We start from the raw sequence: 57,671 nt of genomic DNA, 5'->3' as shown, positions 1-57,671 counted from the left end.
ATTTTTGTCATCGTAGCTCCAGGTTGCTCTCTCCACAGAGTGATTCATATCGTAGCTCCAGCTTGCAACCCTGGGGTCGGACCAATCAAAATCGTCGTAACTGGGAACACCCTCGATTGCCTTTTTCATCCGAGTTATCGCTAAAGTTCTTCTCTGCGCTTCTTCTTTTGCCCGTTCCCTAAAGAGTTTTTCCGCCTTAGCGTAATCGGCCCTGCTGAAGATGATCCTCTGCGTAGTAAGGCGATGAATATTCGCTAAACCCATTACCCTAGCAACAACCGATGCTTCCCTACAACTTCCAACAGGCCCCTCTAGGTAGTAATGACCGTCAATGGGGTTTTGAAAGAAGTTCCCGTTGAACGGTTCCCCGCCAGCCGTACAATCTTTTATGCTCATTCCTCTCCGTGGTTCATCGGGCAAAGCATCGGGGGCACCTCGGGCATCCTGGAAGAGATTGGCTATGTACAAACCATCAATGGTCATAAAATAGGTCTCGCCCATGACGCCTCTTAAGGCAAATACCTCTCCCACTCCATGCCCTACCTCCACAGAGCCACAAACAAAGAGAGGGCCTATCACCCTTCCTCTTTTGGAGTGGGGAGCGGTAAAGGCACCATGCTCACCTGGCCAGGGATTTGGGTAGCTCCAAAGAAGCTTACCCTCAGGGGAAAATAGCATCATCGGGTTTTCCCCTAAAAGCACCTTCCCCTCCTTGTCGGCCCAGCTGAAAGAGTCGGGAAAGCCCGCAACCGGCATATCCACTATCTTTTTAGCATCATGGGGGTCGTAGATCGGTGCACCCACCTCATTCCATCCTTTTAAAGGAAGACACCACAACTGAAGCCTCTTCCCATCCTTGCTTTTCCCTGAGAAGTAGAGGTTAAGCTCCCCATCATAGGCGGTCTGCCATCCTCTTCCCCAAAGTCGCATTCCTCCTAATTCGTCCTTCCGGAAGAACCTCATCTCCCCCTCATCTACCAGACCATTGCCGTTCTTATCTATCCAAAGGTACATACTTCGAACGTCAGGCTCAGCTAGCATATAATAGACATCGGGGCCGAAAAGAGGGTCCAAACCATTGAAAGCTCGTGGGTACTTCCTTTTCAGCTCTTCCAACCTTTTGGGGTCATCAACGAGATTTTTGAGGATAATATCAGGCCACTCTTCGCCCGTGCGGTATAGCTCGATTAGGGAGCCCATAGCGCAAAGGGGTTTGGCATAGGTATCGTGCAACTCCGCAATGATAGTTGTGAAGGAGTCGTTTGCAATAAGAAGCTTCCTTCCTTTGTAGTTGATAACCTCCATTCTTAGATTCGCAAATGGGTCTGGATCGAGATGGAAGAGGTCATTAGGAGCGGCAGGGCGGTGCAATGTCCCAATAACTCTCCAAAGACCTTTATCCCAATTCAGTTCACAGATGTTGCCGAGCACAAAAGCCATCCTTGGATTTAGGCGATTTATGAAGGCACCCATACTTCCATAGTGCGTCGTTCCGCAAAACTCTTTCAGAAATTTTCCCGTCTGGGTATCCCAGACACTTATTCGGCGAGGAGAGGAATCGTATTCCGCAACCCACAGACGCCCTTCTGCATCAACAGCAAGCTCGAAGGGCCTGAACATGCCCTCGGGGTCATAGGGACCATTCAAAGGTCGTCCACCCAATTTGCCGATCGTTAGAAGCAGCTGTCCCTCCGGAGAGAACTTCTTAACGCACATTGCGTCTCCCCAGTCGGAGACATAGAGATTGCCCATTGAATCTAAAGCTAGACCTACCGGAGCGGAAAGCCCCGAGGTTACAATGGGACTAATATTTCCGTTCTCTTCGATCCTTACAACCCTTTTTCCGCTTATCGCGTAGAGCCTTCCTGCTTTATCACAGGCGAGCCCAGCGGGTCTCTCAATCGCAATTTCCCCGATGGCTTTTCCTTCATCGAGGTTGACGACGATGATCTTATTTTCGTAGTACAAGGAGGCATAGAGTTTTCCTCCTCCTATGGCTAACCCCATCGTTTGCCTTTGGCACCAATCGGCATTGAAACCGTGCGTAGCCACTACCTCTCCCTCGGGGCGCCTCGGCTTCCACCATTTCTCTATAGGAGGTAGGGTGGCTATGGCATGGGTATCCTTCCCATCGCTCCAGGGGGCAAATTTTCCAGTCCTAGCATCTATTCTCCTTATTGCGACCTCATTCTCGGGGATACCCCAAATGGTAGATGGGTGGGCACCACCAAGCAGGACATAAAGATAGCCGTTTTGGACTGCCAAAGGACCAGCAGATATACCGGGGATACCCCATTGGCGCTGACCTTTATAATCCATCTTCATAACCGCACAAGCCCCTTCTGCATAAGGGCAGGCAACATAGACGCCCTCTTGATCTGTAGTAATGGCGAAGGGGTCGGCATGGTTAGAGAGCCACCCCCCTGTTCCCGTGGAATTATCATAAGGGGGATTGCCGGGATTGCCGTAGGCAAACTCATAACGGATATCCAAAGGAGCGTGATACAGACCTCTCACTCGATATTCGCCCGGCCCGACCAGCTTGCCATTATCATCCGTTCCATCCCAATAATCTATGTTATATCCCTTCTTGCGAGGATAATCGCTAATGAGGTTTTTGACCCTCGTGCCATCTGGTTTTTCGATTACGAGGGTAACTCCGGCATCAAAAGGCAAATAGTATTTGATCGCCACGGGGCCCCGAGTTGAATACTCCATTTTCTCAAGGCGCTCTGCATCGGAGAGGAGTTGTAGGGAGGATGATGGCGAGAGGTTCCCCTTGGCCATAAATCTGAGGCTTCCCCAAGCCTCGGGGGTAGTCCAGAAAAACTCCCTCTGCATTCTTTGAGGGTTCACCACATCCGCATAGCGAAGCTCCGGCCAATCTTTGCCGGAGGGCGACCCCCAGAATATCTCCAATCCTAATCTCCAAACATCTCCGGGCTTTGGTGGTTTGCCGCTTTTAGTTATCAATTTCCACGGAATGGCAAGCTCTTGTGTGTAGCCGTTGCCATCTGTATCCTTGAGGAAAGCCTCCTTAGCCCCCCTGGAGAGGGCATCATTCAAATCGGCGTAATCGGGGTCGCTCTTATCCCACATTCCGTAGTGGATTTGCATGCAGGGTTGTTTACGGTCGGTGAAGTACCAAGCGGTGATATGGCAGATCCTATCGCTTTGGAGACGAATCTGCACACAATCCGATTTCCAGCCCTCCCCTGGTTGCGTATTAGGGTCTATGTGGTTGACCATGGGGCTTTTGTCTTTTATATGAAAGGCGAAGTAAAGGTAGTTCTTGTCGTACATTGCAGCGGCGATGGCGGAATGAGAATTTATAAGTCTGCGGACATCGTAGCAGATAAGGATTTTTCCACTGAGGTCCCAATCATTGAGTTTGCCATCTATGACGACCTTTCCTGGTGCAGGAACGGCTCTTAACTCGTAGTTATTCGTTTGCTGGGAGAGGGCGTCAAGCGCCATCCCTAAAAGCCCCATTCCTATAAAAACGGTGAAAAGCCATTTTCGCATCTATGAACCCTCTTTTTGTGATGCAATGAACTTTGTGGCGTAGGCAACTGACTCTATTTTAACAGAACCATGGAGTGACGTCAACTATCCGACAAATGATTTAGACAACAAAGCCACGTTGCGTACCTTCCACCGCTACCACACCCACTTAGCGCGCAAAAACCGTTCGGCTCATACGCTTCTAGTGCTCACCCTTCACCGTTAGGAAGAGACAGCAAAATTTCGTTGTTACATCTTGCCGATACTGCGCTAAATGGCGTAAACTAGAGGATAGAAAGAGAGGGGGATCTGTTAGAATTACGGCTCTCTCGTCACCATTCATCAGTAGCGGCAAGCAGCCGATATTTTTGGAAAGGAAGAAACACCGTTCAGCAGGAGAAAGCGTGAGAACGAAGGCACGTATTCGCTATCGGAAGTTGGAGCGACAGCAACGTCAGGTGAGTGAGCAGCTGCGCAACAGTTTAACAGGCGATCAGAGGCGCATCCTTCTTCTCTCGTCGCTGGGTTATGGACATGGGGAAATCGCACGGGAGTTGGCGCTGCCAGAGGACTATGTTGTCCATTTTGCTCTTGGCATGGTTCAGAGGCTCAACAAAAGCGGCGTGATCCCCTCACCGGAATGGCGCCATGTGCTGGCTTGGGCAGAAGAGGTGGGGATTCTAGGTTAATTTTGATCTTCCCGTTCCGGCGCGAAGCCACTTACGCCCGACCCCGGCCCTTCGCCGGCTAAAAGGCGTTCGGCTTCATCACGGCTGATGAGAATTTCGCGTGGCCGCGCTCCGCTCAGCGGCCCCACGATGCCCCGCTCTTCCATCATCTCCACAATACGGGCTGCACGTGTGTAGCCTATGCGGAAACGGCGCTGAAGCATGGAGGTCGAGGCCTGGCCGTTGTTCACCACGAGGCGGACGGCTTGCGCAAAAAGCCGCTCGTCTACATCGTCCTCCTCGAAGAGGCGCTCTTGTGCCCCCTCTTTCCCATCGTACTCCGTAATCGTCAGCGTATCTCCCGGCGAAGGCTGCTGCTTCAGGTAGTCCACTAACGCTTGAGTCTCCTGTTCGCTCAAATAGCATCCCTGAATGCGTATGGGTTTGGGCGCATCTATGGGCATAAAGAGCATATCGCCTCGCCCAATAAGGCGCTCCGCTCCAGGCATATCTAAAATCGTGCGCGAATCTACCTGAGAGGCCACCGCAAAGGCGATGCGCGAAGAGATGTTGGCTTTGATAGTCCCCGTGATGATATCCACTGAAGGACGCTGCGTGGCGATGACAAGATGAATGCCGGTAGCACGCGCCAACTGCGCCAAACGGCAGATCGAGTTCTCCACTTCGGCCCCATGTTGCAGCATAAGGTCGGCTAACTCGTCCACAATCAGCACAATGTAAGGAAGCCTCTCTTCGGGAGATACCTTTTCGTTGTAGCTATCAATGTTGCGCGACCCCATACGGGCAAAAAGGTCGTAGCGACGATCCATCTCACGCAGCGCGGTATGAAAAAGCCCTGCAGCCTGTTTTACATCCTTAACCACCGGATGCAAAAGGTGGGGAATGCCATCCCACAAACTCAGTTCCACACGCTTAGGGTCTACCATCAGCAAGCGCACCTCGGAAGGCGTCGCTCTATAGACCAGGCTCGCGATAAGGCAGTTGAGGCAGATAGACTTGCCAGAATTGGTGGAACCGCCGATCAGCAGGTGAGGCATCTTGGCTAAATCGGCATAGCGGCATTGGCCAGAAACATCCTTGCCTAACGCCACGGTCAGTTTAGAGGGCGCATTGCGAAACTCGTCGGTGTCGAGGCACTCTCTTAGGGTCACTACGGAAGGATTTAGGTTTGGCACCTCCAAGCCGATGGCCGATTTGCCTGGAATAGGCGCCTCAACCCGCACATCTATCGCGGCTAGGCTCATGGCAAGGTTGTCGGCCAGGCTCACGATCTTACTCACTTTGATGCCGGGAGCCAACTGAATCTCATATCGGGTCACGGTAGGCCCGCTAGCCACCTCCACGACACTGGCGCCTATGTTGAACTGCTCTAACGTGGCCTCAATGGTGCGTATCCTATCGGCCTGCTCCAGACCGGCTCCCTTCTCCTCAGAGCCTCTACGGGCAGACGGTGCTGCAGGCTCCTTTAAGAGGGTAAGCGGTGGCAGCGCAAAAGCCGATGTGGAGCAGGGCGCCGGCAGGGCGGTGGGAGAAGCAGGTGCCGTTTCGGCAGGAGATGCAGCAGCGGCCTCTTCTTTATTGTCCGGCTCGCTGCGACGTAAAAGCTGGAACGGGTTTGGAAAGTGGCGTGCCAGCTTCTCCTGTTCAGGCTTTGGGGCGTTGGAAGGTGCTGTCACACGAACCACCGCCCTCTGCTCTTCCGTTTGCGGCTTCCGTTCAACCGGCAGCGTTTTTTGTAAGGGTGGAATGGCTGTGGGGGTGGCACTTCGCGATCGAGAGGACGGCGTAGAAAGCACGCGGGGAGCGGCACGCATATGAGCTATTTTTTGCCATAGAGCCTGTGCCACCGCTTTCAAGCTGCGCTCATGCAGGTGAGCGATCAGCTCTGCAAGCGGCCTGTCCACGATAAGCACGCAGGAGACGAGCAACATCATGCCGAGGGCGAGATAGCTTAGAGGCCGGCGTAGTAGCGTATAGAGCATCCAACCCACCAGGCCACCAAGCCACCCACCGGCCTCCTTCATGCGCACGGGGTCGAGGGCGGCATCTGGCACCAGCAAGAGATGGCGCCAGGTAACAAATGTAAGAAACAGCAGAAAAAGGCCTAGTGAGGATAGGGTAAGTTGTAGCCGTTGAAACCCTCTCAGCACCATGACACCGAGCAGGACTATCACGCCGACAATAGCGTAGGCGCCCGAGCCGGCTAAAAGCCGCAAGCCGGCATCGAGCAGCTCTGGAATGGGGGCGTGCTCCGGCTGTAACAGGCTAACGAAACCCGCTAGCCCTAGAAAGATCAGCCCAATCCCAACAATATCCTGCAGACGACGCTGCAGGGCAGGATCCCAACCGGCAGTTTTCTTTCGTGACGCTTTGCCCACCTGGTTTTTTGGCCTACCTGTTCTCGACGTTCCCAAAGCTCTTCACCACCTCATATAATTTCAGTATACACACTTTTGCGCTTCCTTCTTGCGAATTCCCCTGTTTCGTGATAATATGATAGCAAAAGGAGCCTGCTGGAGGGTGCAAAATGACAGTAGCCTCAGAGGGAGTGGCCGCCAAAAAGGTGGTTCGAATGGGCGTTATCGGGGCGGGGAACTTCGCCTCACGCCGCCATATTCCGGACATCCTGAAGTGCCCCGAAGCGCGCTTGGAAGCGTTCTGTCGCCGTGACCCGGAGGCGAGGGCGCGACTGGCCGCCTTTTTCCATCTTCCCCCCGAACGCGCCTACGCCGATTGGAGACAGATGCTTGAGGAGGTTCCTCTAGATGCCGTAGTGATCGCAACTCCTCATGCTCTCCACTACGAGCAGGCAAAAGCGGCACTGGAACGCGGGCTTCATGTTCTCGTTGAAAAACCGATGGCTGTGCGTGCCGTGGAAGCGCAGGAGTTGAACGCTTTGGCCGAAGCGAAAGGCCTCAAGTTGGCGGTGGCGTTAAACCCCCCGCATTGGGCTCATTGCCATCAGATTCGCCGAGCGCTTCACGACGAGCGCATGGGCGAGCTAGAGGCAGCCTCGCTATTTTGGTGTAGTTCGGCAGAGCCACTTTTCGGTAAAGCGCCCCTGCCAGAAAATCTGCCCGGCGTTGTACCTCCCTCCCTCTTTCGTGCCGATCCGAACCTTACCGGTGGGGGCTACTTTATAGATGGCGGCTCGCATCTTGTTTCAGAACTGCTCTGGACGACAGGCAGGCGAGTAAAACGGGTAACGGCTGTCGCCGACAACTACCCCTCTGACATGCGCATCTCGGTGAGCCTGGAGCTCGATAACGCCGCGTTCGCCAACATCACCACTATTGGAGATAGTAAATTCGTTAATCGCCGCCTGCGCCATATCTTTGCCTGCACCGGGGGAACCGTTACCGTGAACCACTGGGAGTTTGAAACCAGCATTACCCTGCACGAGCAGCAAGTGCGCCGTTTCAAAGAGGCAGATATGCTGCCAGTTGAGGGACCGGTGGCCAATTTCGTTAGCGCGATACTCGGTTATGGCTCCCTCTATTCACCAGGAACACACGGAGCCGATGTGGTGGAGGTCGTCGAGGCTGTCTACCGTTCGCTACAGACCGGAAAATCAATCACCTTGCCCCTTACAAACGCTGCAGAGGTTTCAGGCTAAAGAGTAGGCCATTCGTCAAGGCCGAGACCCTCCTCGATAGATCGATTACATAATGCTCTACAAAATTTAGGGGAAAGTTTAACGCCTTGCTAGAGATCATCATACTAGGCAGCGGTACATCGCATGGTGTGCCCATGATCGGCTGTGATTGTGCCGTATGTCGTTCGAACGACCCACGTAACAAACGCACAAGACCCTCCATTGCCGTTAAAGGCCCCAATGGCACGATTTTGGTTGATACTCCGCCCGAACTCCGTTTGCAGGCGATTGCCTGCAACCTACGCACGGTAGATGCTGTTCTCTTCACCCATACACACGCCGACCACCTGATGGGGCTTGACGATCTTCGTCGCTACAACGACCTCATGGGCAAAGAGATACCCATCTACGGCGATGCTTCCACCTTGGAAGACATCCGCCGTGTCTTTCGGTATGTTTTCATAGAGACTCAAGCCGGTGGAGGCAAGCCCCGCTTACAGCTTTTTGAAGTGCAATCGCCCATGGAGTTGTGCGGCCTAATCGTTGAGGCCTTCTATGTGCTGCATGGTCACCTTCCTGTGCTGGCCTATCGCTTCCGCAACCCCCAAACACAGAGCTGCATGGCCTACGTCACCGATGTGAGCCATATTCCCCCCGAAGCCATGGAAAAACTTTACCATCTCGATCTGCTCATCATAGATGCCGTACGTTACGATCCGCACCCAACCCACTTCGGTCTTTGGCAGACACTAGAGGTTATTGAACAACTGCAACCGAAGCAGGCACTGCTGACACATCTTTCCCATCATTTTGACCACACCACCCTCTGTGCGGAGACGCCGGCTCATGTAAACCCGGCCTATGATGGACAGGTGATCCGCTTAGAGTAAGGAGGTAGTAGACTCTTTGGATGAAGAGAGGTTAAAGACGGCACGAGCAATAGCTTTGCGTGCTTTAGCGCGTTCGGCCTGTAGCCAAGCCCAAATCGAGCGACGCTTAGCGAAACACGGCTGTCCGGACGATATCATTGCACAGGTTATCGAGGAGCTAAAAGCGCGTGGGTGGCTTGATGACGCGAGGTTTGCCCAAGACTGGGTAGCGGATAGGGCTGATCGAAAGCGTTATGGGAGACGGCGCCTTGTGGAAGAGCTGAAAGCGCGTGGATTGACGCAAGATCTGCTCGAAACGACATTGCCTCCGCTCGATCCCGAAGCGGAGCTACAGAGAGCGCGCGCAGCCGTTGCACGCCGATGGCCTCCGGGCAGTTTAGCTCACCTAGAAGGTGAAGCGCTTTTGGCAGAAAAAAGGCGCTGTGCTGCCTTTTTGGCACGGCGTGGATTTGACAACACGATCATAAAGAAGGTATTAGAAGAGCTTACGTCTAAATAATAAATCACTTTACGCCGTGTCTTTGCTTCGCCTCTGAGGAAAGCCGCGAATCTCGCAGAGCTTTCTGGAGGTAGAAGAGTTGCCACACGTCGGAGTATCGGTTTTACAGATAGCGGTTGTTCTGGGAGCGCTCTGTGGAGCCTTCCTTGGATATTTCTTAGAACACTTCTTCATTGGTCGTCGCTTAATAGAGGAGCGTGCTCAGCTACAAGCACTGCTTCACACACAGTCGGAAGAGGCTCAACGCCTGAGAGAACAAGCGTTAAGAGAGGCGGAGGAGACGCGCCGTAAAGCGCTTCTCGACGCCCGCGAGGAGTCGATTCGGCTGCGAGCTGAGATTGAAAACGAAAACCGGGAGAAGCGAGCCGAACTTCAGAGGCTGGAGCGGAGACTAGCGCAACGCGAAGAGAGTCTCGATCGTCGTGCGGAAAGTATAGACGCGCAGGCCCGATCGCTCGAACAACGAGAGGAAGCCCTAGCTGCTGCGCAGAGGGAGGTGGAAACCTTGCGTCAGCAACAGGTCATGGAATTAGAACGGCTTTCAGGGCTTACACGAGAAGAGGCACGAGCGACATTTTTACACCTTGTAGAGGAGGAATGTCGCCACGAGGCCGCTCGACGCATTCGCGAGATCGAGGAGGAAGCGCGCAAAGAGGGCCTACAACGCGCACGGCAGGTTTTGGTAGATGCCATCCAACGTTGTGCGGTGGAGCAGACATCGGAAACCACCGTTTCCGTTGTGCCCCTTCCTAACGACGAAATGAAAGGGCGCATCATTGGGAGAGAAGGTCGAAATATCCGTGCCTTCGAGACCTTAACTGGCGTAGACCTCATTATTGACGATACGCCGGAGGCTGTGGTGCTCTCCTGCTTCGATCCAGTGCGCCGCGAGATCGCTCGCATCGCCCTCACCAACCTGATCATTGATGGTCGCATCCATCCAGGCCGCATTGAGGAGATCGTACACAGAGCGGAACAGGAGGTAGAAGAACGCATTCGCGAAGCGGGAGAGCGCGCCGTTCTTGAAACGGGCGTTACCGGCCTTCCTGCCGAGATCGTGCACCTGTTGGGCAAGCTGAAATACCGAACCTCATATGGCCAAAACGTGTTGAGCCACTCCATCGAGGTATCTCACCTCTGCAGTCTGCTAGCAGCTGAAGTGGGCGCCGACATCCAGGTGGCTAAACGCGCTGGTTTGCTGCACGATATAGGGAAAGCGGTAGACTTTGAAATGGAGGGCCCACATGCCCTCATATCGGGTGAAATCCTTCGGCGCTATCACGAGTCGGAAGCGGTAGCCCATGCCGCCGAGGCCCACCATCACGACGTCGAGCCGACTTCTATGGAGGCGCACTTGGTGATCTGTGCCGATCAGATATCCGCCTCCCGCCCGGGGGCGCGTCGGGAGGCTTTAGAAACTTACGTGCGTCGCGTGAAAGCGCTAGAGGAGATAGGAGATAGCTTTGAGGGCGTGGAAAAAACGTTTGCCGTGCAAGCCGGACGCGAAATACGGGTGATCGTCAAACCGGAGAAAGTGGACGATCTGGCCGCCATGCAGCTGGCACGTGAAATGGCCCGCCGCATCGAAGAGCAGGTGGAGTACCCTGGCCAGATCAAAATAACGGTTATCCGTGAATCGCGTGCGGTAGACTATGCACGCTAAAGGAGAAGGGAGGACATGCCGCACCTCCGCCTACTTATGATAGGCGACGTCGTGGGACGACCGGGACGCGAGCTTTTACTGCATCTGCTAAAGCCGCTTCGGGAAGAGTTGCAAGCGGATTTTGTGGTGGTAAATGCCGAGAACGCGGCAGGTGGCATCGGCATCACCCCGGCCCTCGCTACAGAGATGTTGGAGGCCGGAGCCGATGTGTTGACCTTAGGCAACCACGCCTGGGGGAAACGCGATATCTACCCGATGCTCGATACCGAAGCACGCCTTCTGCGCCCGGCCAACTACCCACCCCTCGTGCCCGGACGAGGATGGGGTATCTATCCAACACAAAAAGCGCCCGTCGGCGTTCTTGTCCTTCAGGGGCGCACTTTTATGGATCCGGTGGATGATCCGTTTCGAACGGCGGATGATCTACTAACCTTACTCCGTTCGCAAACGTCTATAATTTTAGTGGATTTCCATGCGGAGGCCACATCTGAAAAACAGGCGCTCGGATGGCACTTAGATGGCAAGGTCGGCGCAGTTATCGGCACACACACACATGTCCAAACGGCCGATGAACGCATTCTGCCCAAAGGCAGCGCCTACCTCACCGATGTGGGAATGACCGGGCCGATCGACTCGATCATCGGCATGGACTGCAACGTGGTGCTCGAGCGATTCCGCACGCTGCTGCCTGTACGCATGGAGGTGGCCGAAGGGCCTGCACAACTTTCCGGCGTTCTTGTGGAGCTAGATACAGAAACCGGCAGGGCACATCGTATTCATCGCATACAAAGACCAGAATATATCCATCAAAGAGGAGACTCTTAAGCATGAAGAGTTCTATCGTCGCTCTAAAAAGTCATGGCATACTCTCTGTTGTGGCAGGCCTAGGCGCCACCATGGCGCTGCTTACCACAGCAGTACCGAGTCGTGCCCAAAGCGGCCTCGATATCTATAATGGGGTTATGAGCGCCAGCGCCTACACGCTTTTTCCCATCGGCAGCGGCAGCATCAAGCCAGATACGAATCTTGCCTACACCGGCACAACCTCTTTTAGCATTGCGACGCAAGGCTACTATCAAGGCGGCGGCCTCGCTCTAAAAACCCCTGTGAATCTCGCACCCTACCTATCTAACCCCGATGCTTATCTTACCTTCGCGGTCTACCTACCCAACAACCAGAACAACGGTATACCGGGCTATAATGGGCGCTACCCCGGCTACGGAGGGCCGATGGGCTATCCGGGGTTCCCACCCACCGGCCCAACAGGATTCCCCGGTTTCCCAGGCTATCCGGGCTACCCAGGCGCTCGTGGTGGGTTTAACACCAGTACCCGCAAAGCTGTGCTACAGAACTTTCGAGTAGAGCTGGTCACCACCAACGGCAAAAAAACAGAGGCGCTTTTGCCACTATCCTATGCCTCTCAAAATAATAACTGGTACATGCTCAGCATCCCAGTGAGCGCACTGCCAGACCTAAGTGCAGACGATGCTCAGATCGCCCAAATTCGCCTTTTCGGCGATGCGCCTGCTAATTTCAATGTGGGGCGTATCGCCGTCGTTATCGATCAATCGCCTGTTAGTGGGCTGAGTCTGCCGGAGCAGCTTGTGGGTGTTGGACAGATGATCACCTACTCCGTCTATCCTACTGCCGGCATCCGCCCCCTCAAGATCTGGTGGGACTGGGATGCTTCCGATGGCATCCAGTTGGAATCGGAAGGACGTGCCGTACGTCATGCCTACTACGTGGAGGGCGATTACACCGCAACCGTTATGGCAATGGACCCCTACACCGGTCGCATTTTGGCTAAAAGCACGTTCCATGTACATGTGCACCAATAGTTAGCCTCCTGTGAGCGACGTAGAGACGCTGTGACCTCTAGCGGAGCGAGGGCTTTGTGCTTTTCGTAGCCCTCGTCTCTGCTTTTTTGAAACCAGTTGATGAGAAAGGTTTGCCTATGTACCGGCTGCTTATCTTTGTGCCGGTTAGCCTTGTGCTGTATCTATTGCACGTTCCGCCCCTATGGGTTTTTCTTACCTCTGGGCTCGCCCTCATCCCTTTGGCCGGGCTTTTAGGCGAGGCCACCGAGTCGCTTGCGGCATCCCGCGGACCTCTCATTGGCGGGCTACTGAACGCAACCTTCGGCAACGCCACCGAGATCGTGATCACCCTCGTCGCGCTTCAACATAATGAACTGACCGTGGTGCGCGCTTCGCTCATCGGTTCGATCATTGGCAACGTGTTGTTGGTGCTCGGATTTTCCGCGCTTTTAGGAGGCTTTCGACAAAATCTACTCACCTTTAGCTCCGAAGTGGCTCAGGCCCATATCACCTCCATGAGTCTTGCCGTTATCGCCCTTCTCACTCCTGCTCTATTGGTACAGAGCGCTCATCTGCCAGAAAAAAATCTGCAAGCGGCAGCGCTCATGCCACTGAGCCTATGGGTATCCGCGGTACTGCTGGTACTTTATGGGGCTGGGCTCTTCTTCGCCCTCCGCACCCACCGCCATCTTTTTCCAACAGGAGAGACCCAGGAGAAACCCAAGTGGTCAGCAACAAAGGCCAGCTTCATTCTTTTTGCTAGCACTGTGGTTGTCGCGCTAGAGAGTGAGCTCCTTATTGGGCTTCTCGAGCCCGCCCTCCACATCCTCCATTTCAATCGCATGTTCGCTGGTCTCATTCTGCTGCCCATTCTAGGAAACGCGGCGGAACATAGCACCGCTATTACAATGGCGCTGCGCAACCAAATGGCTGTTAGCCTCGACATCGTCGCTTCATCTTCTATTCAGATCGCCATGTTTGTTACCCCCGTAGCCGTTTTTTCTAGCCTCATTTGGAACCACCCACTCACCATTCTTTTCACCGCTTCCGAACTCGTCGCCCTCACCATGGCCATCCTCATCGCCATTCGCATCGTCAGCGATGGACAAACCCACTGGCTTGAGGGAGCACAACTTCTCGGCGTCTACGCCATTCTGGCCATTACCTTCTACTTCGTTGGTGGTTAGCAGAAACAACAGTATGCTGCCGATCTCGGTAGCGCGGGGCATTATTATCGGCGCCCAAAGCGGCCCCACGCAATGGCTTCTGCACCCCGTTCAGTAACGCCCCAACGCTTGCTACCCATCTGCAAGGCCTAAGAGAATTTTTCGCTGCGCTCCGTCTCCATCGTCTGCCGTCATCCGGCAAGGCACTGGGCGTTTTCTTGGAGACGATGACCACCCAGGCGACTCCGACTCGCAGATCAGCGAGGCCTTTGTTGCCGAATGTGTCAATCAGATCGCAAAGAGTCCTTATTGGCGTCACTGCGCGATCATCATTACCTGGGATGACAGCGAGGGCGATTATGACCATGTTCCACCCCCGCTGCGCGCCTTAGGGCCCGACGGACATTGGCTTTCAGACGGACCGCGCGTGCCCCTACTTTTTCTGTCTCCCTATGCCCGTACACACTACATTGCACACGCCTCGGGCGATACAGCCAGCGTCGTGAAGTTTATAGATAGCGTGTTCGGCTTGGTTCCTTTGGCCGACTTGCCCACTGAGGCCTATGCACGTCGTCTAGGGTATAAACGATATCATCAAGCTAATCTCGGCCCGTTCGATGACAAAGCCTCCCAAATCACCGATCTCACCTGTTGTTTAGACCCAGCTCGCTTAATGGGATGGGCTGCACCGCTGCCACCAAGCTATGCGCTTATTTCAGAAAAGCTCATTCATCATTTGCCCCAACAGACCGGCATCGGCTGGCGTCGAGCCGGTAGATAGGCAACGCCATCTCCCTAATGTCATCCCCGCCGATTTCAACCCTCGGCCCTAAACTAAAACCGATTAGGGTCGGCCGTGTCCTAAAGAATGCAGGGGTCTTAAGGGAACATCATTTTCCTACAAAGGCGGGTTGGAGGATAAGCAGCTTGCCTTCCTCCACGTGAACTGGCTGCTTGCAAAGTGGAATCTTCCTCTGTTTCTAACCCAAACTCACCGATAATAAACGCGAGGTGCTTCCGCATCGCAATCGCTTACTTTATTTGGCGGTCTCCCCGAGGATATGATTCTATGTTTGACATAGGCGATCTTATCGAGATAAGCTTGTTCCACACGTCGCGGCCTCTGCTCGCCACCGTCCAGCAGGCCAATAACAAGCTGCTCGTCCTCGCACTCGACCACCCAGCCGAGGCCAACCTCCTTCGAGAGGGCACACGACTCTGCCTTCGCTGTGCCGCAGAGGAGGGCCTCTATGTGATGGAGACAACCGTCCTTAAATGCAGCGATCGCCTTTTTGTCGTGCCAAAAGAACGGCTAGGGTTCCAACAACGACGTCGTTCCGAGCGTCTTGCCTGTAACTTTTTGGGTCGCTATAAGCCCCATACCTCGTTGGAAGAGATGCAGAGGGCAGCTCCCGAGGAAGGTGAAGTCACCTACATTACGGACATCTCACAGGGTGGCTGTCTCATAAGAACCAAACAGATTCTTCTCGCCGGCACGGCCATCGGGCTTCGTATCGAGCTGAACGACGGCGAGCCGCTCTTTGCTGAGGCGTCGGTGGTCCGCTGTACCCTGGCAAAGGATAAGGATTCTAGAAAAGGAGCCTATGAGGTCGGGCTGAAGTTTACGAGGATGTTAAGAGTACATCAGCTGTGTTTAATGCGCCTCCTGCATGAGCTCGCGGAGGCGGCCTAACACTCAAAACCTATACCCTACGAAGAGTTTTTACGGAACCAAAGATCATGGGAAAATCGCGCTCCACACCGACTTGTTTTGTTGAACGACGTGCCTCTGCACGCCTCAAACTTACCTTCCCCGTAGAGATCGCCTTCAGGGAGACCGAAGATTGGACCGTTACGAACGGAGTTGAAATCGGAGCGGGAGGGTTGCGCTTTTTATACCCCCACGAAATAGCCCCTACCACCTCGATGAAGGTGCGCTTTATCCTTCCCACTCCTTCCGGCAATGCATCCTTCCAATTCCGGGCGACCGTCCTCCGCTGTCAGCAGCTTCTTACCCTCACAGACACGCTCTTTGAGATCGCGGCCAAGTTCGATATCTCCTCCATTGAAGAGGCTCTGCGTCTAGAACAAACTCTCATCTATCAGCTTACCACTACCCAATAAGCGCTATACAGCAAGCGCTATTTTTTCTACTAAAATCGCATTCTATTTTATGATGTTATAATATTTCTGGTAATTTTTACGGTAACTCCGCTCTTGCATAACTCCGAAAATAGGATTGAAGCTCCGTAAATTCTGTTAGGTCAGGAGAAAGCTCTTGTCGGTTACTCTGATGACACCTGAAAGCTCTTTCGTGATGATGGCCTTGCTAAGTGCCGGGCTTGCTGGGTGCCTTGCTGCACGCCGCGTCTCTAAACGCCAACGCCGTTACTGGGAAACGCAGCTTAAGCTGGAGCAGACGCGCGGGCAGCAACTCTGTCTCTCCACCATCGAGGCCCTCACAAGTGCCATAGACGCGCGCGACCCCTACAACATCGGTCATGTAGAGTGTGTAAAGCAGTGTGCTCTTGCCATTGCACGAGCTCTCTCGCTTCCGGACGAGGAAACGGCAGCTCTGCAAGCAGCCGCCATGCTGCACAATATCGGTCGCCTGGGCGTTCCTGACCACATTTTTCTTAAAGCAGACACCCTTACTCCCGAAGAACAGGAGAAGTTACGCACGCACCCCGTTTTAGGCGCGCGTATCCTTGCCTCCGTTCCATTTCCTTGGCCGGTGGTGCCACTGGTTCGCCATCATGCAGAGCATTGGGATGGAAGTGGCTACCCCGATGGCTTAAAAGGCGAGGAGATACCGGTGGGTGCGCGTATACTTGCGGTGGCCAACACCTACAGTGCGTTGCTGCATCCGCGTCCATTTCGACCACCGCTTTCTCCACAAGAAGCTATTGCCGAGATCGAAAGGCGCGCCGGAACACAGTTCGACCCGGCGGTAGTGGCCGCCTTTCGCACGCTGGCGGTTCAGAAAAGCCTCGAGTCCATACCGACGGATGCTTTCACCTTCCAACCCAGCAAAGATGTGCAGGCCGTCCTCCACGACATTGCAGCAGCCCAAAGAGAGACTTTGGCCCTCCACACCATCACGCGAGCCCTTTCGCAAACACTCCACCTTGAAGCTATGGCCGACGTGCTTCTCCACCACATTCAGGCGCTCATCGGCTGCGATGCCTGTGCCCTTTTCCTGCCGGAAGAGGACGGTGAGTACCTGCATGCGCACGCTGCGGTAGGGCTCAACGCACGTCACCTTTTAGGAAGCGTTGCCCGCGTAGGCACCTATCTTACAGGACGCGCCTTCTTCCGTGCCGAAGCCATCTGCGCCTCCTTCCTCCCAGAAGACCTGCTTTTGCGCGACGTTAGCGACCCCTGGGTACCTTTCCGTTCTACCCTCATTGTGCCGCTTGTCTCTGGCGGACAATCGTTAGGTACTATTAACCTCTACAGCGAGCTACCCGACGCTTTTAACTCGGAAACTTTGCGCATTATGCGGCTTGTCGCCACCCAAGCAAGCCATGCGCTGGAACGCGCACAACAGTTCTCCGAAGTCCAAGAATCAGCTTATACCGACGCTCTCACGGGCCTTCGCAATGCACGTTATCTTCGGGAATTTCTAGAGCGTGAAATAAATCGCGCGAATCGGGAAAATAGCTCTCTGGCCGTACTGAACATAGATGTAGACCATTTTAAGCCCATCAACGATCACTATGGCCACGCCACCGGCGACCAAACGTTGAAAGATCTAGCCGACATCTTCCGCAACCATGTGCGCAACTACGATCTTGCAGCACGTTATGCGGGCGATGAGTTCGTGGTAGTACTCGCGCGGGCCGATCGAGTTGCCGCCGAGGTCGTCGTGACCAAGCTGCGTCGGGCTGTAGAGCGTTATGTAAAGCAAATCCAACAGCACGATCCCGATTTTCCTCCATTGGGAATTAGCATCGGTGTTGCACTCTATCCAGAGGATGCCATGGATATTCAAGGGCTGCTTTGTCGCTCCGATGCTGCCATGTACGCCGATAAGCGCACGCGACGCTCCTCACACGAGGCCGCCTGATACACCTCGGCAGGAAATCCTCCCTAAAAGAAGAAAAGACATTTACCGGTTCCACCGGCAAGAGTTTTTCTCGAAGGAGGATGACCCATGCATATCCTTTTCAATCGCTATCAAGAAACCCGACGAAAGTTTCTCACTCGTGCTATTGCAGCCATCGCAGCAACAGGCTTGCCGGCATGGTACGAAAAAGAGGCGATAGCCTCCGAGCGTGCACTCGACGCCGAACGTCCGCGCCGCCTTGGGCCAAACGATACCATTCAGTTCGGTCTTATCGGCTGTGGAGGGAAAAAGGGCGGTTTTCGACAAGGATTGAACGACGCCCATGCCGCCGCTAGTAAGGCCGGCTGCAAAGTGGTTGCCGTTTGCGATGTAGACCGCACCCACTGCGCCGACGCGGCCAACGAGTTCGGCCCCGGCACAAAACAGTATCATGACTTTCGTGACCTCTTGGCCGATAAGACCATTGACGCCGTGATCATCGGCACACCCGACCACTGGCATGTCCAGATCGCGATAGCTGCCCTACGGGCTGGCAAGGATGTCTACTGTGAAAAACCGCTCACACTTACCATTGATGAAGGCAAGAAGCTGGTGCGTGTGGCTCAAGAAACCGGCCGCGTATTTCAGGTAGGAAGCCAGCAACGCTCGGACCCTCGTTTTCGTCTTGCCTGTGAGATCGTCCGGAACGGGCTCATCGGTAAGATCAAGACGGTGACAGCCCACCTGCCTACCGGGCCTACCGGGGGCCCCTTCCAGCCACAACCGGTGCCAGAGGATCTGGATTTCGACTTCTGGCTCGGCCCTGCACCCGCCGACCCTTCTATCCTCCATGGGGATGTAATAGATGACGTTATCTTCAACTTCTGGCGCAGTCCTGTTGCCGAACCCAACCTCTTGCCCGACTATTTCCCTGAGAGAGTTTACGGAAACTTTCGATGGTGGTTGGACTACTCCGGAGGCATGATGACCGATTGGGGTGCCCATCATAATGATATCGCTCAATGGGGGCTCGGTACCGACCACACCGGCCCAGTAAAGATACAAGGGTTTGGCCGAGGACCTACCATTGGTGTCAACTGCTATAATACCTTCCCCGAGTTCGATATCTACTCTACCTACGCCGATGGTACCGTTCTCCACACCACGAACCAAGGCGAAAATGGGGTGACGTTTGAGGGAGAAAACGGCACGGTGTTTGTATCGCGCAGTCGCATCGAGGCCAGTGACCCCAAACTGCTCACCACGCCCCTCCCACCTAACGCCGTAAGGCTCTATGTCTCCAACGACCACATGCAGAACTTTATAGACTGCATTCGCTCCCGCAAAGAGACCATCTGCCCGGCGAGCGTGGGACATCGTTCGGCCACTATATGCCATCTTGGAAACATCTCATTGAGGCTAGGCGGCAAAATTCTTTACTGGGACCCCGAGCATGAGACCTTCCATAACGATCCGGTGGCCGAAGCCATGTTGAGTCGCCCACGCCGTAGACCGTGGTTGCTCTAGGATAGACGTCATGTAGGGGGCGTCGCTTCAAGCAGGGGGTAAGCTTTAGGTCAAACTCTTGTAATGCAATGGTTCGCATGCAACGGTTCTCCCAAAAGTCGAAAAGGCTTTTGGGAGATTTTTGTTTGTATTCTGCATAAGAGGCATTCTCGCCGGAGAGAACTCCCGGGTTTCTCCTCTGTTTGAAGGCAAGAAACCCACATCGCAATTTGATGAGATCGAGGCGGATACCAATTTTGATCCTATTTGATATTTTTACATTTCACGATAATTTTACGATCGCTCTGTACAATGGTAGATGGTGGGGCTAATATAGCCCCCTAGAAGGAGAGAAAAACAAATGTCAACTGCACCCATCTTAAAAAGAGAGGCCCTTACCTTTCCAACAGCGGCAACGATTTTGGCGTTGCCAAAGGAGAAATCCCTATTCCCCACACCAACTTACCCTCTTAGGCACACGTTATGAAATCGCTGTCACAATGTTTGCATAAATAATAATTGATAAAGAAAGGATAGAGTATAGATTAATGAAAAGAGCCCTACACAACGTTGCTGCTTTCCTGGGCGTGGTCATCTTACTGGCACCCCTCGCCCAAAAAGCCGAAGCACAAAATGCGATATGGAGCTTAGTTCTAACAAACCCCAATCAGACTGTTGTCGCAGGCACCTCGGGGACGGTGGTCTATAGTGGAACAATCACAAACCTCGATTCCACTAACGTCCTCAACCTCAGCGGCGACAGCTTCTCGACAGGTACGTGGGATCCGTCGTTGAGCGTTACCGAAGATCCAGCGTTTTTCAACTTCCTTCTCAATACAGGGTCTTTAAACCCAGGAGATTCCTATTCAGGGGCGCTGTTAGATGTAACCTATACTAGCAGCACACCGGCCACTGCAATGAATAACCCTTACGCCGGCACTTTCACAATATCCACAGACGGCAACCCCAATGACCAGACGCAAAACTTTACCCTCAATGTCAAGCCCAATGCCTCTACACCGGAGGCCAGCTCGTTCTGGGGATTGGCTGGGCTGGTGACGGTTTGCGGTTGCATAGGTCTAAGGCGCCAACGGCGTCGTATCGCCTAATTGCTTTTCTCAGGCCCTCTATCCTCCCTATGTCAATCATAGGGAGGCTTTTTTATTTTTAGGGTAAAATTGGCACCATCATTGGAACATTTCTCTGAAAGCGCTTTCATGACAGACAGAGGCTTCCTTGCAGTTGCCATTTTCTCTTTGGTCTACCTCATCATTCTCGCCGGAGAGAACTCCCCACGTAAGCTCGACCGCCCCGCTGCCAGCCTTGTAGGTGCCGTTCTGATGATTGTGGCCGGCGTGCTAACGCGCCGTGAGGCCGCGCAAGCCATTGACCTAGCCACCCTGGCCCTCCTGCTTGGAATGATGATCGTTATCCACTACGCCACTATTTCGGGTCTCCTCGATGCGCTTGCAAGAACGCTGGTTCAACGCAGCCGTACGCCAAGCCAGCTCCTTTGGGTCGTATGCGGAACCGCAGGCCTGCTCTCCGCTCTTTTTGTGAACGATACCATCTGCTTGCTCATGACTCCCCTTCTGCTAATGGTTTCCCGTCGCGCCAAGTTGCCAACAGAACCCTACTTATTGGCTTTGGCCACAAGCAGCAACGTAGGCTCCGTAATGACGCTTACAGGCAATCCGCAAGACATTCTCATCGGCCAATCCTCTCACTGGAGCTGGGGAGCCTATGCTTTAAGGATGGTACCCATCGGACTGCTCTGCCTTCTTCTCAACGGAGCGATCGTGCGTTGGCTCTACGCCAAACAGCTTAGTGGGCTTGAGATGCCCGCAGAGAACACGCTTGCAGAACCGACAGCACGACTCGATCGCAAGCTGGCGACAAAAACGGGCGTGGTGATTTCGGGTCTACTGATAGCCTTTTTGGCGGGTGCCCCTATGGATCTGGCCGCCCTCTGTGCCGCCGTGGCCTTGCTGATTTGGGCTAACCGGCCAACCGAAGAGACGTTTGCGCGAGTGGACTGGGCGCTGCTGTTGTTCTTTGCCGGGCTCTTCGTGGTGGTAGACGGGGTTAATCGTGCGGAGGGGCCGGTTTTTGCCCGATTGGCTCCCCTTCTTTTCCATAATGCTGGCAGCTTGATGCAGTTAAGCCTCTTTTCGTTGGCTTCTGTCATCGGTAGCAATCTGTTCAGCAACGTGCCTTTCGTGATGCTAGCACGAGGGTGGGTGGCCTCGCACTCACAGGCACCCCTTCTATGGCTTGTTCTGGCGGCCTCGAGCACTTTTGCCGGCAACCTCACGCTGCTGGGCAGTGTGGCTAACCTGATCGTAGCCCAAGGGGCGAAGGAGGAATGCCCACTAGGCTTTTGGGCTTTTTTGAAGGTGGGCATTCCTTCTACCCTTATCACCACCTTTGCGGCAACCCTCACACTATGGGTTTATCGGCGGCTTGGACTGGTTTGAGGGTTTGTAGGTGCCGTGAATACCATGAAAGTCAGCAGCCGATCCTCCATTGGGGTTATCGTTAGCACTGCGCAGCACCACGGGCGGGTTCTCCTCCGCATTGCTTACTGGCGGCAGCTCGCGCAACAGAGTCTGCACGGCCACGATCAGCTGATTGTCCTTATGCTCGGCGATGTCATTCGGTGTGTTGACCACGATGATGTCGGGTTTAACCCCTAGGTTTTCAAGGTTTTGACCCGACAAGGTGTAGTAACCCCAGGAGGGCAAGCGGAAGTGCGTTCCATCCACAAGGGTGCCCTCATAGGTGCCGATAACGTAGCCCGGCGTAGGCACACCCACCACGAGGCCTCTTTTAAGAGCCTCAAAACTAGCGGCAAATATCTCCGCATCGCTGTAGGAGTTTTGGTCTATCAAAAGCACAATCGGTTTGGTAAAAGCCCGAAGCGGCTGCGTCTCCAACAAGCCATCACGGGGTTTGGTATAGGCGTAGACCTTCTGATCGAGTGCACGCAACACCTCATTATGCGTATTCCCCCCTCCGTTTCGGCGTATATCGAGGATAAGCCCCTCTTTTCGCATGGCGATGCTATAGAGGTCGCGTTCAAAGCTACGGAGTGAGCTTTGATCCATGGCCCGGATATGAATATAGGCCAAGCGCCCACCCGAAAGCTTATCTACCAACTCGCGGTTCTGCTTCACCCAGTTTTTGTACTCGAGGTCGGCCCACTGACTTTGAGTGATGGGCTTGATCTCCACGGTGCGCGCCCCCTGCTCGGTAGGTTTTGTATTAACGAGCAGCTTAACGGTTTTCCCAGCCTTGTCTTGCAGTGTCTGATAATAGTATTCGTTCATCGAAACCGGCTTCCCATCCACTTGCAAAATGTAGTCGCCCGGATTGATTCGGGATTGGGGTTGATCGCCTGGGCCGTCGGGCATTACGCTAACCACTTTTAGCCCAGGACCAGGGTAGTTATAGTCGTATTTAAGCCCCAAGGTAGCCGTTTGGGGGCCACTTGGCGTGATGGCTGGAGAGATTTCGGAGTGAGAGGAGTTCACCTCTCCGACCATTTCAGAGAGCAGGTTCGCGAACTCCCAAGGGGTGCCCACTCCGTCGAGTTGAGATGCATATTTCGATCGCAATGCAGGCCAGTTGACTCCGTTCATGCTTGGATCGTAGAAGGCAGCCCCGAATCGGCGGTAGAACTCGTTGAAGGCCTGTAGATAGAGCAGTTTCCGATTAAAGGTATAGTTCGCGCTAAAGCTAACAACTTCGGGTGTACCTGCTGGGCCGGGAGGAGCGCCCAGCGAGCGAGGGGTTCCATTGGCGCCAAGATAGAAGAAGCGTTTGCCATCTGGTGTAAATTCAATGCCACCGCCCGGCTCTCCTTGGCTGGTCAACTGGGTTACAGAGCCTCCCTGCACGGGCACAGCCCAGAAGTTGTTGTTGGCATGAAAAACAATGTACTTGCTGTCGGGAGTAATGGCATAGTCATCCACCGGCGTAGGGGTTTGGATAAGTTGGGCCCGATCGGTAATTCCATCGAAGTCAATCTTCACCTGAACGGGTGCGTTCGGCGGCTGCTTTGGCTCCAAACCCGGCTTGAGAAGAGGTAAACGAAACAACTGCGAAGTGCCATTTCTGTCGGAAATGAAAATAAGGTATTTTCCATCTTTTGTAAACTGCGGATCGGTGTTGTTATTGGGATAGGCGGTTACGTTAACAGGGGTGCCACCGACGGTAGGTACCACCCAAATGTCGCGTGTGCCGTAGCGATCCATGCGAGAAAAGGCCAGCCACTTGCTGTCTGGTGACCATGCAAAGGAGTTAATGCCTGTGCCGTAAAGGTTATCTCCGTTACCGGCGGCCACCATCCGCTCCGGCTCTCCACCGGCAGCTCGCACCACATAGAGGCCAGGTTTAGGGCCTGCCTTTGCATAGGCAATGTAGACCCCATCCGGCGACCAGTTGGTGTTGCTCTCTTGGGACATATCGTTCGTAAGGCGCGTGATCTGCTTGGTCTTCACATCTATGGTATACAGATCGGGCTGATTGCCAACATCGGAGATGAAACCGATATGCGTGCCGTCTGGAGACCAGGTGAGGTCGTTATTGTTGGCGATGTTATTTGTAAGACGTTCCGCGTCGCCACCTGTCGTTGGCACAAGCCAGATATTCCCTTTTAGAACTAAGGCTAGCGTTTTGCCATCGGGGGAAAGGTGGCTTTCATCGGCACCATCATGAAGCACCATCTGTTCAGTATTTTGGACAGGGCTATCCGAGGGCGCGTAAATGGTGAGAGGATGCGCATCGGAGCCATCCGGTTTCACCGTATAGATATCTCCTTTGTAGAGATAGCAGATCAGCGAGCCGTTGCGTGCAATACTAGGCCACCGCACGGCGTCGGTGGTGTAGTGGGTAACCGCTTGCGGTGGACCGCCATCTAGAGGGACCCGCCAAATGTTGGGCGTATTGCTATGTCCATAGATGGTGGTGATGAACAGCGACTTTCCATCCGGTGCATATAGAGGCCAAAACTGTTGAGAAGGGGTAGAGAGCACCTGGTGAACTTTGCCGGTTGCCAAATCCTCCACCATGGTCTGAGCCGCAACGCTGCCCCGATACCATGCACGCCACCAAGGTTGCCCGCTGCGCGTATAGGCGATCTGTTTGCCATCCGGCGAGCTGACGGCAAATCGCAACGGTTCCGTATCGTGAGTCAGCTGCTTTAAAGAGCGGTCGCGGAGGTCTATAGAAAAAATCGCAAAGGTATGCGTATCGCGCCCCGCAGAATAAAACAGAAGATGATAGCCGTCCGGCATCCAATCGGTAACCCAATTGCTGCCGCTGAAGTAGGTTACCTGCCGGGGCTCGCCTCCACGAGCCGGCACAATATAGATGCCAAAGTTCCCTCGACGCAGACTGGAGAAGGCGATAAACTGTCCGTCTGGCGACCAGTGAGGGTCGAAATCGGTGGTGTTGCGGATGGTCAACCTGGTTGCTTTTCCACCCTTCGATGAGACCAACCAGAGACTTCCGCGGTATACAAAGCATATCTCTTTTCCATCCGGCGAGAGCGCAGGGGTGCTCATTCCAAGGATGGGTTTTTCTGGGGGAAGAGCGAGAAGGTTCGATTCCTCTTGAGAACCTAACTCCTGCTGATGTCTAGCAAGGGGAAAAGCCATGCTCTGTAAAGCCAACGTAAACAAGATGCTGAAGCCGAAAGCGCCAAAGAGCGCAGACCTTTTGAGCGCGCTTCTCTTGGCCGTAGCGTTCATGAAACCAACCTCCTGTGCGTTTTTGACGGTAGTGGAGTTTAATTTTTCCATTCCTTTTTCCTGCTTGCTCATTGCTTGCGTGAGATGAGAATGAAGCACAAGATGAATGCTCTACCCTCCCTGCAAAAAGGCCTGTTGTTTTCCGATAAAAGAAGAAGGATGAACCGATAAAACTTACCCAAGGAAGAGGGCATGGCCGTGAATACAAATGAGCTTCCGCTGAGACGCTCCCTCCTCGTAACAGGAGCGGCAGGCTATCTCGGAGCCGTGTTTTGCGAGCAAGCGCTGCATGCGGGCTACCGTGTTGTAGGCATAGATAACCTGCTCTATAACCAACCAAGCCTCCTACATCTTTGCAGCCATCCAAACTTCGATTTTGTTCAAGGTGACATACGCGATAAGCAGCTCATGTGCTCTCTTTTACGTCGTGCCGATGCCATCGTCAACTTCGCCGGCATCGTGGGCGCCCCAGCCTGCGATCGTAACCCGTGGTTAGCGCGCGAGGTCAACTATGAGGCCGTAAAACAGCTCAATCGCCTTCGTAGTTCTCAGCAGCTCTTCCTGCAGCCCACCAGCAACAGCGGCTATGGCACCAAATCTGGAGAGACCTTCTGCACTGAAGAGACTCCTCTAGAGCCTATCTCCCTCTATGGGCGTACAAAAGTGGAGGCGGAGGCGGAGCTACTGGCCAGCCCAAACGCCATCTCTCTGCGTCTAGCCACGGTATTCGGAGCCTCGCCGCGAATGCGTCTTGATCTCCTGGTGAACCATTTCGTCTATACGGCCGTTACAGATGGTTATCTTGTGCTTTTCGAGGCAGGTTTCAAACGCAACTACGTGCACATTCGTGATGTGGCCGACGGCTTTCTGTTCTGTTTGGAGCACGCCGACCGCATGGTGGGGCAAGCCTACAACTTAGGCCTTGATAGCGCCAACCTCTCCAAATACGAACTCGCTCTAAAAGTGAAGGAGTTCGTCCCAGAGTTTCATATTGTTTGCTCTGATATAGGTTCCGACCCCGATAAGCGCAACTATATTGTCTCCAGCGAAAAGCTCAGGCGCATGGGCTTTGAGGCTCGAAGAGGGCTAGAAGAGGGCATTCGCGAACTGCTGAAGGCCTATGCGCTTTTGGGAAGACGACCCTTCAGGAATATCTAACGGCGAGGAACCACCATGATCATCAGCAGAACACCCTATCGCATCTCTTTTTTTGGAGGAGGGACCGACTACCCGGCCTGGTTTCGTACCTATGGCGGCGCCGTGCTTGCCGCCACCATTGACAAGTACTGCTATCTCAGCTGCCGCTATCTGCCTCCCTTCTTCGACTTTCGATATCGTGTGGTCTACGCGAGAACCGAGAGTACAACCACAGTGGATGCCATCGAACACCCGGCCGTGCGCGAGGTGCTCCGTTTTTTAGAGATCGAGCGCGGACTTTCCATTCAACATGACGGCGATCTGCCGGCACGCAGCGGCATGGGCTCTAGCTCCGCTTTCACGGTGGGCCTATTGAACGCGCTTCATGCCCTCAAGGGGCAAATAGCGACCCAACAACAGCTAGCCCAAGAGGCCATTTTGGTCGAGCAAGAGCGTTTAAAGGAGGTGGTCGGTTGCCAAGACCAGGTTATGGCCGCCTATGGCGGGTTGAACCACATAACCTTTTTACCGGACAGTCAATTTTTAGTGAGACCGGTTACCCTTACCTCAGAGAGACTTTTGGAGTTGAATGCCAGCCTCATGTTGTTTTATACAGGAGTCAAACGAACAGCCGCCCAAGTGGCTGAGACCTATGTGCAACACCTCAACGCCAAGAAGCAGCAGCTGCGGGTTATGAAAGCGCTCGTGGAGGAGGGCCTCTCCATATTAACGAGCCAGCGCGACCTTAGGGAGTTCGGCGAGCTGCTGCATGAGGGTTGGGAGCTAAAGCGCTCCCTTAGCGATTCGGTAAGTAACCAGCGCATTGACGCTATCTACGAGACGGCACGCAAGGCTGGAGCTCTCGGTGGCAAGATCACCGGTGCCGGAGGAGGAGGTTTTCTCCTGCTCTTTGTGCCCCCAGAAAATCAACCCACAGTAAAAGAGGCCCTCGCAAGCCTCATCCATGTGCCTTTTCACTTCGACTTCTCTGGGAGCCGTATTATCTACTTCGACCCAGAAACCGACTACGCCATCGTGGAGCAAGAACGAATGCGGCAACCGCTTACCGCATTTGAGGAGTTAGCCTTCACCACCCCGTCTCAGGCAGCCTAGGAAAAAAACTCTATGAATCTAGATAAGCATACAAAGATCTGGATAGCCGGCTCCGATACGTTTCTGGGCTCGGCCTTGTTAAAAGCTTTTCAACGAGCTGGCTATACACACTGTTCTGGCGACCCAGTAGGTATAGACCTCACCAATCCATCCGATGTGGAGATGCTGCTCGCCCGCTTTAGGCCTACCGTTGTTCTTGTTGCGGCAGGACTTTCCGGCGGAATCGGGTTGAACAAACGCCAGCCGGCCTGCCTAATGACACACAATCTTCAGATAGTTACCAATATCCTTCCAGCCGCACACAGTTTTGGGGTAAAGCGGCTCCTCTACTTCGCAAGCTCCTGCATCTATCCGAGAGAGTGCCCTATGCCGGCGCGTGAGGAGATGCTAATGAGCGGGCCTATGGAACCGACCAGTGAGTTCTACTCCATGGCAAAACTGACCGGTGTAAAGCTTTGTGAGGCGTTTCATCGGCAGTACGGTGCCGATTTCTTCGCCGTGATCCCCACAAACCTCTACGGCCCTCAAGATGCCTTAGACCCAGAGCGCGCCCATGTTGTGGGTGCCCTGCTGAACCGTATTGGCTGGGCAAAACAGATGCAGCTCGCAGAAGTGCAGATTTGGGGCACGGGCAATGCCCGACGGGAGCTATTGCATGTTGACGACGCAGCAGAAGCGGCGGTGCTGTTAACAGAGCGCTATGCGGAGGAGAAACCGGTGAATATCGGAGGGGGCGAAGTGTATAGCGTTCGTGAGCTGGCAGAAAAGATCAGCGAAGTGGTTGGCTACACAGGCCGCCTCTGCTTCGATATCTCGCAGCCAGACGGCGCTCCCTACAAAGCGCTTGATGGGCGCATTTTGAGAGAGATGGGTTGGAGACCACGGCGCACTTTAGTCGAGGGGCTACAAGAGATGTGGCACCACTTCTTAGAGTTGCTCTCTGGAGAGCAGCGCAGAGTGGCTTAGGACTTGAAAACGAAGGAGATATTACATAGATGCTGGCGCGTTTCTACCACGCACTCTACCGTATACGCCGTGTCGAAGAAGAGATCGCCCGGATTTACCCCACCGATAAGATCAAAAGCCCGTGCCACCTGTCCATAGGTCAGGAGGCCATTGCCGTCGCCGTATGTGAGGCGCTTCTACCGGAGGATGTGGTGTTTATGACCTATCGCGGACATGCCCACTATCTTGCCAAAGGCGGCGATTTGAACCGCATGATCGCCGAGCTTTACGGTAAAGCCACCGGCTGCGCGAAAGGTAAAGGCGGCTCGATGCACCTTGTGGATGCAGAAATGGGCATTATGGGAGCCTCCGCTGTGGTAGGCACCTCGTTGCCCCAATCGGTAGGCTATGCCTACGCCCTCAAAGTGCGCAAGGCCAATTCCATCGTGGCTAGTTTTTTTGGGGACGGAGCCACCGAGGAGGGGGCCGCTCATGAAAGCCTCAACTTCGCCGCCTTAAAGCGTCTGCCAGTCCTCTTCATTTGTGAAAACAATGGCTATGCCATCCATTCTCGTCGGCAAGCGCGACAGGCCAATTCAGACCTCTGCGCCTGGGCCAGTTCCTATGGCATACCCACAGCAAAAGCCGATAGCAACGACATCTTCTCCCTCTATGAAACGGCACAACAGGCCGTTGAGCACGTACGCCGTGGGCAAGGTCCCTATTTCCTTGAATGCCTCACCTATCGCTGGAAGGAGCATGTGGGGCCGGGAGACGATTTTCATGTTGGCTATCGCTCGCTCGATGAGCTGCAACCATGGCTGGAGAAAGACCCGCTACGGGCGCTGGCCCAGCAGCTAGAGCCCACGCTGCGCTGCGCTATCGAGACAGAGATCGAACAAGAGATCGCAGCTGCTTTTACTTTCGCCGAAGAGTCGCCCTGGCCTAACCCATCAGAACTATTCACCGATACATTCCACGAGGTGCAACATGGAGCGATTGTTAACGTGCGCTGAGGCCATTCGAGAGGCCACCGAGCAAGAGATGGAGCGTGACCCCAGTGTGCTGGTTTTGGGGCAAGGCGTTGATGATTTTCGCGGCATCTACGGTACGACCAAAGGATTAGCGCAAAAATTCGGCGCCGATCGCGTTTTCGACACCCCTCTAGCCGAAGATGGAATGACCGGAGTGGCCATCGGCGCCGCCCTCGCCGGAATGCGCCCCATCCATGTGCATATTCGCATGGACTTCCTTTTGCTCTGCATGAATCAACTCATCAATATCGCGGCCAAAACCAGCTACATGTTCGGTGGCTCACTCCATGTGCCGTTGGTGGTGCGCAGCGTCATCGGACGCAGTTGGGGGCAGGGAGCACAGCATTCGCAAGGGATTCACGCCCTCTTCATGCATATTCCCGGACTAAAAGTGGTGGCCCCTAGTACCCCCTACGACGCCAAAGGGCTTCTCATCGAGGCCATTCGCGACGACAACCCGGTGATCTTCGTGGAGCACCGTATGGTACACGCCCTTAAAGGGCATGTGCCAGAAGAGAGCTACACAGTTCCTTTTGGCCGCGCGCGCATCCTAGAAGAGGGAGAGGATATTACCTTGATCGGCATCTCGCATATGGTGGTAGAGTGCCTTCGGGCCGCACAGTGTCTAACCCAAATAGGCATCCGGGCCGAGGTTATAGACCCTGTATCGCTAAGCCCCTTAGACGCCGAAACCATCGTAAAATCGGTGCGAAAAACCGGAAAGCTTCTCGTGGTAGACACCGGGTGGACACCTTGCGGCGCGAGCGCAGAGATCGTGACGCAGGTCGCCGAGCGATTGCAGGGCGAACAAACTCTTCGCTTTGCCCGCATGGGCTACCAGCCTGTTCCATGTCCCACCACACCGATTCTTGAGGAACTCTTCTATCCGAACCCCCAAACTATCGCTGCCATGGCCGCACGCCTTGTGCGTGGAGAAGCCTACGATTGGATGCCCGACAAAATCGAAGCACCAGAACTCCTTCAATTTAAAGGACCTTTCTAACATGACTGCCCAACCGAACTACCGCCCCCCAAAACGCCTTTTTGAGCGCGAAACGTCCGCCCTCTCTTCGGTCTCTGCAGCCATCGTGGCCTCCCGACTGAACTGGCCACTTATGCAGAATAACCTAACACGCGCCGACCTCGACGCCGTCATTGCACTGCTGCAGCAGGAAGACCCAAAGCTGACTCATGGGGAGCACGTTCTGGCCTTTGAGGAGGAATGGTCGCGCTGGCTCGGTGTTCGCTACAGTGTTATGGTGAACTCAGGTGCGTCGGCCAACTTGCTAACGATGACAGCTTTGCGCCTGCTGAAGGGGCCTGGTGAGGTCATTGTGCCCACCATCACCTGGGTTTCCGATATTGCCTCCGTGCTGCAGTGCGGTTTCACACCGGTTTTTGTGGATATTGACCCCCATACCCTCGGCATGGACACCCGCCAGGTTTTGCAGAAGTTGGGACCCAATACGCGTGCCGTCTTTCTCACGCATGTGCTCGGCTACAATGCGCTAACGGATGAGCTGCTTGGTGAACTGGAACAGCGCGATATTCCCCTCATCGAGGACGTATGCGAGTCGTACGGCGCCACCTTTAAGGGACGTAAATTGGGAACCTTCGGCCTCATGAGCAACTTCTCCTTCTACTATGCGCACCATCTCACCACCATTGAAGGCGGCATGATTTCGACCAACTCTGAGGAGCTGTATGAGATGTTGCGAATGCTGCGCTCGCATGGCATGGTACGCGAAGCGCACTCCAGGAACTGGCGCCACAGCTATAGCCGGCGCTATCCCGACCTTAATCCCGATTTTATCTTCGCTTACCCTGGCTATAATGTGAGGCCAACGGAAATCAACGCCGTTATCGGGCGCTCGCAGCTTCGACGGCTCGACGAAAACAATGCCAAACGACGCGATAACCTACGCATTTTTCTAGAAAACCTCGATCCCCAAAAATACTTTACCGAGTTTCGTACGGAGGGCAACTGTAGCTACGCGCTCACCCTTGTGTTACGTAAACCCGATGAGGCTCTCTGCACCAACGTCATGCTAACACTGCGCGCCCATGGAGTGGAGTTCCGCCGAGGCACAGCCGGAGGAGGGAACCAGTTGCGCCAACCCTATTTGGAAGGTGTGGTTCCGCGAGGTATTTGGCATGACTACCCTGAGGCCGATCATATTCACTTTTACGGTTTTTACATCGGTAACTACCCCTCTCTTGAACCCCAGAAGATCGAACAGCTGTGCGCACTGTTAAACTCGCTTTCGGGAAATTAAGGAAAAGACCATGGAGATACAACGTAGTGGGGCGAAACAGGACTATTTGGTTTCGGCTCTGGTGCCGCTCTACAATGCCGCCCGGTTTCTCCCAGGGCTTATAGAAGACCTCGAAGCGCAGACTCTCGCTTCGCACCTCGAAATTGTGCTCTGTAACACGGCCTCGCCCCAAAACGAACAGGCGCTCCTTGCCGAGTATATGCGCCGCTACCCCAACATCGTCTCTATCTACATAGATCGCCGAGAGAATGCCCATGAGGCGCTTAATCGGTGCATCCAAGTAGCCAGCGGACACTATCTCACATTGGCCTGTGCCGATGACCGTCACCGGCCCGATGCCATCGAGCGAATGGTGCAAGCGCTTGAAACCCATCCCAACATCGGGCTTGTCTACGCGGATAGTCTTATTACGCATGGCGAGAACGAGACCTTTGCCAACCACAACGCCCACGCTGTTTTTCGGTGGCCCGAATACAGCCTACGTCAAGCGCTCATGTACGCTATGTTCGGACCTCAACCCATGTGGCGGCGCGAGGTACACGAGAAAGTCGGTCTCTTTGATCCAAGTCTTTCCATAGTGGGGGATTACGACCTTTTTCTGCGGATCGCGCACCGCTGCGGAGCCTACCACCTGCCAGAGATTTTGGGGCTGTTTCGAGCAGGAGGCCTCTCAATGAATAGCAGCGATGCATGCGTCAAAGAGACGCTGCAGGTGCTACGTCGTCATCGCTCCACAATCCCCCTTGAAGATATCTACCCGGACTTGAATGGCGAATGGAAAAACGATGCCTTCGCCCGCGCCGCCGCTCTCATGGACTATGCGCGCTCTCTGCTCGTGGCCTCGAGTGTCCCCGCAGAGATTGGGTTTGTAGAGTCCCTCTACGAAGAGGCAAGAACCCTTATCGGCGACCACCCCATTCTATTAAATAATTTGGCGGTTCTCGCATGGCTGAAAGGCAACACAAAGGAGGCCACGGCAGCATTCGAAAAGCTTGCGCTCTTCGGCATTCCCCTTGCACTTCAAAATCTTAATGTGATTCGATCGGCTCCCATCCCACAAACGCTAAATCTCTCTGTAGGAACTTTGCGCCATCCCGTGGTGCGCGTGCTGCCCGAACTGCTGCCGCCCGATCAGGTGCAACACTCTTGGAGCAAAGCAAGTCCGCAATCGCTTCTTTCACCAGAGGGGCGTAAAGCTGACAAAAGCGCTCTCTCCTTCATCGTAATTACCGGTGGAAAACGGCAAAACCTCATCGCCCTGCTCGTTCAAAGCATTCGCAAGCAGCGCATCCCCAAGTACGAGGTGCTGATCTGCGGGAACTGCGAAGGGCTTCAGTTCGAAGGAGAAGACGTTATCCTTCTCCCTTGCCCCGACCTCGCCGCGCAAGGAAGGCTAGGCGCTATGCGCAACCATGGTATCGCACGGGCGCGTTATGAGACCCTAGTCTTTTTAGACGACGATTGTATCCTAGATTCAGAATGGTATGTTCATCTCCTCAAAGGCCCCGACACGTTCGACGTGCTCACCATGCAGGTGCGCATGCCAGACGGCACGCGCTACTGGGATCGTGCCACAAAGGCACCACAGCGTGGCCAAATGATTCTCTGTGAAGGAGAAGAGGACCACGCTATCTATGCCACAGGAGGGGCCTCTCTTATGCGCGCTGAAGTGGCTCGGATGGTGCGCTGGAACGACCACTTAAAAGTCGGTGAAGAAGAGGATATCGACTTTTCTCGCCGCTGTAGAGCTATGGGTTACTCCATAGGTCATCTTGCGGACAGCCTTATCTACCATGCCGACGCCACCTATACCTCTTTGGGACGCTGGGTATACCGACGTAAGGGGGGACGCACCCAAGAGTGGATATACACAGTGGAAACTCAAGATTCCCTGCAACTCTATTCCGAAGCCTTAGCGCGTTTTGAACAGGGAGAGCTGGCAGAAAGTATTGACTGTCTGCGCTGGGGCCTGCTGAATCATCCAGAGAATCGTGAGTTTCGGTTTGGGCTGTCCGCCATCGCCTTCCTTACCGGGGGGAACCTATCGAATAACGCCTGGTATCCCAATGGCTGGCCGCGCTTCTCTCAATGGCTCGCCGAACTCCAAGAGAGCACGGCAGCGGAATCGCCATCGGAACCGGCACCACACGTGGAGCATCTAGATCGTCCGCTCTCGCCCTATTTCTTTGCCTCCTCGGCCGATGTAAAAACATCGGATCCGCTATTGCAAACCCTTCATGAAACACGCGAGGCTCCCGATGCCCTTCTTTTCGCCTGGAGGCAAGCTGGCATAACGCCCCAGTTATGGGCGCAACCGTGCAGTTCACAAGCCCCACAATATCCTCTACTGGAGGCGGCTTTAATGAAAGCGCACCTGATTGAGGAGGGTGCCGCGAAAGCCGATCTGCTTATAACGTTTGCCCCTTATGAAGAGCCCTCCATAGAAGCCGACATTCACATTGGGCGGCTGCAGTGGCCAACCTTGCTTCCATCCTCTGCATGGATCGCTGCCTGCCAAAAGCTCGACCGTATTTGGGTGCCCACCTCCTCTCAGCGTGAGAGGCTCCTCGAAGTCGGCATAGAGGCCGAAAAAGTAGGTGTGGTGCCACTCGCAGTTAACTGTGACCGTTATCGGCCTCAGACAAAAGGGCAGCCACAAACCCCTCCGTTAAAGGGCATGCGCCGCTTCAACTTCCTGGCGCACTTCGAATGGAGCCGTACATATGCTTGGGAGACGCTCGTCCGTGCCTTCCTTCAAGCATTTCGACCGGAGGAAGACGTCGCCCTTGTGCTCCATCCTTTTGCCCTACAGGAAAACGCCGCTCAGCGGATGCGACAGGAGTTAGCCCAGTGCCTTCTCCCTATGTTGGGCGCTCGACACCATCCTAGCATTGTGCTGCAGACGACGCCCTTGGAACCGGAGCTTTTGCGGGCGCTTTATCGTGCATGTCACTGTTTTGTCTCTGTGGCGCGAACGGCCGATATAAAACGTTCGGTTCTTGAGGCCATGGCCTATAGCCGACCGGTGATCGCGCCGGCTTGGGGGGCCATGCAGGAGCTTCTTTCAGAGGAGACGGGCTATCCGGTGCAGGCCATAGAAACGCCTGTGAACTTCGTGGCCGCTTTAGAGAAGCCGTGGCTTCGTGAAGGGCGCTGGATTGATATTGACGAGGCCGATCTCAGCCGGCAGATGCGCCTCGCTCTCGATAATCCAACAGAGGCCGATGCACGAGGCGAACAGGCGCGTCTGTTTTTAAAGCAGCGCCATGACTATCGTGTGGTCGCCTCAACCCTTCAGCAAGAGTTAAAACGTTTAGAAATCGAGAAACCATCTGTTGTCATCGCGTACCAATTATGATTAATATAATGTTGCTTTATATTACAAAATTGCCAATTAACTGATTTTAGCTTTCCCAGCCGTTACGGAGAGCCCGTACCTATCCCCTAGACAAATATATGCTTGCGCAATTGAAAAGAACGTCGTATAATGTACTTACACCATTTTGATAAAATGCGCAGGTGATCTGTCCATGCGATCCATTTTAACTCCCGCCCAAAAAGCTGCAAATGCCCTCAAGCGTGCTGAGCGCGCTCTCCGCGATTGGCAAGACGACCCGGCCAGCCCACGCCGTGACGTAGATAAGATGCTAGCGGCACTAGCCGAGTTGCGAATGTTGGTTCAAGCCCACCTTTTAGAAGAGATAGAGCAACGTACCGCAAGTCCGCCCTCTAATCGCTAGCGCTCGGTATTTTGCAACCTCTTACAGCCCTCCTCATCGTGACCGATCAGGAGGGCTGCTTTTTAATCGCTAGCGCTCGGCACTTTGTGACCGAACCTTTATCGTTAATGTGGATTTTTCTTCTAATGCGACAACTAACCTTCCTGTCGGTTGGTCGAAAGTTAGGGCATCTGTGGGTGCAGGCTTGCCGTTTATCAACACCTCCGGTTTTGTTTGGAAGCCACTCATCAGCACGTAGTATCTCTTTATTGGCCAGCCATTCACCTCACAGGTCACACTGTTGCTGGTTTCGCGCAACGCCTTGATCTCCCCTGGTGCCTGCAGCAGTAGATGAGGCTTTAGGAAGGCATGAAACGAATAGAGGGGCGTTTTACGGAAGAGGAAAGGAAGTTCAGCAAAGAGGGTGCAGGGATTGATGGCAGGGTCGTTGCGGATTTGGCCTTTCAGATTGAAGGAGTCGGGCAGCAGCCCCTGTCGTAACGGGTCGGAGCCTATCGGCCAGGTCTGTTGAATGCCGGAGATCGTGATTCCGTCGGCGATCTGACGCCACGGCCCTTTGGGGTCAAACGGAGCAAGCTGATACAGGGCGCTTGCATAGACAAGGCCACACCATTGCACCGGTAGGCCCATCCAGTTTGGAGCCACCCAATGCGTTGCACCGAAGACGGGTGGAGTGGCATAAGGCCCGACGGCATGGCCGGTAGGATTATAGAGATAGACAAATGGAAGCCCCGTCCACGCCCAAGCTTTAGCGCGTTCGAGAAACGCCTTATCTCCGCTGAGCATATATCCCAACACAAACGCCCGCACGAGGTGGGCAGAGGCTAAAATATCGGGCGTATGCAGCGGCACCTCCCATGACTGAGCACCTCGAGGCACCGTGTTGTCAAATCGCTCGAGAGCGCGCAGATGTTGCAGAGCCAGGGCGATGAGCGTGGGATCGCCAGAGGCAATAGCGTTATACAGAAGATTCACCACCACGCTGGCGGTAAGCCCGTTTGCTGTTCGTGTTGGGTTGGTGCTCGCCAAATCTTCCCCATGGGGCGGTGGATTATAGAGGATAGTGCCCTCCGGTGTAAATTGCGACAGAGTACTGCGGGCTGTTGCGGCCGCAGTGTCAGCGTTCTCTATCACATGCCCAAAAACGAGGGAGGGTACAGGAAAACGCACATGGCCTATCCCCGCACTGTTGAAATCCTGCGGAGGGACAGCCGAGAGATAGCGCTGAGCTCCCTCTTCAAGCTCTTGGGCTAACGCGGTATCGGCCCCTTGCGCCGCGGCGTAAAGCATCATGGTGGGCGCATCGGCAACTGGTTGAGGGCCAAAGTTGGGATAGGCGTGGCGCAACCTATCTCCCTCTACAATGCCGGAATGAAGCCACCCCGATGCAGCCAAGTGAAGGCACCCCTGCCAATCTAGATGCGCATCGGGGAGGTGAGGCAGTCCCCATAGGCTTACGTAGCGCTGAATGGCCGGGACTACGGTTTGCCCGTCCCCACAAAGAATGTAGGCCGTACTATGGAAGGGTTTTTCTGGAGAGATTACGTTGCCATCGTAGGGAAGCAGGCTCCCCTCCTCTCGATTCAGACCGTTAGACCCGGGGAAGAGGACCCCCATTACCTGGGCGCCAGAGTGAAACTGCCTATCTGGAGTATCGAAGAGAGCGCACACGTTCGGCGCCATCTGCCAGGAAAGAGCGATCCAGTGATTCTGCGCGGCCACCACCATGAGCGGGAACGTTATCTTCTCGGTATCCGGAACTTGGCGATTGGCCTGCGGCCCGCGAATGTCGGCCTGACTGCTAGAGGGCTCATCCGGCCCAAGGTACTCTAGACCGGGAAAAAGCGCTTGAGTTTTGTGCTCCCCAAAGCTGCCCAAGCCTGGAAACAGAAGAAAGACCGGCAGGAAGATGACGTTGCGTGGCAGATTAACTCTAACCTCCACATCCACTTGAATAAGGTTGGGAGCAGGAGCGGAAAACCGCTGGCTTAGCGTCCATAGTGCCCCATCGGGGTCTTGCAGCGTTGTCTGTACCTTTAACCTATCCCCCTCTTTCTGCACAGAAGTCTTACCTTGGAGAGGAATAAAACGTGTCTTACCGTTCTCTATATAACCGATAAGGGCTTTATTATCACCGGCGGCCATGGTGGTGCCTTTAAACCTCACCACAAAGTCACCCATCTTATCCGGATTATGCAAAAGCTCTAAGGAGCCGCTTCGAAGGAGAAGCGCTTTGGGTGAGAGAACAGGTGCCGTAGGATGTGGCCATTCAGGTGGGCGGAGAATATCCCGCTTTTCAAAAGCCATCCAGGCAACGGTACAGGTGCCGTGATCGCCTGGAGGGTCAAAGCGAATCTGGTAGTTAAGCCCAAACGACGGCACCGGTATCCGCAGCGTTACCCATCGTTTTGCAGGTACGGGGAATCGAACGGATGCTGGTTCTGTTGGTGAGGTGCCTGCAGGAAAGTAAAAAAGCTGACCAACACCTCCTTGATCTGAATAGAGACGAATGGAAAACCAGAGCGGTTGGTTCTGTGGATAGTCGAAAACAGGGCCAAAGAGGTAGGGGTCTTCCCCTCCAATGCGTATCTGCAAACCTTCAGCCGTTTGCGATAGACCGGCAATGTCATGCGTCGGTTGCCACTGCTGGGCATACTGGCTTTGGCGAAGATCAAATCGCACGACCTCTTGCGCAGCGGCGCCGTTAACACAAACCATACCGCAAACAAGCAGAGCGAGAATGAGATAAAGGTCGAAGCGGCCTAAGGATAGTGGTAGGCAGTACATGTTAGACATCGGCGAAACCTCTCAAAAGGGATATTGTATTTGTACGGTGTTCGCAGATATACTTACATTGGGAGAGGCTTTTCTCCTGCCTGCTCCATCAGAAAGGAACAGCGATCTGTGACCCTTGTCACCTTCTTTTTTTTCGCTCATCAACCGTTTCGTCTTAGCGCGTATGAGCAGCGCGGTTCACATCGCGACCTGGCTCCAGAGAAGTTTTACGATACCTACTTTGACGATACTCTGAACCGACAGATATTTCACCGTGTTGCCGAAAAATGCTACTACCCGGCTTCCAGGCTCCTGCTAGAGCTTATTCGTGAGCACAAGGACACGGAAAAACCGTTTAAGTTTGCTTTTGGGCTCTCCGGGACGCTTTTAGAGCAGGCTCAACGCTACGATCCAGGGGTTATTGCGCTTTGGCAAGAGCTTGCGGCCACCGGTTGTGTGGAGTTCACCGGTGAGACCTACTACCACTCCTTAAGTAGCCTTTTCCCTGGAGATAAGACCGAGTTCCATGAGCAGTGTCGGCTTCATGCCGACACCATCGAGAGACTATTTGGCAGACGTCCCACCGTTTTTCGCAACACGGAGTGCCTTTACAACGACTCGGTAGCATGGCATGTACAACAAATGGGCTATCAGGGCATTATCACGGAGGGCGTGGACTGGGTTTTGGAGGGATGGCGCTCGCCGGATTTCGTCTATGAAGCGCCCTGTGGCCTGCCCGTGCTGCTGCGAAACTACCGCCTCTCCGACGATATTGCCTATCGTTTTCCAAACCGTCATTGGGATCAGTGGCCTTTAGATGCCGAAAAGTTTGCCTTCTGGCTCTCTACCAACACCGATATGAACGTGCTCTTGGCTATGGACTACGAGGCTTTCGGAGAGCACATCTGGGCGGATACGGGCATCTTCGACTTTCTGCGCAATCTTCCTGGAGCCATTAAGCGTCACCCGCAACTCGAGTTTGTCACGCCCACAGAGGCCATTCATCGTCTGCCTCGCGTGGGTACCATCCACGTCCACGATTTCGCAACCATTTCATGGGCAGACAAAGAGCGCGATACCTCCGCTTGGTTGGGCAATGAGATGCAACAGTTTGCTTTTGAAGAGATCAAGCGCATGGAGAAGCCCATTCGTGCCACGGGCCACCCAGAGTTTTTGCGCACTTGGCGCCTGCTGCAGACAAGCGACCATCTCTACTACCTTTCAACAAAAGCCCTGAGCGATGGAGATGTCCATCAGTACTTTAGTGCCTACGGCTCCCTCTTTGAGGCTTTTATACGCCTCCAAACGGCCTTAAGTGACCTGCTTCATCGGGCAGAGCGTTATGTCGAGCAAGGCTCCTCGGCTCCTTAAGGGCCCCTCTTAGGCTGCCCATGTAAAGTAAAAGGCCAAAACGACAGTCAGGCTATCCATCTAGGCCTAACACCTTACGCAAATAGCGGCCGGTGTGGCTTTCGGGCACTTCAGCTACCTTCTCCGGCGGTCCTTCGGCAATAATGCGTCCACCGGCATCGCCTCCCTCCGGCCCCAAGTCCACAACCCAATCCGCTGTTTTGATGACATCGAGGTTGTGCTCAATAACCAAAACGGTGTTGCCGGCATCTACCAACCGATTCAACACACCGATAAGCTTCTCCACATCGGCGAAATGAAGACCGGTCGTCGGCTCATCAAGAATATAGATGGTACGGCCGGTTGGCCTCTTGGCCAATTCGGTGGCGAGCTTCACGCGCTGAGCCTCACCACCGGAAAGAGTGGTCGCCGGCTGCCCAAGCCGAATATAGTCCAGCCCAACATCGTGCAGCGTTTTGAGCTTCCGCACCAAAGGCGGCAGATTCTCAAAAAGCTGTAGGGCTTCCGATACCGTCATATCGAGCACATCGGCAATAGATTTCCCGCGATACTTCACCTCAAGTGTTTCACGGTTGTAACGTTTGCCCTTACAGACTTCACAGGGAATATAGACGTCTGGCAGAAACTGCATTTCTATCTTGAGAATGCCATCTCCCTTACAGTTTTCACAGCGCCCACCTTTCACATTGAAAGAAAAGCGACCAGGCTCATAGCCGCGCATTCGCGCATCTGGCGTGCGGCTGAAGAGATCGCGAATCAGATCGAAGGCGCCCGTGTAGGTGGCGGGATTAGAGCGGGGGGTACGTCCGATGGGCGCTTGGTCAATATCTACAACCTTATCCACAAACTCTAAACCACGGATCGCTTCGTACGCCCCCCACACTGCGTGCGTACCATAGATATGGTGCATGAGCAGCGGGTAGAGGGTCTCTTGGATGAGGGTTGATTTCCCGCTGCCACTGACTCCGGTTACCACCACAAAAAGACCTAGCGGCACGCGAAGCGTTACATTTTTGAGGTTGTGCTGGCGAGCGCCTATCAGCTCCAACCAAGCCTCTTTGGGCGCACGGCGCTGTTCCGGCACGGCAATGCGACGGCGGCCGCTGAGATACTGGCCGGTGATAGAGGTAGGATGACAGCGAATATCCTCAATCGTTCCCTGCGCTACTACCTGCCCACCATGTTCGCCGGCACCGGGGCCAATGTCAATAATCCAGTCGGCCGCCTCCATCGTCTCCTGATCGTGTTCGACCACAAGCACCGTGTTACCGAGATCTCTTAGGCTTTTGAGGGTGTTAATTAACCGCGTGTTATCCCGCTGATGCAGGCCGATGGAGGGCTCGTCGAGAATGTAGAGCACTCCCATAAGGCCCGAACCGATCTGGGTTGCGAGGCGAATACGCTGAGCCTCCCCTCCCGCCAAAGTGCGGGCACTCCTATCCAGTGTAAGATAGTCTAGCCCCACATTCAATAGGAACCCTAGTCGTGCCTTGATCTCACGAATAATCTGACGTGCGATCATCGCCTCTCTGTCGGAAAGCGTGAGCTGGTCGAAAAAGGCCTGCAGCTTATCTAACGGCATTGCGCATAGCTCCGCGATGTTCTTGCCGCCTACAAGCACGCAGAGGGCTTCGGGCTTGAGCCGTTTTCCTCGGCAGGCAGGGCAGGGTCGCTCACTCTGATACTGCGCAAGTTCCTCACGAACAAGGTCACTGCTTGTCTCCTGTAGCCGCCGCTCCAACATGGGGATAACGCCGGGGAACTCGGTATCGAAATGGCGAACCCGCCCCCACCGATTTCTGAACTCCACCGTTACATTGCCCTCTACACCGTACATGAGCGCATGAAACTGCGACTCGGAGAGCGCATTAAGAGGTGTATCCAGCGTGAAGCCAAGTCGGCGTGCCGCGGCCTCAAACAGGCTTCGCTGATAATCGTGCAGACCGCCCGTGCCCGATTTTGGTGTGAAGGGCCGAAGCGCCCCTTGATGAATGGAAAGGCGGCGATCGGGTGCAATAAGCTGGGGGTCGAACTCCTGCATAAAGCCTAATCCATGGCATTCTGGACAGGCGCCATAGGGCGAGTTGAAAGAAAAGAGACGTGGCTCGATCTCGTCAAAGTTAAAGCCCTCTTCATCCGATGAAAACTTTTCGCTGAAACGCAGCTCCTGCTCCGACTGCCCCTCTTGAGCCAACACATGAACCACGACGACGCCCTTGCCACGCTTCAAAGCCTGCTCCATCGAGTCGGCAACGCGTGTACGAATGCCCTCCCGAATGACCAATCGATCAATGACGATCTCAATGGTGTGCTGCTTATAGCGTTCCAGAGAGGGTATCTCCTCGCTGAGGTCTACGGTCTCCCCATCAATGCGGGCACGGGTAAAGCCCTCCTTTCGAATCTCCTCGAGCTCCTTACGGTACTCCCCCTTACGCCCACGTACAATGGGGGCAAGTATCTGCACACGGCTGCCCTCCGGTAGGGCAAGCACACGGTCTATCATCTCCTCAAGAGATTGCTTGCTGAGCGGCTGGCCGGTTTTGGGGTCGTGAGGAACCCCAATGCGCGCAAATAGGAGGCGAAGATAGTCGTAAACCTCCGTAACCGTGCCGACGGTAGATCGAGGGTTCTTACTGGTGGACTTCTGGTCTATCGAGACGGCAGGGCTGAGCCCATCAATCTGGTCTACATCCGGTTTCTCCTGAAGACCGAGAAACTGGCGGGCATACGCCGAGAGGCTTTCTACATAACGGCGCTGCCCTTCAGCATAGAGGGTATCGAAGGCTAAGGAGGATTTTCCCGACCCACTCAGGCCGGTTATCACCACCAACTTATCACGAGGGATGTCGAGATCGATGTTTTTAAGGTTGTTTTGACGCGCTCCACGAATACGAATGAAACTGCTGGCAGCAGTGCTCTGGAACGCACCTGTAACAACTGATCGGGATGGATTGGCCTGGCTGTCTCCTCCATTTTCTGGCAACGGAGACTCTTCGGGCTTTGCCCCCTGCAGCAGCGATACCGTCGGTTCCATCCTCAAGCAACTCCCTGTGGCAACGATTCACAGGCGCATTATACCTTAATGTTTCAAACCGACTTCAGAAGCTATGCTGCATTCGGCTTCCAAGCTCAAGCCCAAATCTCTTCTATTCTATCTATTGTCCTGACGCCTCCCACTTCATAGATGGGTCGCTATGTAGTTCCACTGAGACTAAGAGTCACATCAACGGTGCCCACAACTTCCACATCAACGCCTGGCACGATCTCGGTGTAAGCCAAAACGGCCAAGTGAGGCAGGCTGCGTTCGATCAGCCTCTTTAAAGGCAGACGGATCTGGCCCGAACAGAGCAAAACCGGCACATGCCCCTCCTCAGAAGCCTGGTCCATCTGCTCCTTCAAACTCCGTAAGAGAGCTTGAGCGAGGTGAGGATCGATGGCGAGCATAAGGCCGGTCGGGGTAGGCTGAACGGCACCTCGCAACTCCTGTTCTAAAGAGGCGGCCAGTGTGATAACCCGCAGCACACCGTCCTCATCCTGATACTGTCGGCAGATCTGCCGCGCAAGCGCCCCCCGCACAAACTCGTTCAAAGCGTCAATATCGCGTGTGCGAGGAGCGTAATCGGCCAGCGTCTCCAAAATGGTGGTGAGGTCACGAATGCCTACCCGCTCCTTCAAGAGGCTTTGCAGCACCTTCTGCACCTCTCCCAGAGTTAGAACGTTAGGAATCAACTCGTTTACAACGGCCTCATCGCGTTTTCGTACCTGATCAACGAGCTTTTGGGTCTCTTGGCGCGTGAGCAACTCGGCCGCGTGAGCTTTGATGACCTCCGTAAGATGGGTTACAAGCACCGTAGCCGGATCTACGGTGATGTAACCGGCCAGCTCAGCGCGATCTTTGAGCGACCGATTGATCCAGATGGCAGGCGTCCCCATGGCCGGCTCTGTGGTGGGAATGCCCTCGAACTGCTGACGCACCATGCCCGTATCCAAAGCCAAAATGTAGCCTAAGAGCAGCTCATGGCTCGCTACCGGTGCGCCCTTGATCTTAATTTGGTATTGATTGGGGCGCAGCTGGAGATTGTCTCGAATACGAACGGTTGGCAGTACAATCCCAAGCTCCATAGCGATCTGCTTGCGCACCCCTCCTATCCGATCTGCCAAGTCGCCGCCCTCCTCTGGAAGCGCTAAAGGCACCAGCCCGCTGCCGAGTTCCAGCTCGATGGTCTCTACATTCAAAAGCGGCAGCACGGCCTCCGGCCCTTTGGGGGCGGCGCTAGCGGCAAGCTTCTGCTTCTCGCTCTCTTTCAGCGCGCGTTTCTGCTCTTCCTCCGCGCGCCGCGTTAAGAAGAGAGCGCCACCGCCGGCAGCCGCCGCCAAGAAGAGCAGTTGAAGCTTAGGAAAGCCCGGTAATAACGCCAACAGAGCCATTAGACCGGAGACAAGGATGAGAGGGCGTGTGCCTTGAAACAGCTGCTGGAAAAAGGCCTGAGCGATCGGTTTTTCAGAGCCAGCCCGTGTGACGATGAGGCCTGTCGCGGTGGAGATCAAGAGTGCAGGAATTTGGCTGACGAGTCCTTCACCAATGGTGAGTAGGGTATAGGACTGCAGAACACTCATCACGTCGCCTCCACGGCTCAACCCCAAAGCAAACCCACCTACAATATTGATGATAATGATCAAGATAGCGGCGATGGCATCGCCTCGCACAAACTTGCTCGCACCGTCCATTGCCCCATAAAAATCGGCCTCTAGCTCGATCTGCTTCCGTCGTTCTTTCGCCTGCTCCTCGTTGATCAGCCCCGCATTGAGGTCGGCATCAATGGCCATCTGTTTGCCGGGCATGGCATCCAAAGTAAAACGGGCGGCCACTTCCGCCACGCGCCCAGCACCGTTGGTGATCACCACAAACTGCACCACCACAAGAATTAGAAAAGCGATAATGCCCACAATGTAGTTGCCACCCACCACGAACTTTCCGAAAGCCGAGATCACCTCACCGGCATGGCCGGTACCCAAAATCAGTTTCGTGGCGGCCACATCGAGAGCCAAGCGAAAGAGCGTCATGATCAGCAGTAGCGACGGAAAGATGCTGAACTGAAGCGGCTCTACCGTGTAGAAGGCTGACAAGAGAATAAGGGCAGAGCCTCCGATATCCACCACCAAGAGCAGGTCCAGCAGCCATTCAGGCAGCGGCACGATGAGCATGCCGAGCACCAAAATGAACAGAATGGCCAGTACCATATCGGCACTGCGCGTGATCCGCTGGAGGAAAGAAGCAAAACCTTGTGAGAGTGAAGAGGGGGCCGAGGTCATCCTATCGCTGTCATCTCCTATTGAGCCTGAAAGAGACCCTAAGGTGGTCTATCTTTCATTATCGGTAAGGGGATGACCTGTTTTCAGGGGAGAATTTAGGCCACTATTTAGGAACGTGGGTATCTTGCCTGAGAACGCGGACAAGATTGCCCACCAGAAAGGAGCGCAACGTGCTAGCGCAGGGGGTTCTGAGCACACCATTCAAACAGAGCCAGCCACTCAGCACGTTGATGGGCTACAAGCTCGGGAACATCCCTTCCACCTGCCCTAGCGACGAGGTCAACAAACTCAGCAGGTTTTAACTCCGGTCGCTCCCGAAGCAGAGGGTGAGAGGCCGCCCGACGCATCCAGTAGTGACTGTTGGAGAAATCACCCTCTCGCCGATGCATAATGCCATGCCAGAAGGCGCCAGTGGGGTCGGGAAGGTTTTGGCAGATGGCGTGACAACGCTGCAGATCATCCACGTAGAGCCAAAGCCCTGCAGCCAGATCGGGGCGGTTTTGCAGAGCCGGCCGCTGAAGCACCTGTTCTACGAGTTCGGTATGATGTGGATGACTGCCTAACAGATGGGGCATGGCCTGCTCCAAAGGTACGGCATCGAAGAGCGGTTTACAAGCAGTGGCAATGGTCTCAGGTAACGCCAATGTCGTGACCTCCTCTTAAAAACGTTCAAAACGTTCGACATCGAGCACAAAACAGACCGCACCGCCTACCAACACCTTTACTGGGCTCGGCATAAAGGTGCCTACGGGCGCCGCATCGGGGGGAAGCACGTTAACAAACTGCTCCCGTGTTTTGCAGCTCTCCCCGATCACATCAATGACTTTATCTACATCTTTGGACTCGACACCGATCAGCAGTGTTACGTTGCCTTCTCGAAGAAACCCGCCTGTGCTGGCAATCTTGGTAAATTGAAAGCCGTTGCGCAGAAGCGCCTCGGTAATTCGATTCTTATCACGATCGTGGACAACCGTAATAACCAATTTCATACTTTGCTACCTCGTGTTTCCATGGTGCGACCGGCCAATAGCTCGAAAACAAGTGTGCATACTTCCCGATGTATCTCCTCGGGAGGCCGACGGGCGTCGAGGGTGCGGATGCGCTCAGGATACTTTTGTGCCAACAGCAGATACCCTTCGCGAACACGCTGTAGGAACGTTAGGCCTGCTTCCTCCATGCGATTTTTCTGCGTTTGGCGCTCCAAGCCGATCTCCGGCGGCAGATCGAGCAGTATGGTAAGGTCGGGCACAAGCGAGTTCGTAGCGAAGTTGTTGAGCTGCTCTATGGTCTCTGGATGGAGGTCTCTGCCATAGCCTTGATAGGCCACACTCGAATCGATGTAGCGGTCGCACAAAACTATGATACCAGAAGCAAGGGCGGGGCGAATAACGACCTCGGTGTTTTGGGCGCGAGAGGCGAGAAATAGCAGGAGTTCGGCGCGAGGAACCATGCATTGCTGCAGTAAGAGACGTCGCACCTCCTCGCCGACGGCATCCCCGCCTGGTTCGCGGGTTACCAACACCTCATAACCTTTCTGCTGTAGCACTTGGCGCAGGAGAGAGAGCTGCGTGCTCTTTCCTGCGCCATCAATCCCTTCAAACGTAATGAGCCGGCCGTTGGACAGCATGGTGAGACTCACGCGCCGATAGGCAGGATGCGCACACGGCGCTGCGGTTCAACCCCTACGCTCTCAGAAGCTAGCTGGTATCGTTCCGCAAGGAGATGCTGTAGACGACGTATTTGGGGACTTGCCGGAGACAGCTCCACCGCTGTGTGGGTCTGTTTCACGATCTCGATGGCCTCCCGCGCTTCTTGAAGCGCCGCATTTTCCATATCGAACTCCTCTTCGAGCTCTTCAGGCCCCATTCCGCCGTTCCCCATGCGGAAAATCTCACGCAAACAGCCCGCTATTTGCGCGTAGGTGTTGCTCTTTATGGTGTAGATAGGAAGGCGTCGCTGCGCGATCTCCCGCATCTTTGCCGGCTCCCGCTTGTAGGAGGCCTTCAAGGCGATCACGGCATCGGCATCGCTTACATCACGAGCGATGAAGGCCGAAACGTGCAGCTCCGCTATGGCCCTATCTAGTCGGCTCCGACTCACGCCATAGGGAAAGATGCGAACCGTGGAAGGAAGCGGCCTTGCCGGACGTGCGATCTCCTCCCCGTCGCGCCCTTTTTCGGGAGCCGCGGCTTTTGCATCGCCATTGCGAGCCACCCGTGGAATCGTATAGAGAGTCTCCTCTGTCCCTTCTACAGGTTCGGGCACCTCATGAAGGGTGGGCTGAAACTCGTTGGAGCGCTGCACGATCTCGATACGACCATCGGGAGTGCGTATCCGTATCTCAGGACGTGGTGGGATGCCGCGTAGCATGCGGTCCACCGTTTTCTCCACGTCCATATGGATCGCCAGCTTATCCACATCCATGATCTCGATCACCACGTCGAAAGTTGGTGGCGCTTTGCGCTCGAGAACCGTTTTCTGGGTGCCGCGCCGACGTGCCTCGTCGTCGGAAAGCGTCACGGCATGGATACCCCCCACGAGATCGGAGAGGGTGGGGTTGAGCAGCAGGTTTTCCAAGCTGTTGCCGTGCGCGGTACCGATGAGCTGTACCCCTCTTTCTGCAATGGTTCGGGCGGCAAATGCCTCCTGCTCGGTGCCGATCTCATCAATAATGATGACCTCCGGCATATGGTTCTCCACCGCCTCGATCATCACGTTGTGCTGCTCTTCAGGAGAGCTCACCTGCATTCTTCGCGCACGTCCGATGCCGGGGTGCGGAATGTCCCCATCTCCGGCGATCTCGTTGCTGGTGTCCACGATCACCACACGCTTGTTCAGTTCGGAGGAGAGCACGCGGGCCACCTCGCGAAGTTTCGTGGTTTTACCCCGCCCTGGGCGCCCCAGTAACAGTATGGATTTGCCGCTTTCCACCACATCTTGGATGATATCTATGGTGCCAAAAACGGCCCGACCGATTCGGCAGGTAAGGCCGATAATGCGCCCCTGACGATTGCGTATGGCCGAAATGCGATGCAAGGTGCGTTCAATGCCGGCCCGATTATCCTTGCCGAAAGCGCCTACACGACTTACCACGTACTCGATCTGCTGAGCAGAAACCGGCTCTGTCCCTAGCTCCACAACCCTTTCGGGGAAACGAGCCTCCGGGATGCGCCCAAGGTCCATTACGATCTCTAGCAGGTCGTTCAAGGACGGCTCTTGCTCGAGATACTTGCGGATGTCGGGCGGAAGGGTTTCTAGAAGCTGATCGAGGTTGTCGGTGATCTGTTGTTGTTGCACGGTTAGTGGGCGTCGTAAAGAACCGGAAAGATCTTGCCCACGATGCAAGGAAGTCCCTTGCGCTTCCGGTTCGTACCAAGACGATATTCTCTGCATTTGCATGAGAAGGTTCGATTGTCTCCTAAGACTACTCTTTTGAAAAGATTTGGATTTACGGATTATCTGTGTCGCTTCCTTGTGTCACGAACAATAAACCTTAACCAATACGATATCGTTGCAGCACCACCTCTTCGATAAGGCATGAAGAACTGCTTTCAACCTTTGCGTTCCCCCCTATTTTAAAAGACCGAAATCGGGCCAAGAAAGTTTCCATTAGGCCAGCACACACGATTTTATTTTGAAGTTTCACGATCTGCCCTCGCGAATCCTGCATCCATAAGAACACACAGGGCTGTTACCTGAAGGCGAAGCGCCTATTGGAAGAGCCAGGAGAAGTTGGAAGGTGTTCGTTGTGGCTTTGAGGCCAATGCCACTTCCACGTGATGTTGAATCTGAGAGCAGGAGGTGAACTATTAGCATTCGAGGTTCCGAGAGGAAACAAATAATTTCCATCAGGGACAAACCCTTTCGCATTTTGGCGATGGGGTTGACTTTTGAAGAGGAAATAACCTTGCCCACCATGAATATATGGACAATAAATAGTGCCCGGACGGTATCGCCGCTCTGGGCGAGGTACGACACCGATTGAGGAAGAGGGAATGCATCGTTCACAACTTGCTATCAACACGGTATCGTTAAGAGGCAGTTTAGAGGAGATTTTAGCGGCCTGCGCCGAAGCTGGCTTTGAGAACGTAGAGTTCGCACTAGGACAGGTTCGCGATCGCCCGGTATCGGAGCTTCGTCATCTCTTACAGCGGCATAGGCTGCGCTGTATTGGAGGATTTGAGACGGGCTTAGAGGCTTTTTCCGATAGAGAGCAGCGTGCGGCCAACCATGCACGCGTCATCGAGAACGCCCGGCTGTTGGCGCAGCTGGGTTCTCGTTGTTGCCTGGTTGTGGGTACCGATGGTCCAACCCATGCAGGAGCCGATCCCATCGGCGTTCTTGCAGAGGCTTTTGCTACAGTGGCCGACGCCATAGCCGATACCGACGTGAGACTCTGTTTGGAGTTCAACTGGTCTCCCTTGGTGAAGTCGTTACGTACGGCGGTGGAGGTGGTGCAGCGCACCGGCAGGGCGAACGTTGGGGTGTTGTTCGACCCCGCTCACTACCATTGCACCCCCACCAAGTTCGAGCAGATCAACGCCACCTCAGTAGCTCATATTTACCACGTGCATGTAGACGATATGCGGGACAAGCCGGGTGAACTCTCCCATTGCAATGACGATCGCGTGCTTCCGGGGCAAGGATGTTTAGACCTTCGAGCTATTTTTGATGCCCTAGAGCGTTATGGGTATAAAGGTTACTACTCCATTGAGATGTTCAGCAAGGAGCTTTGGGCACTTCCACCACTCGAAGCCGCCAAACGGATGTACGATAGCCTGCTACCCTATTGCGAGGAAACGAGGTAAAGATACCCTTGTGTGCTGCACATATCTCTTTTATTTTTCTAAAATAACGGCTCTAAGGTTTTTGTTTCGCGATGGATGCGGTACAGCTTGTCGGCAGGCAGCTTATAAAACAGATGCTTCTGTCCGTTAGGCCAAAAAATGTGTACGGTATCCACGGTCGTCGCTTGGCCTAAACCAAAATGGACATCCGGCTCATTTGTGGAGAGATAGCTACCACCCGCCCGCACCTCTGCGATCCGCCTGCCTATTTTAGACTCAATGACAACTTTTGTACCGATCGCATAGGCCTCTTTCGCCCCCTCCACGCAGCGGAAGCGAATCCAATGGTTAGCAGAAGGCCCCTCGTTGTGAAGCAGAAGAGCTCCCCCTTCTTCATCCACAACAAGGAGGTCAAGCAGTCCATCGTTATCATAGTCCCCTACGGCAATGCCTCTACCCACGATACGCCGCGTAAAATCGGGGCCGGCCAGCGCGCTGATATCCACGAAATGGGCTCCATCGAGATTTCGAAACAGTTGGGCGCTTTGCCGATACGTTTGAGCCGGATCTACCTTTTCGATCTGGCTTTCCACATGACCGTTCGTAAAAACGATATCGAGGAGGCCATCATTATCGAAATCTACAAAGACGGCTCCGAAGGCAAGAGGCAATAAGGAAGCCGCCCCGATGCCACTTGGATAGGATTGATTGGTAAAGAGGTTATGCCCTTCGTTATGAAACAGGCTCTTCGGCTTTTGGGCGTAGTTTGCCACGAGAAGATCGAAACGTCCGTCATTATCATAGTCACCCCAATCAATACCCATCCCTGACTGCAGGGAGGCGTCAGCGCCGTAAGCCGTCCCAGAGGCCACCGCAATGTTGGTGAAGCGTCCGTCTCCTAGATTTAAGAAAAGGTCGGCAGGCTCAAGATCGTTGGCCAGATAGAGATCGGGAAGCCCATCGTTATTGAAATCACAAAACAGACATCCCAAAGTATTGCCATGGGATATCACACCGGACTGTTCTGTGATATCTACAAAATGCCCGTTACCGTCATGACGAAAAAGCGCTCCGCGCTCGCTCGGATAACTGTCCGGCGTGCAAGCCATCATGACAGGGGAACCATCAATACCTCTATAGGAGCAAAGCTGTTTGCTGTAGGGAGTAAAGCGCACATAGCGACCTATGTAGACGCAAAGATGGCCGCTGCCATCTATATCGGCCCAAGCGGCACTGGTGCTCCAATCATAAGGACCATGCGCCTCTAACCCCGACCCCGATGTTACATCGCGGAACTTTTTACCGCTCTCGTTATGGTAAAGCGCAAGCGTGCCATAGCCGGTAAGCAAAATATCCGGATAGCCGTCACGGTCGTAGTCTGCTACGGAACAACCCAAAAAATGGGCATGAGGAGGTGGCGTGGGAAGTACTGTTTCTGTGACCTCTGTAAACCGTCCATTCCCTAAGTTACGATAAAGTCGAGGGCGTTGGCTACTAACGAGTAGAACGTCGAGATGACCATCGCGGTCGTAATCTAAAAAAGCGCATCCATGCCCAATAGCTTCAAGGGCATTCACCTGCGTAAGGCTCGTATGCCCAAGTGCAAAGTCTATGCCAGCTTCCGCAGCCACGTCGCGAAAGAGAAAACGCTGGCTAGTTTTCACCGCTCTAGGAATGGGATCACGTCTACATCCATCGCTTAAACTTCCCAGAACGGCGCCCAAGAAAATTCCCAATGCCTCACGGCGGGCAATATCGCGACTCAATGCCCCATTCCTACCGGAGGAGCTGTCTCATCGGCCCCCTCCGTCTGCAACAGCTGCTGATAGGTTTTTGCTGCTTTTTCGGCCGCTTGTGCGTTGCCCACTGCGGCATAGGCCTGGGAAAGCAGCACGTAGGCGGTTGTCCGCTTCGGGTTGGCCCTTATGGCCTCTTGGAGAGATTTTATGGCTAATAAATATCGCCTTTGCAACAGGTAAATGTGTCCGCGAGTTTCGCAAGCAATGGCGTTATGTGCGGGATCAGCAATCTGCTGGATGAGAGATAGGTCATTCGCTAGCCCCGAGGGAGAAGAATCAAGCAGCATATTCGCGTTGGCCAACCCGATCAGAGCATCAGGAGCATGAGGCTGAAGTTGCAATGCTTTGGTAAAAGCCTGTTGGGCGATCGCGAGCTGCCCTTGTACAAGGGCGATATTGCCAAAATCGATCTGCGCTCGTGCATCCTTTGGGTTTAAAGCGGTTGCGCGCTGTAAGGCCGCATAGCCTGCAGCATAGAGCTTACGTTTGGTTTCGAGCACCCCGAGCTGTCGCCATGCGACCTCATCGTTTGGAGCTAGCTTGGTGGCTTCCATATAGGCATGAATCGCCGCTAGAGGCTCATGGCGCCGCTCGTAAACTTCCCCTAGAAGATGCCAAACAAGGGCATTTCGCGGATCACAGCGGACGGCCTGTTCAAAATTCACCTGCGCAATCGCATCACGATGCTGCTGTAGGGCAAGTGCCCCTAAGCCAATATAGGGACGGGCATCGTGTGGCCATCGCTGTGCTGCATCAGCAAAAACCTGCATGGCTTCGTTGGGGTGGTTGTGCAACATAAGTGCATTTCCCCATGCGATCTGTGCCGTCGGATCATTAGGGTGGGCACGCGCATAAAGGCCTACTGTAGCTAGGTCCTTAGAGATCGGAGGCATCGAATGCCTGTACAAATACGAACGGAGGTAGATCGCACCTATTAAGGCTATTAAAAGAGCGCCAAATAGCAGTAGTCGCCTACCCGTGCTCAGGGTCATGGACAGTCCTAAAACAGGGAGGTGTAGAGATTAACAATCTCTACTACCTGCAGTATTAACCCCAAACCTTTTAAAAACGGGGCGAGCTACTGATTGGCATTCTGGATGGTTCCACCCTGTGGAGTTCCAAAAGCCCCTGCACCGGATTCAGGAGCGTTCGGATTTACTCCGGCTTTATGCTCTTTCATCCACTGTACTTTCGGAAAAGAGTTTGGGTCAACATGGACGCTTTTAACGACCTGAGGTTGATTCTTACGATAGGCATAGACCATGAAGCCTGCCGCTGCAAGGATCAGCACTACCGCTAAGATCAGCAGATTTCTATCCCGCGTAGACATACGTTTTCCTCCGAAATATTCCTGTTTTTTGTTCTCCCTACCGCCAGGCGTTGGTTAAATAGTCGGCAGGTAGGGAGAACAGGCGCGTATCTATTTAGTTCGTATTATATTGATCGCTCCACGCCATCATGTTAGGTGGCTGCTGGTTCCACAGACCGGTTGTAGGATTTACGTTCCACAGACGGGAAGCCGGCATCGCCTTTACATGGCCGTCGAGAAAGCCGAAATCAGAGATTCCGTTATGGCCTCCTATAGAGAAAAGCCAGTTATAGCCATCTCCACATACATCTCCGATACTTAAAGCTTTCGGATAGACGGGAAAAACAAGCAGGTCTCCCATATTGTAGCGCGTTGTGGCGTAAAAACGGGAATAGTTATTTGGATTCCACCAGGGGAACATAATGATGGTGCTTCCCGGTTTGGGAACTCCAGCTAGCGTTAAAGAAGACCAGTCTGATCCATCCGACTCAAAACGATATCCGAAGACTCCAAAACCTAAGAGGGGTTGGTCAGGGTCGTAGCGTGTAAATCCATAGCTAATATCGTAGCCTACTCCTATCCCTGGGGCACCATCGCAGTCGTCACGCTGGTAGGAGTCGGACGGATCGGCCCAAATACTCGACTTCCGCTCCGGCCCCCAAGGCACGCCCGCTTTGATATAGGGGTCTATCTCGTCATTAATTCCATCACCCTCCGCATCAGAGTTAATGTTTCCATCCCAGTGCACCGGGCCCACCTGTCCCAACGGTAACATCTCATCATAATCTTGCGTGTAAGCAAGGATAGCGAGCAGTATCTGTTTCTGATTGGATATATCTACCGTTTGCCGCGCCTTATCTCTCGCCTGGGAAAAGACAGGGAACAGGATTGCTGCCAGTATCGCTATTATAGCGATAACGACAAGCAACTCAATGAGCGTGAAAGCGTTTTTACGATTCATCTGTTGTTTTTCCTCCGAAGCCACTGAATCAAGCTGCTGTGTGTCTTAGACACCTTCTTTCTCTCTTTGCCGATGTAGAGAGGAACCTCTACAAACAGAAAAACTGCCGGAACCTACCCCATTGTATACGGAAAAGGAACCGGCAGCTGCGCCAGAGTGCTGAAGGAAACCGTTTGTAGAACGGATTGGATTATACCCGAAAACGTTTTTGCCGTCCACACGCAGTTTCCCCCACTACCTCAATTTCTCCAAACAGAGATCTGCTTGGCCTTCCTTTAGGAAAGGATGCTTTTATTATAACACGAAAACCTCAAAAGTGCAACTTTTTTATCGCTTCTCGCCAGATTCCTGTCATATTACACAAAGGAACACAAGAACAAATGACAAATCTCCTCCGTTCCTATTTTTGAGGAACGTGTAGAGGGGCAGGAAATGGGCGAATTCAGGTAGAATGCTTGAAGTAACATCTATCCTTTAAAGAGTTGCTCTTGGGGAGCGTGGGAACGTGATACAGAAATATCTGAACTATCTTATTTTTGGCGGAATCGTTCTCGTGGTTGTGGGCCTAGCCGCTCTGCATAGCCACCACATGCATCAACTGCTCTACAATCTCACACACGGGACGCCGGCTCAGCGCGCCGCTGCGGCCAAGGAGCTGATCGCCGAAGAGCAGTTCTCCGACACCATCGCCGGCGAAACGAAGGAGATGCGCGCCCAAGCCGCCATTGCCCTTGCCGATCTCGGCAACGCCGACGCCGTGAAACAGGCCGTACAGATGCTGAAAGATCAGGATAAGATCGTGCGCGATCAGGCCCTACGTACCCTGAAACAGATCGGTGCAGCCTCTGCAGATAACATTAAAGCCCTTGTGGATGGCCTAAGCGATAGCGACATCAACGTGCGTCAGGGCGTTATCCGTGCCCTCACCGACCCGGACGGCATAGGGCCACGCCAAAACCCCGACGTGGTGCAGGCCCTCGTGAACGAACTGAAATCGAGCAGTGACGCCCGCGGCCCCGTAGGTGACGTGCTAAGCAGTAAAGCGTTCGACCCCGCGGCCAACAATCGCAGTGTTCCCGCGCTGATGGCTCTCCTCGATGATAAAGATGATGGGGTAAAGATCGGCGCTGCCAACGCGCTTGGGAAAATAGGGGACCCACATGCCGTGCCTAAGCTTATCGCCGTACTTCAGAACCCAGCCACCACTACGCAAGTGCGCACCGCCGTCATCGCCGCCATTGGGCTTATCGCCGATCCCTCCAGTGAGCCGGTACTTGCCCAAGCGGTACTTGACCCTTCGGTCGATTCAGAGGCTCGCGCTCAGGCCGCCGCCGGTTTAGGGCGCATCGCAACGCCGCATGCCATCTCCACGCTTCTCAAAACGCTTACCGATTACGACCTCAACTTACGAACGGCGGCCATCTCCGCCCTCTCCGTGGCAGCCCGCCCAGGAGAAGATAGCCCTCCAAACCATGCGGTTGTACAGCAACTTATCCAGGCCCTGGCCAATCCCCAAAAAGAGATACGCCTCGGCGTTGCCCAGGCGCTCATTCCCGTGCACGATCCGGAAACCGATCCCAGCCTTGCTCGGTTGCTACAAACCGATACACAGGATGCAGACGTGCGTGCCGCCGCCGCCAAAGCCCTAGGTTTTCCTGGAAATCGAGGTGGCATCGCGCCCCTCGTGGCCGCCTTAAACGACCCCAGCGGAACCGTCGCTGAGGCCGCTACACAAGCGCTTGGGCAGATCGGCCCTGCAGCCGCCCCTACGCTGATCTCCCTGCTGGCAAAAGGCGGCACAACCGCCTACTACGCCTCCACCGCTCTGGGTGATCTGCTAGGGTCGGATTATGGTCATGAAATTCTTATGCAGCTTGCAACGGCGCTGAAGAGCGCCAACCCCACCCTGCAACGATGGGCTGCCGTCGCGCTCGGAAACACCGATTTGGCTGGCGCCAAGGACATCCTAGAGCAGCTGGCCAAAAGCTCCGATGCAGATGTGGCCTACGTGGCTCAACAGCAGCTGAATCGCTTCGAGCAAGCGCAGCAGTGACCATGAGGAAGCCGAAGAGAGTGGACTACCAAAATTCCACGGCGCAGATCCAGGCTATTCCCTAAAACCTTCTCTGCCTTGAGCTCTCTTTGTCTGGCCTTCTATATAGACCCGCTTCCGCATAAAAAAGGGTCTGCTGCGCCCAACCCGCCATAGGCCCAAAGCGCTCGCGGAAGGCTTCAGCAACTGCCTTGTAGAGCCGCGGCGTTAACGAGCGGCCTTCAAAATGCGGAAGAAAGAGACGAACGCCCAGCCGGTAGATATGCCTATCCACCGGCACTGCTTCCCATTTGTCGAGGGCGAATAGGCAGACACAATCCGCCACCTTTGGCCCAACGCCAGGAAACTCCAGTAAGGCTTCATGAGCCTCCGCATAGGGCACATCTCTTAGCGCCCTCAACCACCCCTGCGGTTTCTGTAGCAGCTTCTGTGCCGTTTTAATCACAAAAGGGGCCCGATAGCCCCACAGGCCAGCCCGCAAATCCCTCTCATCCGCCGCGGAAAGCGCGCTTACCGAAGGGAAAGCAAAGAGGGTCGCGGGCTTATCGAGACCGGTGCAGATACGAGCCCCATAGCGCTCGGCCAGATAGCGTACGCTCCGCTCGATCTTGGTCACCGTGTTGGTTGTGGCGCATAGAAAGGCAAAAAGACACTCCTCCGGCGGTTGTCGTAAAACCCGTAGCCCGGCAAAAGCGCGAAAAACCTCGGCGAGGCGTGGCTCGGCGAAGCTCCAACGGCAGTAGAGCGATTCGAGGTCGGTGCGAAGCTGAAGGTAGTCCTCCACCACCTCCCATAAGTCCGGCTCAGGGAACGTTTGCCAATAAAGATCGCCGTAAGGCTCCCCATCGGGCTGCCATAAGGCCACACCAACCGACTCTATAGTGCCCCACCAAACCCCGTTGGCATCCCGACACCATCGAAAACTCTGGCCGGTGCGCAAGGTAGCTTCCAAATGGAGAGGCGATTTGCTGCAGTCGAATCGTCTCCAGGCGATGCGTGAGTTGTGCGTTGTTACCTGCCGCAAACTTTCTCTACTCCTCCCTCTCGGCCGCAGGGAACTCGACGGCAGCCCACCATTTCGGGTTCAGCTGAGCAAAACACCGGTCGCGCTCTTCCGCCTCCCCAAGAAGGTTCCAATCGTCAACGGGAATACTCTCTTGCGCGGCAACGCGTTGAACGAGAGAGGCTAGATGCAAAAAGCGAGAATAGTGGTAATTGACCCTCTGCTCGGCATAGTCACGGCTGGTAAAGGTGCTGATGTTGAACTGCCAGTCCGACGATTCGAGCAGCAGCAGCTCACGCGCTGCCTGTCGAAGAATGGTTTGTACCTGCTCCACATCTCCATAGGTTTGCGCCAGTTCTATCATTAGCCGTTCGGCCTCATAGACCTTTTCCCACGTCCACGCTGTCCACTCGTTCAGCCATATCCAGTGATAGCCTCCTTCGCCCCACGAGCCTTCGGGTAGCGCCACTACCGTCTTGGGAGGGTACTTCTCCAAGTAGGCGTCGCATGTGATCGGCTCTACATGGGGGTGCATGTGCAGCTGTTTCAAGGCATGATAGAGAAACTCCGGCCCCTCGAACCACCAGTGCCCAAACAGTTCGGTGTCGTACATCGCCACCACAACGGGGGGCTGGTCCCCTTCCGTCGTTGCAGATACCACCGTCTGGTACACCAGCTGAGCGAAGTGCTTGGCATGATCATGTACACGGCCCATCGCCAAATAAGGCTCATAGAGCTGTTTAGCCCCCAAATCGTCCTTAGGCCAAGAGACCCGCCAATAGCGTAGGTTGCCCGGATAGTGCTTTTTGTGAAACTCTAGGTAGAACTCATCCCCAGGGTAGCCGTGAGCGCCGCTCCAAACCTGCATGCCGGTTTTTGGATCGCGCGCAAAGCAAGCCACCGGCTGCATAGGCAGTCCACTGCT

General features: G+C 54.4%; 42 protein-coding genes (2 of these 42 running past the window's edge). 26 read left to right on the top strand and 16 right to left on the bottom strand.

Annotated elements, in window-relative coordinates; all coding sequences use genetic code 11:
• On the bottom strand, positions 1-3,477 hold the 5' portion of the coding sequence (locus CCALI_RS10570) for a sugar-binding protein (protein ID WP_269431626.1). The gene continues 546 nt to the left of window position 1, outside the view; the window shows 3,477 of its 4,023 coding nt (coding positions 1-3,477); it begins with the start codon at positions 3,475-3,477; its stop codon lies off the left edge, out of view.
• A 431-nt stretch (positions 3,478-3,908) separates the two neighbouring features.
• Between CCALI_RS10570 and CCALI_RS10565 the strand changes: the two genes are divergently transcribed.
• Positions 3,909-4,193, top strand: coding sequence for a hypothetical protein (locus CCALI_RS10565; RefSeq protein ID WP_016483476.1), 285 nt, complete (start codon positions 3,909-3,911; stop codon positions 4,191-4,193).
• Here CCALI_RS10565 and CCALI_RS10560 read toward each other — a convergent pair.
• The gene (locus CCALI_RS10560) at positions 4,190-6,607 is read right to left on the bottom strand and encodes a DNA translocase FtsK (protein ID WP_016483475.1); all 2,418 of its coding nucleotides are present in this window, start codon (positions 6,605-6,607) and stop codon (positions 4,190-4,192) included. The two genes, CCALI_RS10565 and CCALI_RS10560, sit on opposite strands and share 4 nt — an antisense overlap.
• 113 nt (positions 6,608-6,720) lie before the next feature.
• Here CCALI_RS10560 and CCALI_RS10555 point away from each other — a divergent pair, with 113 nt between their 5' ends.
• The 14 genes from CCALI_RS10555 to CCALI_RS10490 all read left to right on the top strand — a co-directional run bounded on the left by CCALI_RS10555 (position 6,721) and on the right by CCALI_RS10490 (position 21,854).
• Positions 6,721-7,809 (top strand): Gfo/Idh/MocA family protein, encoded by a 1,089-nt coding sequence (locus CCALI_RS10555; protein WP_016483474.1) that lies wholly within the window; start codon positions 6,721-6,723, stop codon positions 7,807-7,809.
• A gap of 86 nt (positions 7,810-7,895) precedes the next feature.
• Positions 7,896-8,678, top strand: coding sequence for an MBL fold metallo-hydrolase (locus CCALI_RS10550; protein WP_016483473.1), 783 nt, complete (start codon positions 7,896-7,898; stop codon positions 8,676-8,678).
• A gap of 16 nt (positions 8,679-8,694) precedes the next feature.
• Positions 8,695-9,177 carry a regulatory protein RecX gene (locus CCALI_RS10545; protein ID WP_016483472.1) on the top strand — a complete coding sequence of 161 codons (483 nt, stop codon included), beginning with the start codon at positions 8,695-8,697 and terminating at the stop codon, positions 9,175-9,177.
• A gap of 79 nt (positions 9,178-9,256) precedes the next feature.
• The gene (gene rny, locus CCALI_RS10540) at positions 9,257-10,840 is read left to right on the top strand and encodes a ribonuclease Y (RefSeq protein ID WP_016483471.1); all 1,584 of its coding nucleotides are present in this window, start codon (positions 9,257-9,259) and stop codon (positions 10,838-10,840) included.
• A 15-nt stretch (positions 10,841-10,855) separates the two neighbouring features.
• Positions 10,856-11,665 (top strand): TIGR00282 family metallophosphoesterase, encoded by an 810-nt coding sequence (locus CCALI_RS10535; RefSeq protein ID WP_016483470.1) that lies wholly within the window; start codon positions 10,856-10,858, stop codon positions 11,663-11,665.
• Between the two features lie 2 nt (positions 11,666-11,667).
• Positions 11,668-12,678, top strand: a complete 1,011-nt coding sequence (locus tag CCALI_RS10530; protein WP_016483469.1) for a PKD domain-containing protein — start codon at positions 11,668-11,670, stop codon at positions 12,676-12,678.
• Between the two features lie 116 nt (positions 12,679-12,794).
• Entirely contained in the window at positions 12,795-13,844 is a 1,050-nt protein-coding gene (cax, locus tag CCALI_RS10525) for a calcium/proton exchanger (protein ID WP_044950344.1), read from the top strand.
• A 136-nt stretch (positions 13,845-13,980) separates the two neighbouring features.
• Positions 13,981-14,604, top strand: coding sequence for an alkaline phosphatase family protein (locus CCALI_RS15805; RefSeq protein ID WP_081648365.1), 624 nt, complete (start codon positions 13,981-13,983; stop codon positions 14,602-14,604).
• Positions 14,605-14,892: 288 nt separating this feature from the next.
• Positions 14,893-15,516: a PilZ domain-containing protein gene (locus CCALI_RS10515; RefSeq protein ID WP_016483467.1), complete on the top strand. Its 624-nt coding sequence runs from the start codon at positions 14,893-14,895 to the stop codon at positions 15,514-15,516.
• Positions 15,517-15,563: 47 nt separating this feature from the next.
• Complete coding sequence (locus CCALI_RS10510) at positions 15,564-15,947, top strand: PilZ domain-containing protein (protein WP_016483466.1); 384 nt, start codon at positions 15,564-15,566, stop codon at positions 15,945-15,947.
• 154 nt (positions 15,948-16,101) lie between these two features.
• Positions 16,102-17,892: a bifunctional diguanylate cyclase/phosphohydrolase gene (locus CCALI_RS15330; RefSeq protein WP_016483465.1), complete on the top strand. Its 1,791-nt coding sequence runs from the start codon at positions 16,102-16,104 to the stop codon at positions 17,890-17,892.
• Between the two features lie 87 nt (positions 17,893-17,979).
• Entirely contained in the window at positions 17,980-19,398 is a 1,419-nt protein-coding gene (locus CCALI_RS10500; protein WP_016483464.1) for a Gfo/Idh/MocA family protein, read from the top strand.
• A 527-nt stretch (positions 19,399-19,925) separates the two neighbouring features.
• A complete protein-coding gene (locus tag CCALI_RS10495) occupies positions 19,926-20,486 on the top strand; it encodes a COG1361 family protein (RefSeq protein ID WP_016483463.1) in 561 nt (186 codons plus the stop codon).
• Between the two features lie 108 nt (positions 20,487-20,594).
• Positions 20,595-21,854 carry an anion transporter gene (locus CCALI_RS10490; RefSeq protein WP_016483462.1) on the top strand — a complete coding sequence of 420 codons (1,260 nt, stop codon included), beginning with the start codon at positions 20,595-20,597 and terminating at the stop codon, positions 21,852-21,854.
• Here the strand turns inward: CCALI_RS10490 and CCALI_RS10485 are convergent.
• The gene (locus tag CCALI_RS10485) at positions 21,822-25,181 is read right to left on the bottom strand and encodes a S41 family peptidase (RefSeq protein WP_016483461.1); all 3,360 of its coding nucleotides are present in this window, start codon (positions 25,179-25,181) and stop codon (positions 21,822-21,824) included. The two genes, CCALI_RS10490 and CCALI_RS10485, sit on opposite strands and share 33 nt — an antisense overlap.
• A 141-nt stretch (positions 25,182-25,322) precedes the next feature.
• On the opposite strand from CCALI_RS10485, the gene CCALI_RS10480 reads away from it, so the two are divergent.
• The 8 genes from CCALI_RS10480 to CCALI_RS10445 all read left to right on the top strand — a co-directional run bounded on the left by CCALI_RS10480 (position 25,323) and on the right by CCALI_RS10445 (position 35,375).
• Positions 25,323-26,288: an NAD-dependent epimerase/dehydratase family protein gene (locus CCALI_RS10480; protein ID WP_016483460.1), complete on the top strand. Its 966-nt coding sequence runs from the start codon at positions 25,323-25,325 to the stop codon at positions 26,286-26,288.
• Positions 26,289-26,303: 15 nt separating this feature from the next.
• Positions 26,304-27,380 carry a kinase gene (locus tag CCALI_RS10475; RefSeq protein WP_016483459.1) on the top strand — a complete coding sequence of 359 codons (1,077 nt, stop codon included), beginning with the start codon at positions 26,304-26,306 and terminating at the stop codon, positions 27,378-27,380.
• 12 nt (positions 27,381-27,392) lie between these two features.
• Positions 27,393-28,346 carry an NAD-dependent epimerase/dehydratase family protein gene (locus CCALI_RS10470; protein WP_016483458.1) on the top strand — a complete coding sequence of 318 codons (954 nt, stop codon included), beginning with the start codon at positions 27,393-27,395 and terminating at the stop codon, positions 28,344-28,346.
• Positions 28,347-28,375: 29 nt separating this feature from the next.
• On the top strand, positions 28,376-29,341 hold the full coding sequence (locus CCALI_RS10465) for a thiamine pyrophosphate-dependent dehydrogenase E1 component subunit alpha (protein ID WP_016483457.1): 966 nt from the start codon (positions 28,376-28,378) through the stop codon (positions 29,339-29,341).
• Positions 29,316-30,362, top strand: coding sequence for an alpha-ketoacid dehydrogenase subunit beta (locus CCALI_RS10460; RefSeq protein WP_016483456.1), 1,047 nt, complete (start codon positions 29,316-29,318; stop codon positions 30,360-30,362). The genes CCALI_RS10465 and CCALI_RS10460 overlap by 26 nt, the downstream gene beginning before the upstream one ends.
• Position 30,363: 1 nt before the next feature.
• The gene (locus tag CCALI_RS10455; RefSeq protein WP_016483455.1) at positions 30,364-31,635 is read left to right on the top strand and encodes a DegT/DnrJ/EryC1/StrS family aminotransferase; all 1,272 of its coding nucleotides are present in this window, start codon (positions 30,364-30,366) and stop codon (positions 31,633-31,635) included.
• Positions 31,636-31,645: 10 nt separating this feature from the next.
• Positions 31,646-34,993 (top strand): glycosyltransferase, encoded by a 3,348-nt coding sequence (locus CCALI_RS15325; RefSeq protein ID WP_016483454.1) that lies wholly within the window; start codon positions 31,646-31,648, stop codon positions 34,991-34,993.
• Between the two features lie 172 nt (positions 34,994-35,165).
• Positions 35,166-35,375, top strand: a complete 210-nt coding sequence (locus CCALI_RS10445; RefSeq protein ID WP_016483453.1) for a hypothetical protein — start codon at positions 35,166-35,168, stop codon at positions 35,373-35,375.
• A gap of 69 nt (positions 35,376-35,444) precedes the next feature.
• On the opposite strand, the gene CCALI_RS10440 is transcribed toward CCALI_RS10445, so the two are convergent.
• Positions 35,445-38,171 carry a hypothetical protein gene (locus CCALI_RS10440; RefSeq protein WP_016483452.1) on the bottom strand — a complete coding sequence of 909 codons (2,727 nt, stop codon included), beginning with the start codon at positions 38,169-38,171 and terminating at the stop codon, positions 35,445-35,447.
• 108 nt (positions 38,172-38,279) lie between these two features.
• Between CCALI_RS10440 and CCALI_RS10435 the strand changes: the two genes are divergently transcribed.
• On the top strand, positions 38,280-39,521 hold the full coding sequence (locus tag CCALI_RS10435) for a glycoside hydrolase family 57 protein (protein ID WP_016483451.1): 1,242 nt from the start codon (positions 38,280-38,282) through the stop codon (positions 39,519-39,521).
• 52 nt (positions 39,522-39,573) lie between these two features.
• Here the strand turns inward: CCALI_RS10435 and uvrA are convergent, their stop codons facing one another.
• The 6 genes from uvrA to CCALI_RS10405 form a co-directional block, all read right to left on the bottom strand.
• Positions 39,574-42,555, bottom strand: coding sequence for an excinuclease ABC subunit UvrA (gene uvrA, locus CCALI_RS10430; protein ID WP_016483450.1), 2,982 nt, complete (start codon positions 42,553-42,555; stop codon positions 39,574-39,576).
• Positions 42,556-42,713: 158 nt separating this feature from the next.
• Complete coding sequence (flhA, locus tag CCALI_RS10425) at positions 42,714-44,834, bottom strand: flagellar biosynthesis protein FlhA (protein WP_016483449.1); 2,121 nt, start codon at positions 44,832-44,834, stop codon at positions 42,714-42,716.
• 173 nt (positions 44,835-45,007) lie between these two features.
• Positions 45,008-45,478, bottom strand: a complete 471-nt coding sequence (locus tag CCALI_RS10420; protein WP_016483448.1) for a hypothetical protein — start codon at positions 45,476-45,478, stop codon at positions 45,008-45,010.
• 15 nt (positions 45,479-45,493) lie between these two features.
• Positions 45,494-45,823, bottom strand: a complete 330-nt coding sequence (locus tag CCALI_RS10415) for a cyclic-di-AMP receptor (RefSeq protein WP_016483447.1) — start codon at positions 45,821-45,823, stop codon at positions 45,494-45,496.
• Positions 45,820-46,461 carry a dTMP kinase gene (gene tmk / locus CCALI_RS10410; RefSeq protein WP_016483446.1) on the bottom strand — a complete coding sequence of 214 codons (642 nt, stop codon included), beginning with the start codon at positions 46,459-46,461 and terminating at the stop codon, positions 45,820-45,822. Before tmk ends, CCALI_RS10415 begins: the two co-directional genes overlap by 4 nt.
• An 8-nt stretch (positions 46,462-46,469) precedes the next feature.
• Entirely contained in the window at positions 46,470-48,233 is a 1,764-nt protein-coding gene (locus tag CCALI_RS10405; RefSeq protein WP_016483445.1) for a R3H domain-containing nucleic acid-binding protein, read from the bottom strand.
• Positions 48,234-48,829: 596 nt separating this feature from the next.
• Here CCALI_RS10405 and CCALI_RS10400 point away from each other — a divergent pair.
• A complete protein-coding gene (locus tag CCALI_RS10400) occupies positions 48,830-49,642 on the top strand; it encodes a sugar phosphate isomerase/epimerase family protein (protein WP_016483444.1) in 813 nt (270 codons plus the stop codon).
• 38 nt (positions 49,643-49,680) lie between these two features.
• Here CCALI_RS10400 and CCALI_RS10395 read toward each other — a convergent pair whose 3' ends face one another.
• From CCALI_RS10395 to CCALI_RS10380, 4 genes are all read right to left on the bottom strand, one after another.
• Positions 49,681-51,387, bottom strand: coding sequence for a CRTAC1 family protein (locus tag CCALI_RS10395; RefSeq protein WP_016483443.1), 1,707 nt, complete (start codon positions 51,385-51,387; stop codon positions 49,681-49,683).
• Positions 51,384-52,217, bottom strand: coding sequence for a tetratricopeptide repeat protein (locus CCALI_RS10390; protein ID WP_044949129.1), 834 nt, complete (start codon positions 52,215-52,217; stop codon positions 51,384-51,386). Before CCALI_RS10390 ends, CCALI_RS10395 begins: the two co-directional genes overlap by 4 nt.
• A gap of 281 nt (positions 52,218-52,498) precedes the next feature.
• Positions 52,499-52,750 carry a hypothetical protein gene (locus CCALI_RS10385; RefSeq protein ID WP_016483441.1) on the bottom strand — a complete coding sequence of 84 codons (252 nt, stop codon included), beginning with the start codon at positions 52,748-52,750 and terminating at the stop codon, positions 52,499-52,501.
• A gap of 94 nt (positions 52,751-52,844) precedes the next feature.
• A complete protein-coding gene (locus tag CCALI_RS10380) occupies positions 52,845-53,690 on the bottom strand; it encodes a prepilin-type N-terminal cleavage/methylation domain-containing protein (RefSeq protein WP_016483440.1) in 846 nt (281 codons plus the stop codon).
• Between the two features lie 505 nt (positions 53,691-54,195).
• Between CCALI_RS10380 and CCALI_RS10370 the strand changes: the two genes are divergently transcribed.
• Positions 54,196-55,743, top strand: coding sequence for a HEAT repeat domain-containing protein (locus tag CCALI_RS10370; RefSeq protein ID WP_016483439.1), 1,548 nt, complete (start codon positions 54,196-54,198; stop codon positions 55,741-55,743).
• A gap of 61 nt (positions 55,744-55,804) precedes the next feature.
• Here CCALI_RS10370 and CCALI_RS10365 read toward each other — a convergent pair whose 3' ends face one another.
• Together CCALI_RS10365 and CCALI_RS10360 are read right to left on the bottom strand one after the other, a co-directional pair.
• Positions 55,805-56,767 carry a DNA glycosylase gene (locus CCALI_RS10365; protein ID WP_016483438.1) on the bottom strand — a complete coding sequence of 321 codons (963 nt, stop codon included), beginning with the start codon at positions 56,765-56,767 and terminating at the stop codon, positions 55,805-55,807.
• A 7-nt stretch (positions 56,768-56,774) separates the two neighbouring features.
• A protein-coding gene (locus CCALI_RS10360) for a glycoside hydrolase family 57 protein (RefSeq protein WP_016483437.1) crosses the window boundary here: on the bottom strand, positions 56,775-57,671 show its 3' portion. It continues 849 nt past the right edge of the window; 897 of the gene's 1,746 nt are visible here — the last part of the coding sequence; its start codon lies beyond the right edge, outside the window; the stop codon is at positions 56,775-56,777.

Origin of the sequence: Chthonomonas calidirosea T49 (assembly GCF_000427095.1) — a bacterium.
GTDB lineage: Bacteria > Armatimonadota > Chthonomonadetes > Chthonomonadales > Chthonomonadaceae > Chthonomonas > Chthonomonas calidirosea.
The sequence above is the reverse complement of the archived record's forward strand: the minus strand, read 5'-3'. Positions and strand labels throughout refer to the sequence as shown.

Excerpts from the sequence above, each read along its gene's own strand:
- CCALI_RS10460 (WP_016483456.1), top strand. The coding sequence starts at position 29,316 with ATGGAGCGATTGTTAACGTGCGCTGAGGCCATTCGAGAGGCCACCGAG.
- CCALI_RS10465 (WP_016483457.1), top strand. The coding sequence starts at position 28,376 with ATGCTGGCGCGTTTCTACCACGCACTCTACCGTATACGCCGTGTCGAA.
- CCALI_RS10500 (WP_016483464.1), top strand. The coding sequence starts at position 17,980 with ATGCATATCCTTTTCAATCGCTATCAAGAAACCCGACGAAAGTTTCTC.
- CCALI_RS10530 (WP_016483469.1), top strand. The coding sequence starts at position 11,668 with ATGAAGAGTTCTATCGTCGCTCTAAAAAGTCATGGCATACTCTCTGTT.
- uvrA (WP_016483450.1), bottom strand. The coding sequence starts at position 42,555 with ATGGAACCGACGGTATCGCTGCTGCAGGGGGCAAAGCCCGAAGAGTCT.
- CCALI_RS10385 (WP_016483441.1), bottom strand. The coding sequence starts at position 52,750 with ATGTCTACGCGGGATAGAAATCTGCTGATCTTAGCGGTAGTGCTGATC.
- CCALI_RS10440 (WP_016483452.1), bottom strand. The coding sequence starts at position 38,171 with ATGTCTAACATGTACTGCCTACCACTATCCTTAGGCCGCTTCGACCTT.
- CCALI_RS10495 (WP_016483463.1), top strand. The coding sequence starts at position 19,926 with ATGAAAAGAGCCCTACACAACGTTGCTGCTTTCCTGGGCGTGGTCATC.
- CCALI_RS10380 (WP_016483440.1), bottom strand. The coding sequence starts at position 53,690 with ATGAATCGTAAAAACGCTTTCACGCTCATTGAGTTGCTTGTCGTTATC.
- CCALI_RS10535 (WP_016483470.1), top strand. The coding sequence starts at position 10,856 with ATGCCGCACCTCCGCCTACTTATGATAGGCGACGTCGTGGGACGACCG.
- CCALI_RS10470 (WP_016483458.1), top strand. The coding sequence starts at position 27,393 with ATGAATCTAGATAAGCATACAAAGATCTGGATAGCCGGCTCCGATACG.
- tmk (WP_016483446.1), bottom strand. The coding sequence starts at position 46,461 with ATGCTGTCCAACGGCCGGCTCATTACGTTTGAAGGGATTGATGGCGCA.
- CCALI_RS10510 (WP_016483466.1), top strand. The coding sequence starts at position 15,564 with ATGGGAAAATCGCGCTCCACACCGACTTGTTTTGTTGAACGACGTGCC.
- CCALI_RS10480 (WP_016483460.1), top strand. The coding sequence starts at position 25,323 with ATGGCCGTGAATACAAATGAGCTTCCGCTGAGACGCTCCCTCCTCGTA.
- CCALI_RS10485 (WP_016483461.1), bottom strand. The coding sequence starts at position 25,181 with ATGGAAAAATTAAACTCCACTACCGTCAAAAACGCACAGGAGGTTGGT.
- CCALI_RS10490 (WP_016483462.1), top strand. The coding sequence starts at position 20,595 with ATGACAGACAGAGGCTTCCTTGCAGTTGCCATTTTCTCTTTGGTCTAC.
- CCALI_RS10415 (WP_016483447.1), bottom strand. The coding sequence starts at position 45,823 with ATGAAATTGGTTATTACGGTTGTCCACGATCGTGATAAGAATCGAATT.
- CCALI_RS10405 (WP_016483445.1), bottom strand. The coding sequence starts at position 48,233 with ATGCAAATGCAGAGAATATCGTCTTGGTACGAACCGGAAGCGCAAGGG.
- CCALI_RS10390 (WP_044949129.1), bottom strand. The coding sequence starts at position 52,217 with ATGTTGCACAACCACCCCAACGAAGCCATGCAGGTTTTTGCTGATGCA.
- CCALI_RS10555 (WP_016483474.1), top strand. The coding sequence starts at position 6,721 with ATGACAGTAGCCTCAGAGGGAGTGGCCGCCAAAAAGGTGGTTCGAATG.
- cax (WP_044950344.1), top strand. The coding sequence starts at position 12,795 with ATGTACCGGCTGCTTATCTTTGTGCCGGTTAGCCTTGTGCTGTATCTA.
- CCALI_RS10455 (WP_016483455.1), top strand. The coding sequence starts at position 30,364 with ATGACTGCCCAACCGAACTACCGCCCCCCAAAACGCCTTTTTGAGCGC.
- CCALI_RS10445 (WP_016483453.1), top strand. The coding sequence starts at position 35,166 with ATGCGATCCATTTTAACTCCCGCCCAAAAAGCTGCAAATGCCCTCAAG.
- flhA (WP_016483449.1), bottom strand. The coding sequence starts at position 44,834 with ATGACCTCGGCCCCCTCTTCACTCTCACAAGGTTTTGCTTCTTTCCTC.
- CCALI_RS10515 (WP_016483467.1), top strand. The coding sequence starts at position 14,893 with ATGTTTGACATAGGCGATCTTATCGAGATAAGCTTGTTCCACACGTCG.
- CCALI_RS15325 (WP_016483454.1), top strand. The coding sequence starts at position 31,646 with ATGGAGATACAACGTAGTGGGGCGAAACAGGACTATTTGGTTTCGGCT.
- CCALI_RS10475 (WP_016483459.1), top strand. The coding sequence starts at position 26,304 with ATGATCATCAGCAGAACACCCTATCGCATCTCTTTTTTTGGAGGAGGG.
- CCALI_RS10400 (WP_016483444.1), top strand. The coding sequence starts at position 48,830 with ATGCATCGTTCACAACTTGCTATCAACACGGTATCGTTAAGAGGCAGT.